The sequence below is a fragment of the Providencia sp. Je.9.19 genome, assembly GCF_051129765.1.
Classification (GTDB): domain Bacteria; phylum Pseudomonadota; class Gammaproteobacteria; order Enterobacterales; family Enterobacteriaceae; genus Providencia.
In genome coordinates this window covers 1-57671 of the sequence record NZ_JBCPSS010000007.1, presented here as the reverse complement: position 1 = coordinate 57671, position 57671 = coordinate 1, and the positions used below count along the sequence as shown (strand labels likewise).

49 protein-coding genes, 1 rRNA gene and 1 pseudogene (1 of these 51 running past the window's edge) are annotated in these 57671 nt (G+C 39.3%); 18 read left to right on the top strand and 33 right to left on the bottom strand.

The features are described from left to right. Positions 1–519, bottom strand: the 5' portion of a protein-coding gene (gene gpmB, locus AAZR93_RS18705; protein ID WP_294108182.1) for a 2,3-diphosphoglycerate-dependent phosphoglycerate mutase GpmB. It extends 129 nt beyond the left edge of the window; 519 of the gene's 648 nt are visible here — the first part of the coding sequence; its start codon is at positions 517–519; the stop codon falls past the left edge of the window. 52 nt (positions 520–571) lie between these two features. On the opposite strand from gpmB, the gene yjjX reads away from it, so the two are divergent. Continuing rightward, a complete protein-coding gene (yjjX, locus tag AAZR93_RS18700) occupies positions 572–1108 on the top strand; it encodes an inosine/xanthosine triphosphatase (RefSeq protein ID WP_294108180.1) in 537 nt (178 codons plus the stop codon). Positions 1109–1556: 448 nt separating this feature from the next. Here yjjX and trpR read toward each other — a convergent pair whose 3' ends face one another. Together trpR and sltY are read right to left on the bottom strand one after the other, a co-directional pair. After that, positions 1557–1874, bottom strand: coding sequence for a trp operon repressor (gene trpR, locus AAZR93_RS18695; protein ID WP_294108179.1), 318 nt, complete (start codon positions 1872–1874; stop codon positions 1557–1559). A 284-nt stretch (positions 1875–2158) separates the two neighbouring features. Next, on the bottom strand, positions 2159–4072 hold the full coding sequence (sltY, locus tag AAZR93_RS18690) for a murein transglycosylase (RefSeq protein WP_434720775.1): 1914 nt from the start codon (positions 4070–4072) through the stop codon (positions 2159–2161). Positions 4073–4495: 423 nt separating this feature from the next. Between sltY and ettA the strand changes: the two genes are divergently transcribed. From ettA to AAZR93_RS18675, 3 genes are all read left to right on the top strand, one after another. Then, a complete protein-coding gene (gene ettA, locus AAZR93_RS18685) occupies positions 4496–6163 on the top strand; it encodes an energy-dependent translational throttle protein EttA (protein WP_294108177.1) in 1668 nt (555 codons plus the stop codon). 247 nt (positions 6164–6410) lie between these two features. Next, positions 6411–7013, top strand: coding sequence for a TetR/AcrR family transcriptional regulator (locus AAZR93_RS18680; protein ID WP_294108175.1), 603 nt, complete (start codon positions 6411–6413; stop codon positions 7011–7013). Between the two features lie 112 nt (positions 7014–7125). Beyond that, positions 7126–8286 (top strand): MFS transporter, encoded by a 1161-nt coding sequence (locus AAZR93_RS18675; protein WP_434720714.1) that lies wholly within the window; start codon positions 7126–7128, stop codon positions 8284–8286. 31 nt (positions 8287–8317) lie between these two features. Here the strand turns inward: AAZR93_RS18675 and AAZR93_RS18670 are convergent. The 4 genes and pseudogenes from AAZR93_RS18670 to serB form a co-directional block, all read right to left on the bottom strand. Continuing rightward, positions 8318–8451: pseudogene (locus AAZR93_RS18670) on the bottom strand (IS1 family transposase); the annotation flags it as partial. Then, positions 8447–9679 carry a multifunctional transcriptional regulator/nicotinamide-nucleotide adenylyltransferase/ribosylnicotinamide kinase NadR gene (nadR, locus tag AAZR93_RS18665; RefSeq protein ID WP_434720713.1) on the bottom strand — a complete coding sequence of 411 codons (1233 nt, stop codon included), beginning with the start codon at positions 9677–9679 and terminating at the stop codon, positions 8447–8449. The pseudogene AAZR93_RS18670 and the gene nadR, both read right to left, overlap by 5 nt. A 201-nt stretch (positions 9680–9880) precedes the next feature. Then, entirely contained in the window at positions 9881–11269 is a 1389-nt protein-coding gene (gene radA / locus AAZR93_RS18660; protein ID WP_294108169.1) for a DNA repair protein RadA, read from the bottom strand. 253 nt (positions 11270–11522) lie between these two features. Further along, positions 11523–12500 carry a phosphoserine phosphatase gene (gene serB, locus AAZR93_RS18655; RefSeq protein ID WP_294108167.1) on the bottom strand — a complete coding sequence of 326 codons (978 nt, stop codon included), beginning with the start codon at positions 12498–12500 and terminating at the stop codon, positions 11523–11525. A 119-nt stretch (positions 12501–12619) separates the two neighbouring features. Here serB and AAZR93_RS18650 point away from each other — a divergent pair, with 119 nt between their 5' ends. Further along, positions 12620–13396 carry an AhpA/YtjB family protein gene (locus tag AAZR93_RS18650; protein WP_434720712.1) on the top strand — a complete coding sequence of 259 codons (777 nt, stop codon included), beginning with the start codon at positions 12620–12622 and terminating at the stop codon, positions 13394–13396. Between the two features lie 19 nt (positions 13397–13415). Here AAZR93_RS18650 and AAZR93_RS18645 read toward each other — a convergent pair whose 3' ends face one another. Further along, positions 13416–14198 (bottom strand): energy transducer TonB, encoded by a 783-nt coding sequence (locus AAZR93_RS18645; RefSeq protein ID WP_294108163.1) that lies wholly within the window; start codon positions 14196–14198, stop codon positions 13416–13418. 181 nt (positions 14199–14379) lie between these two features. Here AAZR93_RS18645 and AAZR93_RS18640 point away from each other — a divergent pair, with 181 nt between their 5' ends. The 5 genes from AAZR93_RS18640 (at position 14380) to AAZR93_RS18620 (ending at position 23325) form a co-directional block, all read left to right on the top strand. Continuing rightward, positions 14380–14916: an RNA polymerase sigma factor gene (locus AAZR93_RS18640; protein ID WP_434720711.1), complete on the top strand. Its 537-nt coding sequence runs from the start codon at positions 14380–14382 to the stop codon at positions 14914–14916. Continuing rightward, positions 14916–15902, top strand: coding sequence for a FecR family protein (locus AAZR93_RS18635; RefSeq protein ID WP_434720710.1), 987 nt, complete (start codon positions 14916–14918; stop codon positions 15900–15902). The genes AAZR93_RS18640 and AAZR93_RS18635 overlap by 1 nt, the downstream gene beginning before the upstream one ends. Positions 15903–16020: 118 nt before the next feature. Next, positions 16021–18798 carry a secretin and TonB N-terminal domain-containing protein gene (locus AAZR93_RS18630; RefSeq protein ID WP_434720709.1) on the top strand — a complete coding sequence of 926 codons (2778 nt, stop codon included), beginning with the start codon at positions 16021–16023 and terminating at the stop codon, positions 18796–18798. A 50-nt stretch (positions 18799–18848) separates the two neighbouring features. Then, positions 18849–20549: an ABC transporter ATP-binding protein/permease gene (locus tag AAZR93_RS18625; RefSeq protein WP_434720708.1), complete on the top strand. Its 1701-nt coding sequence runs from the start codon at positions 18849–18851 to the stop codon at positions 20547–20549. Beyond that, positions 20539–23325: a M16 family metallopeptidase gene (locus AAZR93_RS18620; protein WP_434720707.1), complete on the top strand. Its 2787-nt coding sequence runs from the start codon at positions 20539–20541 to the stop codon at positions 23323–23325. The genes AAZR93_RS18625 and AAZR93_RS18620 overlap by 11 nt, the downstream gene beginning before the upstream one ends. A gap of 52 nt (positions 23326–23377) precedes the next feature. On the opposite strand, the gene AAZR93_RS18615 is transcribed toward AAZR93_RS18620, so the two are convergent. Continuing rightward, on the bottom strand, positions 23378–24436 hold the full coding sequence (locus tag AAZR93_RS18615; protein WP_434720706.1) for a hypothetical protein: 1059 nt from the start codon (positions 24434–24436) through the stop codon (positions 23378–23380). A 207-nt stretch (positions 24437–24643) separates the two neighbouring features. Between AAZR93_RS18615 and AAZR93_RS18610 the strand changes: the two genes are divergently transcribed. Then, complete coding sequence (locus AAZR93_RS18610) at positions 24644–25144, top strand: GNAT family N-acetyltransferase (RefSeq protein WP_434720705.1); 501 nt, start codon at positions 24644–24646, stop codon at positions 25142–25144. A 58-nt stretch (positions 25145–25202) separates the two neighbouring features. On the opposite strand, the gene AAZR93_RS18605 is transcribed toward AAZR93_RS18610, so the two are convergent. From AAZR93_RS18605 to AAZR93_RS18545, 13 genes are all read right to left on the bottom strand, one after another. Next, positions 25203–25562, bottom strand: a complete 360-nt coding sequence (locus AAZR93_RS18605) for a helix-turn-helix domain-containing protein (protein ID WP_294108149.1) — start codon at positions 25560–25562, stop codon at positions 25203–25205. A gap of 2 nt (positions 25563–25564) precedes the next feature. Beyond that, on the bottom strand, positions 25565–25870 hold the full coding sequence (locus tag AAZR93_RS18600; protein ID WP_434720704.1) for a type II toxin-antitoxin system HigB family toxin: 306 nt from the start codon (positions 25868–25870) through the stop codon (positions 25565–25567). Between the two features lie 143 nt (positions 25871–26013). Next, positions 26014–26730 carry a purine-nucleoside phosphorylase gene (gene deoD / locus AAZR93_RS18595; protein ID WP_294108145.1) on the bottom strand — a complete coding sequence of 239 codons (717 nt, stop codon included), beginning with the start codon at positions 26728–26730 and terminating at the stop codon, positions 26014–26016. Between the two features lie 75 nt (positions 26731–26805). Continuing rightward, the gene (gene deoB, locus AAZR93_RS18590; RefSeq protein WP_294108143.1) at positions 26806–28029 is read right to left on the bottom strand and encodes a phosphopentomutase; all 1224 of its coding nucleotides are present in this window, start codon (positions 28027–28029) and stop codon (positions 26806–26808) included. 53 nt (positions 28030–28082) lie between these two features. Further along, the gene (gene deoA, locus AAZR93_RS18585; protein WP_294108141.1) at positions 28083–29405 is read right to left on the bottom strand and encodes a thymidine phosphorylase; all 1323 of its coding nucleotides are present in this window, start codon (positions 29403–29405) and stop codon (positions 28083–28085) included. A 96-nt stretch (positions 29406–29501) separates the two neighbouring features. After that, positions 29502–30281 (bottom strand): deoxyribose-phosphate aldolase, encoded by a 780-nt coding sequence (gene deoC, locus AAZR93_RS18580; protein WP_294108139.1) that lies wholly within the window; start codon positions 30279–30281, stop codon positions 29502–29504. Between the two features lie 678 nt (positions 30282–30959). Continuing rightward, positions 30960–31763 carry a TatD family hydrolase gene (locus AAZR93_RS18575; RefSeq protein WP_434720703.1) on the bottom strand — a complete coding sequence of 268 codons (804 nt, stop codon included), beginning with the start codon at positions 31761–31763 and terminating at the stop codon, positions 30960–30962. Beyond that, on the bottom strand, positions 31756–32853 hold the full coding sequence (locus AAZR93_RS18570) for a patatin-like phospholipase family protein (protein WP_294108135.1): 1098 nt from the start codon (positions 32851–32853) through the stop codon (positions 31756–31758). Before AAZR93_RS18570 ends, AAZR93_RS18575 begins: the two co-directional genes overlap by 8 nt. A gap of 207 nt (positions 32854–33060) precedes the next feature. After that, a complete protein-coding gene (locus tag AAZR93_RS18565; protein WP_434720702.1) occupies positions 33061–33471 on the bottom strand; it encodes a BON domain-containing protein in 411 nt (136 codons plus the stop codon). Between the two features lie 232 nt (positions 33472–33703). Next, entirely contained in the window at positions 33704–35293 is a 1590-nt protein-coding gene (gene prfC, locus AAZR93_RS18560) for a peptide chain release factor 3 (RefSeq protein WP_294108132.1), read from the bottom strand. Positions 35294–35507: 214 nt separating this feature from the next. Beyond that, entirely contained in the window at positions 35508–36572 is a 1065-nt protein-coding gene (locus AAZR93_RS18555) for a tartrate dehydrogenase (RefSeq protein WP_434720701.1), read from the bottom strand. Positions 36573–36904: 332 nt separating this feature from the next. Beyond that, positions 36905–37387, bottom strand: coding sequence for a ribosomal protein S18-alanine N-acetyltransferase (gene rimI / locus AAZR93_RS18550; protein WP_336430883.1), 483 nt, complete (start codon positions 37385–37387; stop codon positions 36905–36907). Beyond that, positions 37356–37766 carry a DNA polymerase III subunit psi gene (locus AAZR93_RS18545; protein ID WP_336430882.1) on the bottom strand — a complete coding sequence of 137 codons (411 nt, stop codon included), beginning with the start codon at positions 37764–37766 and terminating at the stop codon, positions 37356–37358. Before AAZR93_RS18545 ends, rimI begins: the two co-directional genes overlap by 32 nt. A 134-nt stretch (positions 37767–37900) precedes the next feature. On the opposite strand from AAZR93_RS18545, the gene rsmC reads away from it, so the two are divergent. After that, positions 37901–38914: a 16S rRNA (guanine(1207)-N(2))-methyltransferase RsmC gene (gene rsmC, locus AAZR93_RS18540; RefSeq protein ID WP_434720700.1), complete on the top strand. Its 1014-nt coding sequence runs from the start codon at positions 37901–37903 to the stop codon at positions 38912–38914. A gap of 366 nt (positions 38915–39280) precedes the next feature. On the opposite strand, the gene AAZR93_RS18535 is transcribed toward rsmC, so the two are convergent. From AAZR93_RS18535 to AAZR93_RS18520, 4 genes are all read right to left on the bottom strand, one after another. Beyond that, positions 39281–39544, bottom strand: coding sequence for a DUF1435 family protein (locus AAZR93_RS18535; protein WP_434720699.1), 264 nt, complete (start codon positions 39542–39544; stop codon positions 39281–39283). Between the two features lie 242 nt (positions 39545–39786). Then, positions 39787–41226 (bottom strand): alkaline phosphatase, encoded by a 1440-nt coding sequence (gene phoA, locus AAZR93_RS18530; protein ID WP_294108126.1) that lies wholly within the window; start codon positions 41224–41226, stop codon positions 39787–39789. 194 nt (positions 41227–41420) lie between these two features. Beyond that, positions 41421–42047 (bottom strand): DUF3156 family protein, encoded by a 627-nt coding sequence (locus AAZR93_RS18525; protein WP_434720698.1) that lies wholly within the window; start codon positions 42045–42047, stop codon positions 41421–41423. Continuing rightward, positions 42022–43515: an APC family permease gene (locus AAZR93_RS18520; protein ID WP_434720697.1), complete on the bottom strand. Its 1494-nt coding sequence runs from the start codon at positions 43513–43515 to the stop codon at positions 42022–42024. Before AAZR93_RS18520 ends, AAZR93_RS18525 begins: the two co-directional genes overlap by 26 nt. Before the next feature lie 400 nt (positions 43516–43915). On the opposite strand from AAZR93_RS18520, the gene AAZR93_RS18515 reads away from it, so the two are divergent. After that, positions 43916–44584: a LuxR C-terminal-related transcriptional regulator gene (locus AAZR93_RS18515; RefSeq protein WP_434720696.1), complete on the top strand. Its 669-nt coding sequence runs from the start codon at positions 43916–43918 to the stop codon at positions 44582–44584. A 5-nt stretch (positions 44585–44589) separates the two neighbouring features. Here the strand turns inward: AAZR93_RS18515 and AAZR93_RS18510 are convergent, their stop codons facing one another. From AAZR93_RS18510 to AAZR93_RS18490, 5 genes are all read right to left on the bottom strand, one after another. Then, on the bottom strand, positions 44590–45333 hold the full coding sequence (locus AAZR93_RS18510; RefSeq protein WP_434720695.1) for an SDR family oxidoreductase: 744 nt from the start codon (positions 45331–45333) through the stop codon (positions 44590–44592). A 163-nt stretch (positions 45334–45496) separates the two neighbouring features. Beyond that, positions 45497–46990, bottom strand: a complete 1494-nt coding sequence (locus tag AAZR93_RS18505) for an aldehyde dehydrogenase family protein (protein WP_434720694.1) — start codon at positions 46988–46990, stop codon at positions 45497–45499. Between the two features lie 28 nt (positions 46991–47018). Continuing rightward, entirely contained in the window at positions 47019–47387 is a 369-nt protein-coding gene (locus AAZR93_RS18500; protein WP_294108118.1) for a cupin domain-containing protein, read from the bottom strand. 61 nt (positions 47388–47448) lie between these two features. Continuing rightward, a complete protein-coding gene (locus AAZR93_RS18495) occupies positions 47449–48750 on the bottom strand; it encodes an NAD(P)/FAD-dependent oxidoreductase (protein WP_434720693.1) in 1302 nt (433 codons plus the stop codon). A 309-nt stretch (positions 48751–49059) separates the two neighbouring features. Beyond that, entirely contained in the window at positions 49060–49809 is a 750-nt protein-coding gene (locus AAZR93_RS18490; RefSeq protein ID WP_434720692.1) for a helix-turn-helix transcriptional regulator, read from the bottom strand. Between the two features lie 277 nt (positions 49810–50086). Between AAZR93_RS18490 and AAZR93_RS18485 the strand changes: the two genes are divergently transcribed. Then, positions 50087–51031 carry a nucleoside hydrolase gene (locus tag AAZR93_RS18485; RefSeq protein ID WP_434720691.1) on the top strand — a complete coding sequence of 315 codons (945 nt, stop codon included), beginning with the start codon at positions 50087–50089 and terminating at the stop codon, positions 51029–51031. 49 nt (positions 51032–51080) lie between these two features. Here AAZR93_RS18485 and AAZR93_RS18480 read toward each other — a convergent pair whose 3' ends face one another. Next, positions 51081–52067, bottom strand: coding sequence for a glycosyltransferase (locus AAZR93_RS18480; RefSeq protein ID WP_434720690.1), 987 nt, complete (start codon positions 52065–52067; stop codon positions 51081–51083). A gap of 303 nt (positions 52068–52370) precedes the next feature. Between AAZR93_RS18480 and AAZR93_RS18475 the strand changes: the two genes are divergently transcribed. The 4 genes from AAZR93_RS18475 (at position 52371) to idi (ending at position 56959) form a co-directional block, all read left to right on the top strand. Continuing rightward, complete coding sequence (locus AAZR93_RS18475; protein ID WP_336430877.1) at positions 52371–53285, top strand: DUF808 domain-containing protein; 915 nt, start codon at positions 52371–52373, stop codon at positions 53283–53285. A 525-nt stretch (positions 53286–53810) separates the two neighbouring features. Beyond that, entirely contained in the window at positions 53811–55589 is a 1779-nt protein-coding gene (gene narX / locus AAZR93_RS18470; protein ID WP_434720689.1) for a nitrate/nitrite two-component system sensor histidine kinase NarX, read from the top strand. 21 nt (positions 55590–55610) lie between these two features. Beyond that, the gene (narL, locus tag AAZR93_RS18465) at positions 55611–56267 is read left to right on the top strand and encodes a two-component system response regulator NarL (RefSeq protein WP_336430876.1); all 657 of its coding nucleotides are present in this window, start codon (positions 55611–55613) and stop codon (positions 56265–56267) included. Between the two features lie 176 nt (positions 56268–56443). After that, complete coding sequence (gene idi, locus AAZR93_RS18460; protein ID WP_434720688.1) at positions 56444–56959, top strand: isopentenyl-diphosphate Delta-isomerase; 516 nt, start codon at positions 56444–56446, stop codon at positions 56957–56959. Positions 56960–57558: 599 nt separating this feature from the next. On the opposite strand, the gene rrf is transcribed toward idi, so the two are convergent. After that, a 5S ribosomal RNA gene (gene rrf, locus AAZR93_RS18455) occupies positions 57559–57671 on the bottom strand; the annotation flags it as partial.

Here is a 57671-nt window from a genome sequence, read left to right as displayed (position 1 = left end):
ACGTAAGCGTCGTTCTGAATATGCAGGAACACCTAGAATTCGGCTCACTAACGTACTAAGGGCAATACCATGGCTCACAAGAAGTGGACGACTTCCTTTGGGTAAATCGCGACAACAATCTAGCGCGGCGAACATGCGAGTATAAAGTTCTTCCATTGACTCGCCTTCAGGAATACGACCACCCTGAGTGCCATCAATAAGGCTTTTACGCCACAATTCTTCCTCTGATGTCAGCGATTCTATTGAACGTTGTTCAAGAACACCCATATTTAGTTCACGCAGACGCGGTTCTGTGATAATTTCACATCCACACTCATCAGCAATTATTTGTGCAGTTTCCAGTGTGCGTCCCATATCACTAGTGATAATATGGGTAATACCTTCCGACTTAACTCTTTTAGCTACTTGTGTAGCTTGTTGACGTCCAGTAGCCGTCAGAGGGCTATCGGATTGACCCTGTATGCGACGTGCGACGTTCCATTCAGTTTCGCCATGGCGAACAAGATAAACCTGTAACATAGATGTGTTCCATTATTACTTTGCGAAGTATGTGTTCAAAGGAAAATAATTAATGTACCAAGTTATAGCTGCAACGACTAATCCTGCCAAAATTAAAGCGATTCATCTTGCTTTCGATGCTGTTTTTGGGCCTGGCAGTTATCAAATTGAAGATATTAATGTCGATAGCAGCGTTCCACAACAACCTATCGGTAATAATGAAACCCGTACAGGTGCAAGACAGCGCGTCATGGCATCAAGACAAGTTCGCCCAGAAGCCGATTTTTGGGTTGGGATTGAAGCGGGTATTGAAGATGATATGACATTTGCTTGGATTGTTATCGAACACAAGCAAATACGAGGGGAATCCCGTTCTGCAAGTATTATGATCCCAGAAAAAATTCTCGCTGGAATTCGTGAAGGTCGCGAACTTGGCGATGAAATGGCATTCTTAACAGGGATTGATAATATCAAACAACAAGGTGGGGCTATTGGCTTTTTCACCAATGGCGTACTAACACGCACAAGCGTTTATCAGCAAGCCTTGATACTGGCATTGGTTCCCATTAAACACGAAATTTATAAAGAGCTAAACCAGATAGAAGATTAATTATACCCTAATTAATTCAAAATGCATGTAGGCAAAAAATTTCCCAGATTCGATGATTGATCAAAGTATGGTTCGCCATACTTTTTTTATTCTCTCGTTTTCCCCATCCTTCAATGTAATTTATCTTTTTAAACAGTATCGTTATAAATAAAACTCAAAATAATTTACTTATAGATAATTTACTTATAGATAATACTCAAAATAATTCGGGCTGTGGCTAGGCGGCAAGTAAAACTAAGCCCTAGGAGCATACATAAGTATGTGACTAGGGTTAGTAAGCGTAGCCAACAACGCCACCACGAGAAGTATGAAGATAAAGATAATACTCAAAATAATTCGGGCTGTGGCTAGGCGGCAAGTGAAACTAAGCCCTAGAAGCATACATAAGTATGTGACTAGGGTTAGTAAACGTAGCCAACAACGCCACAGCGCGAAGTATGAAGAGTATTTAGAGAAGTTGTGATTCGAGCCATACCTTGACGCCTAACGGGGCTGACTTCAAACTATTCGAGCCACGGGTAATGGTCGCAATCCCTACTCCAAGCTCATTTTTCAGCTCGCGTTGACTCATTTCGCCACGCATCAACTCTTGCACAATCCTGACTCGAGTTGCTAATGCAGTGCGCTCATCAGGAGTCAATAAGAGTTGTAGAACCGATTGTTGAATATTTTGTTCAAATGCCAGTTGCAATAAATTGACAAAGCGTTGCCAATCAGCATTTTCATCGGCAGTCAGTGCCGGATCGTTCTGGTGTTCTGTCGTCATTATCTCACTCACCCATACTATTTAACTAGTACAAATAATAACACAGTATTTTGATAAATCACCCACCAAACGAAAAATACCCAAAAGTCATTCGCTCTATAATCAGTCATTCTCCCGTTTTTAGACTTTTGAACTTTTGAACTTTTGAACTTTATCCTCTAAATAATTAGTGTTGTGGCTAGGCGGCAAGTGAAACTAAGCCCTAGGAGCATACATAAGTATGTGACTAGGGTTAGTGAACGCAGCCAACAACGCTACAACGCGAATTATGACGAGGACGAGAGCTAGTACTTCATTCCCCACTCATTAGCACCTAAAACATCCCCCTTTTGACCCATAAAATGTCGATAAAACAAATCATAAGAAAGGACATTTTTTACATAGCCACGTGTTTCAGAAAAAGGAATACTTTCAACAAAAGCAACAGCATCAATACGGCCTGCGCTATTACCTAACCAACGAGTTACCCTTGATGGACCTGCATTATAGGCCGCACTGGCTAAAATTCGATTATTACCAAACTGTTGATACACATCATCAAGATATGCTGTACCTAACTCAATATTTTTAGCCGGATTGGTTAATTGGCTGACATTAACATAATCACTAATACCTTGCTTTTGCGCTGTATGCTTAGCGGTTGCAGGCATCAATTGCATTAAACCTGTCGCGCCTACTGGTGAGCGAGCTTGTGGGTTCCATGCACTTTCTTGACGAGCAATCGCCATTGCATAACTTTTCTGAATACTTTTATCTTTTGTATACAGATTAAATTCTTTTTCCCACGCTAATGGAAAACGCTCTTCAAGATGATCCCATAATTTTGCCGTGATCGTCGCTTGAACGCTGAGATCTGCCCATTTGTTATTGAAAGCATAACGGGCTAATTGTTCTTGCTGATTTGCAGGTAATGAAGATACTAAGCTCACCCATTCAGAACGTGCAAGATTGTCCATTTCCCAATACATCAGTTCGCGTACACGCTGCACTTGTGCCAGCTTACCAACGCTTTCATCAGGCTTTACCGCACCTTTAACATATATCGGGTATTCGATATTCAATTTTTGAGCGGCAACCATGGGGTAAAAACCCCGGTTCGTTGTTAATTGACGTAAAATCGTTTCGCCTTCCGCTTTCTTACCTTCATCTATTAATGTAATTGCCTGCCAATACTGCCACTCTTCTTTATTTTTAACTTCCGCAGGTAGCTGTTTAAGCCATGTTGCTACACCCGCTTTATCGCCCTGACCTAACGCCAAGCGGACTCGACGTTCTTTAAGTGCGGCTGAATTTGTTTCACGGATAGTTTCATCGCGCCATGTGGCTTGCTCGGGAGTGACATCACCCATGTATTGCCACGCAATGCTGTCTTTCATCTGTTGGCTTTCTGCCATATTCATTTTTTGTGCTGAACTAATACCTCGTAACGCAGTACGAGCTGCATCAGGCGATTGGCGCGCATAACGGCTAAAACCGGCAAGCGTCGCTTGTCGAGTAAAGTCAGTCGGCGTGATTGTATTGGCAAAAGTGACAACTGAAGATGGGTCATTTTGTAATTTGACTAACGCGTCGCCAATACTTTTATAGCTTGCAGGTAAACGTTTAGCCAAATAAGTTGCTATCGAAGTATTTCCTTCTTTAATAGCAAGATGAATGCGCTCTAAGATCATTTCTGATGTGAGATAACCGGCCTTTTCCCATTCATTAAACAGTTTGTCACATGCCGTTGGCATTGAGTTTCCATTTAACCAAGCTTTTTCTGCACCCTGCCATGCGACTTGTTTGTTGCCTTCAGCCCAATTGGCAAAATAAAAATTACACTGTGCTTCGATAGGTTTTGGTGCTTCAGGACTAAACGCAAGTAATGACTTCCACTCTTGACGACGAGCAAGCTCATTCACAAAACGAGTCTTTAAATTTTTTGCGACTGGTAACGTTGGATAAGTATCAATAAACTCCTGCACTTGGCGAGGAGAGACAATATCAAGGTCTTCAGTAAGTTCACGGTAAGCCAAATAAGGATATAGTGGATATTCCTGTAATGTGGGCAGTAAACGCTCCACCTCATCCATTTTATTGGCATCCCAAGCTAATTTAATGGCTTGATAGCGCTCACGTTGCGCTTGTAAAGAATCGGCCCATACCGTAGTAGATACTAACATCATAGTAACTGGGACTGCCGCCAACCAACGTTTCATATCGACTCGCTCCATCGTATAATGGTTGCTCAAGGCAATACCTCAAACAAAACCAATATTTATATTAAATAAATTGCATAATAGGATCATGCTACCGAAAGTTTTTATGTAGCAACAGCGGAGATTTCTTGAATTTATCGATTTTACAGTCCTTTACTTAGTATCAATGATTTTCTCAGCACTTTTATTAAAAACCCCGCATTTCACCATAATTTTTGGTCATTTATTACCTAAATGCATTCCAAAGTTGTTTCTATCCATGCTAAAAGCCTAATCTCTATTTTTAATCCCTACCCGATCAGGTATAGTTCATAACAAACTATTTATTGCTATTTATCGAAGCCTTTTTGAAATTTTAAGGTTTAGACATAATAAGCAGATAAGAATTTAAAATTCCCTTTATAAAACAAAAGGTAAAATACATTGGCTCAATACGTCTACTCTATGTATCGGGTTGGAAAAATTGTTCCACCGAAACGTCATATATTAAAAAATATCTCTCTTAGCTTCTTTCCGGGTGCAAAGATTGGTGTTTTAGGTCTCAACGGCGCGGGTAAATCAACATTACTACGCATCATGGCTGGTATTGATACCGATATTGAGGGGGAAGCACGTCCTCAGCCGGGTATTAAAATTGGTTATTTGCCACAAGAGCCTAAACTGAATCTTGAACATACTGTGCGTGAAGCAGTAGAAGAAGCCGTTAGTGAAGTCAAAAATGCACTAACACGCTTGGATGAAGTGTATGCAGCTTATGCAGAGCCAGATGCTGATTTTGATAAATTAGCTAAAGAACAAGGTATCCTTGAAGCGATCATTTCAGCTCAAGATGGCCATAACCTTGATAATCAATTAGAGCGTGCAGCTGATGCACTGCGCCTGCCAGCTTGGGATGCAAAAATTGAGAACCTATCTGGTGGTGAGCGCCGTCGTGTAGCCATTTGCCGCCTACTGCTCGAAAAACCAGATATGTTACTTCTTGATGAACCAACCAACCACTTGGATGCGGAATCCGTTGCTTGGTTAGAGCGTTTCTTACACGACTATGAAGGCACTGTCGTAGCGATCACCCATGACCGTTACTTCCTTGATAACGTTGCAGGTTGGATCCTTGAGCTTGACCGTGGTGAAGGTATTCCTTGGGAAGGTAACTACTCTTCTTGGCTAGAACAAAAAGATGAACGTCTGGCTCAAGAAGCGTCAAGTGAAGCTGCCCGCCGTAAATCAATCGAGAAAGAACTTGAGTGGATACGCCAAAACCCTAAAGGTCGCCAATCGAAAGGTAAGGCGCGTTTGGCTCGTTTTGAAGAGCTTAATAGCGTTGATTACCAAAAACGTAACGAAACCAGCGAATTGTTTATTCCACCAGGACCTCGCTTAGGTGATAAAGTCCTTGAAATCGAGAACCTAAGCAAATCTTACGGTGACCGCGTCCTTATCGATAACCTGAGCTTCTCAATCCCTAAAGGGGCGATTGTCGGTATTATCGGTCCTAATGGTGCGGGTAAATCAACACTGTTCCGTATGATTTCAGGTCAAGAACAACCCGATTCAGGTTCAATCTCTTTAGGTGATACTGTTAAAATTGCTTCGGTTGATCAGTTCCGTGATTCAATGGACGATAGCAAAACCGTATGGGAAGAAATTTCTAACGGCCAAGATATTATGCGTATCGGTAACTTTGAAATCCCAAGCCGTTCATATGTTGGCCGCTTTAACTTTAAAGGTATTGACCAAGGTAAACGTGTTGGTGAGTTATCTGGTGGTGAACGTGGTCGTTTGCATTTAGCAAAACTACTGCAAGTCGGTGGCAACATGCTGCTGCTTGATGAACCAACCAATGACCTCGACATTGAAACTTTACGCGCACTCGAAAATGCCATATTAGAGTTCCCGGGCTGTGCAATGGTTATTTCCCATGACCGTTGGTTCCTTGACCGTATTGCAACTCATATCATTGATTATCAAGATGAGGGTAATATTACATTCTTCGAAGGTAACTTCTCTGAATATGAAGATTACAAGAAGCGAACTTTAGGCGCTGAAGCACTTCAACCTCACAGAATCAAATATAAAAGAATGATTAAATAGCTCGTCTTTTGAGCAGAAAAAACGGCATCTGAATAAATTTCGATGCCGTTTTTTTATTGAAAATTTAATCTCAACTTTAAATCGATGAAAAACTCATATTCCCCTAACTTAATTTCGACTTTAATACATTGAAATAAAACGATTTTTAATCACTTCTTAACTATGTTAAAAACTTGATATAATATTTGACAAACCATTCCATAATTTCTATTATGTGCCTCCAAGTTACTCCCTCCCGGGCTTATCTATGAGTGATGAAAAATCTAATTCTCCTGGCCGTCCTAGGCAATTTGAAGATAAAGAGATCATCGATGCAGCCGTTGCGGTCTTTAGTACCAACGGTTATGCAGGCACTTCTGCGCAAAATTTATGTGATAGTACCGGTTTAGGGCGAGGAAGTTTATATAATGCTTTTGGTAGTAAACAAGCCTTATATGAGCAAGCTTTATTGCGTAGTCATGAACAAACCATGGCAGCACAATTATCTATCCTCACGCAGTCAGGTCCGCTCAAAGATCGATTACGCTCCCTTTTACTTTGGGGGATTGCTGAAGATCTTTCACAATCAGAACAGCACGAAGCCATGGTCTTATTTTCTGCTTTAGAAATGGGAGATAAAGATCAAGTCGTCGCAAGCTTGAACCATGAATACCGACAACGCCTAGAAAATTCGCTCCTTGCAATATTTGTTGAAGGACAAGCAAATGGGGAATTTCGAACCAAAGCTTCAGCCCCAGAAATAACCAGAAGTTTTTTAGCGGGTTACTACGGTTTACGTGTACTAAACAAAAACATTTCAGATAAAAGCTTTCTGGAAGATGTAGTTAATGGCCTCTTAGCCAACTTGTAATTCCATCACCAGTATAAAATAAATCGAACCATTAAATTTTGTAACGATCATTAAACAATGAGAATCGTTTATTTTTGTAATGTTCATTAAATAAATAGGAGAGTAGTAAAAAATGCCATTAGCAGTATATATTTTAGGGTTAGCAGTTTTCTCAATTGGCACAGCAGAATTAATGGTCGCGGGTATGACTGCAACTTTATCCGATGCCTTTGGAATCAGTGTAGGTGACGTTGGACATTTAATTTCATATTATGCTTTTGGGGTCATGCTAGGGGGGCCTGTACTCACCTATTTTTTCCTAAAGTATAAAGTACAATATCGAAAAATTTTGCTGATCCTCTTAGCGCTCTATGTCGTAATCCAAGGCTTAAGCGCCTTTGTCTCCAGCTATACTCTTTTGGTCATTATTCGCCTTATCACGGGCGTATTATGTGCCGGTTGCTTGAGCCTCTCACTCGCTACGAGCATGGCCATGGTGCCAAATTATAACCGCCCTCGCGCTGCCGCTATCGTGATTGGTGGCTTTATGATTTCCAATGTGTTTGGTGTCCCTCTTGCAACGATGATTGACCAACAGTGGGGTTGGCGTATTACTTTCGGCTTAGTCGCTGTGTTGGTTTTGATTTGCCTCATCGCTCTGGAACGTCTTTTACCTGAAGTATCCGGTGGTGGGAAAGTCAAAATGGAGGAAGAACTCAAAGCCTTTAAAAATAAAGCTTACTGGAAAGCCTGTGTAACAAGTTGCTTGATTTTAGGTGCAAGCTTTGCTGCATTTAGTTATTTCGTCCCCGTTTTGGTCGATATCTCTGGATTTAGTATGCAAGCCGCTCCCTTTATTTTGATGGCGTTTGGTTTTTCAAACATCGTGGGTAATATGATCACAGGTCGATTAGCACATAATTACAGCCTTCAGATCATGCTCGTCGGGCTCACCATATTAAGCATTTCTTTGTTCGCTTTTGCGATCTTTGCCGAATATAAAACCGTGGCAATTATTTCAATAATCTTAATTGGATTATCTGGTGTCCCAATGAACCCTGCAATGATGGCAAGAATTGTCAGCGTTGCGCACCCAGGTCCGATGGTCAATGCGGTGCATACCTCAGTCATTAATATTGGCTTAGGGGGAGGATCTTACTTTGGTGGTTTAGCGATTACAAATGGCTATGGTTTGCGTTCAGGCTTATGGATTGGTGCAGTATTAGCAGTATTAGCATTGGTTTCAATTTTACCTTATGTGCGTCACCGCCAACGTCAGCAAGCTTGGTCTTAATTTGATCATACATTCAATATAAAGATTTAGGTTAAAGCGGATAATATTCGCGATTAATAAAGATTCGATTACTTTATCATTCATTTCAGGACATTTTGGATAATCAAAAGCCTTAGAATTAAGCCGCTTTAATCTATTTCTCAAATTTAAATGTGTTCGTTCAATCATCCAGCATTAATAATTGCTGAACTAATGATACACAGGTTAAGAAACGTGAATCGTAATCAGGCGATTCAACACGAACATATTCAATATTATTTTTCTCTAAAATTTCAATAAGTAATGACTGAAACTCTTGCCTGTCGTTATCACTACCTAAACTGCGTAAACCATCGGCCACCCATGGGGTATTATTTTCTAGCACAATAACCAAGTCAAAACGATATTCATCAATCAATGCTTGAACAAATGGGTGTTCTTTGCCTTCATAACGTAGGCAAAAAGCTTGAGTGGTAACAAAATCAGTATCAATAAAAGCAACTTTATTGGCATATTTAACAGAAAAATCAATATATTGTGCATGACCTAATGCAATTTTATCATAATCAGAATATTGCAATGCCATTTCATTACCACCTAAGTGGCTGAATACATAATCACGGCCATATTCCCACGCACTGGTGGTATTAAAAATATTGGCTAATTTATTTACCAACGTAGATTTACCACTAGATTCGCCCCCTAAAATCGCCACTTTACGGACAAAGAATGGTTTAACTTCTGTTGGAATATAATCCCAATAGCGAAATGGCGCCTGACGAATTTGATTACCGCTGATATTCATAAAACTGCGTTCAGGATCAATTAAAATTGTTTCTATACCCAGATATTTTTTATAACGTGGCACATCATTCTGTTCACCAGAATAAATAAAACTTGGATTAATATTATGTTTTTTCAAAAAACCTTTCATACCATCACTCCACACTTCCCAACCATGTGGATAGGGTTCAATCCCTTTCTCATCAAATGAATGAATATGAATATTTTTTTGATACTTAAAAGTTTGTAATAGCCAACGCAGGCGGTCGCTCACAGTTGGTTGCTGTGACATCGAACTATTAACAAACAAATCTTTATCACGCGGTTCATCATGGCACAGGATCACATGTAGCTCATCCACTTGGCTACAAGCGCGCTGGATCAAATATATATGCCCTGTATGTAGAGGATAGAATTTCCCGACAACGATACCAATTGTTTTTTGTTTATTCGGATATTCCAATCCTAAAAAGCGATGAAGTGCATCAATTTTGTGCGCGCTAGGACTTTTTATCTTGTCATTGATTAATTGGCTGAGATAGCCTTTGGTCATCTCTGTCGCATCAGCAACTTGCTGTAATGTATAACCAGCTCGCTTAATTGCATTTTTCAGATAGTCAAAATCAGCCATTTAATTTCCTTTTACTCAAAAAAAATCCAAATTTCAGTTATATTCAAAGCACACCAGCCTAAGATATTTAATATAATTCAATACGCTAAAAATAAACATTCAAAAAATACTATTTGGATACACTCTAAATCATTCGTGTTGTGGCTAGGCGAATGATGCCAACACTACCACAGCGCGAAGTATGACGAGTAGAGTATAGGATTAATCGAGTTCATCCATTACAGTCAAAGCATCTGCTAACTTCTTCACCCCATATACCTTCATATCTGGCGGTAATTTTTTAGGCATATTGGCATGAGGTACTATCGCACGTTTAAAGCCGTGTTTTGCCGCTTCTGAAATACGCTCTTGTCCGCTTGGTACTGGTCGAATTTCACCTGCCAGCCCTACCTCACCAAAGACCACTAAATCTCTCGGCAATGGCCGGTCGCGAAAACTCGATACTAAAGAAAGTAATAAGGCGAGATCAGCACTGGTTTCTGTCACTTTAACCCCACCAACCACATTCACAAAGACGTCTTGGTCTGACATTTGCAAACCACCATGACGGTGTAATACCGCCAGTAAAATGGCTAAACGGTTTTGTTCAAGCCCAACAGCCACCCGACGTGGGTTCGACATCATGGAATGATCGACTAGTGCTTGAATTTCCACCAGCAATGGTCTTGTGCCTTCCCAAACTACCATCACAGAGCTACCTGATGTGACTTCATCTCCACGACTCAAAAAAATCGCTGATGGGTTACTCACCTCTTTCAACCCTTGCTCAGTCATGGCAAAAACACCGAGCTCATTCACCGCACCAAAACGATTTTTATGGCTACGCAGTGTCCGAAAACGGTTATCTGCATCGCCATCAAGCATAATGGAGCAGTCGATACAGTGCTCAAGCACTTTCGGCCCAGCCAGTGAACCATCTTTAGTCACATGGCCGACCATGATGATTGCCACACCGCGTGTTTTAGCGAAGCGCGTTAAATAAGCCGCGGTTTCTCTCACCTGTGCAACACTTCCTGGCGATGATTGAATATCAGCCATGTGCATCACCTGAATTGAGTCGATAACCATCAATTTAGGCAGCTCTTGCTCCGCTGTTAAGCAAATTTGTTCAATACTGGTTTCAGACAGCATATTGACCGAGTCAGTTGGTAGCCCTAAACGATGCGCTCGCATAGCAACTTGTTGAAGTGACTCTTCCCCCGTGACATACAGGGTTTTCATTTCACGCGAAAGCAGGCACATGGTTTGCAATAATAGCGTACTTTTACCTGCACCCGGGCTACCACCAATTAGGATGGCACTTCCCGGCACCACACCACCACCGAGCACTCGGTCAAATTCTTTAAATCCCGTCGTAAAACGCGGCAATTCATCCAAGCTAATTTCAGATAATTTCTGAACTTTGCTTATACCAGCTGAATTTCCTGCATATCCCGTTAAACGTTCAGTTCGGGATGAGGCGTTACTTGAGGCTAGGCGCACTTCCGTAATGGTATTCCATGCCTGACAAGCACTACACTGCCCTTGCCAGCGGGGATAATCCGCCCCACAGTCATTACAAACAAACGCTCTTTTTACACCTTTAGCCACGACTAACTCCTCTTGAAAACCATTTACATTCTTAAATTTAATTCTTTGATTTTTAAATAAATTTACAATAATACTCTAAATAATTTAAGATTATGATTTTTTGAATGAATTTATATCTAATCAATAAATACTCTAAATAATTCATGCTGTGGCAAGGCGGCAAACGAGGATAGCTCGGGGAGCATACACAAGTATGTGACCCGAGTAGCCGAGTGCAGCCAACACAGCCACAGCATGAATTATGACGAGTATTTTAGCGTTCCTCGTGCTTGAGCCCACCACTTAACACACACAACACCCCCATAAGATCTGCATGACGGATAGCAACCTTCGCCCTTGCGTATACTTTTGGCTTTGCGTGATAAGCGATCCCTAGCCCTGCTTTACGTAACATTTTCAGGTCATTAGCACCATCGCCTATGGCAACGGTTTGCTCCATTGGAATATTTAAACGTTCTGCCAACTTTACCAATACCTGCGCTTTAAATTTAGCGTCAACAATTGGCCCTTTAACTTTACCCGTTAATTTACCATTTTTAATTTCGAGTTGATTGGCAACGGCATCGACGAGTTTAAGTTGTTGACGTAAATTATCAGCAAAGAAAGTAAAACCCCCTGAGGCGATAGCGATATGCCAATCCATTGCTTGTAATTTACGCACTAAACTGGTCAGCCCGGGCATTAAAGGCAGTGTTTCTAGCACTTGATTAAGGATTGATGCGTCTGCACCTTGCAGTAAACCTACTCGTGCTCTTAAACTTTCAGTGAAATCAAGCTCACCAAGCATTGCCCGCTCAGTCACTTCTGCAACTTGTTCACCCACGCCCGCAATTCGTGCAATTTCATCGATACATTCAATTTGGATTGCCGTTGAATCCATGTCCATCAACAAGATACCTGGTGAACGTAAACGTGGAATTAAACCTAATGGCACCACATCCAATAAACATTCATCGGCGAGCTTTTTGATCCTAGGCGTAATGCTGCCGGCAATTCTAACGACTTGATAATCATCAATACGCCAAGAAGAAACGATAACAATCGCAATACCTAAACGCTGCTGAAAATTACTAATACGTGCCTTATCTAAACCACGACCATATAATAACCAGCCACTGTCACCTGCGCGATAATCTAAAGGCATTACCTCTTCGCCACTGAGGGATAGCGGCAAACCAGGCCATTTTTGAATTTCATCGGGTAAATAACAATAGGTCAAACTCGTTGACATGAAAATTAGCTCCTGTAATCGACATAACTTTTTATAATAAAAATGTGTTACAAAACTATTCTATCTGCATAACCTCTGGCAACATAGAGCCAGAAAATAAACAAAGAGTGCGATGCCTAATGAAACTTACCTTTAAGCGACACAAAACAGTGATTATTGTTATTTGCATTGCGTTAGTGACCTTGCTTATGCATGGTGTTTCATACTTAGGTTATAGCCAAAACCAAAGCAGAGTTGAACAATTCAAGCAGTTAACTCATGTTTTAGCAGAGCAGGTGGCTTTCAGCTTATCCGATTATATTGTTCCCGGCAGCAAAGATTTTAATTTAGAGCGAATTAATGCCAATTTAAATAACGTGGCAAAAGATAAATACATTTTAGATGCCAGTATCTATAGCGCCAGCGGCACCTTAATTACGCAAGTCGGAGAACCTACCACTGTTCGGGAAAGACTCGCGATTGACGGTAATCAATCACTGCAAAATTTTCAGTATCAATTAGTTGTACCTATTCTTGGAGATAAAGAACCCAAAGGGCACTTACGTCTAACGATTGATACCGAGCTACTCAACGCCGAAATTCAGCAAGCTGATAACAGTACAAATGTCCTACGTATTTTTATTTTATTGGCGCTTTGCATTGGTTTTGTCTTGGCAAACACACTATTTCGCTTAAAGAAAAAGAAAGGCCAAAGCCTGCCGTTACCTTTAGTGGTCAGTAATGAAGCCAATGATGAAGAAAGTGATGAAGAGGCTGACAATATGGAACAAGGCGATAAAAAAGCACCACCGAAAAGAACGCCTCATTTAAGACGTAAAAAAGACCCAAGACCTTACAACCCAAGAAAATCGCCACCAAAAACAAAACCCACTAAACCGTCATCTTCTAGCGACTAAACAGGGGGTTGCCCCCTGATTAGATAGTGCTGGTATCAAACACAATAGGCGCGATAAATTCAACTTTCCCATCGATCAGCAATGTTTCTGGTGGGATAGGAAAAGGCGCTGCGCGTGAGATAGTTGCCAAGGCCTCTTTATCAAGCACTTTAGTACCTGATGAATTCATCAAACTGGCGTTAATCACTAAGCCTTTACTATCAACCGTAACTTTGACTTGAGAAACCCCCGTTGAACGAAAACGTAGAGCCGCTCTTGGATAACGCTTGGCTTTAGCTAATCGTTGATGAACTTCACTATGCCAACTTTGTTGACCACTCACTGCCGCAGAAGAATTGCTGGAAAAATTAGCACTATTACTTGATGCGCTCCCCGAGGTAGGCATTGATGTAACCGCCGACTCTTGAGTGGTCACAGGGGCATCTTCAAAAACCTTTTTTTCCTGTGGAATTTTCTTTTTGGGTGGGCGTTTTTTCTCGCTGACTTTGGTCAAAGTACCATTATCCACAAGGGGCGTCTGTGGCAATTTATCTATCTTCTCAACTACTTCAGGCAGTGTTTCTTCACGAGTCACCATCTGCTGCTTAGGCGCATGATTAACTTCGGGTTCTGCATGTTGCTCCAGTTGGTACACGCCAAGCTGCAACGAAATGGCAGGCGGCAATACCCCTGTTTTTGGAATTGTTGACGTGAACCAGCCAACTAAAATCACTGCTAGCGTTCCATGAAAAAGAATACTTAAAAACAAACCGCCCAAAGGACGGAAAATCGGGCTTTCTAACTTGCCCGCAATACTGCTCATATTTTGCCTCACGACTTTATTTTTTGTAGATTATAGGCATAATACAAACAAAAATGATATTCATTATTATTACTGCATTTACAATAATTAAAATAACTTATTGATTTAATAGATAAAGTAATCTGAGCAGATTATTAACGACACATTAATTGTGTTCTTTCACTATTTTGACACCAGCAAAATGACGAATGATAAATCCCTTGCCCGAAAAATTAGCGGTGCATATCAGTCAACTTATAGCCAACTTGTCCGCTTTTTCCGCAATCGGCTAGATAACAGCAATGATGCAGATGATTTATCACAGGATGTGTTTACACTATGGCTTAATCGTAAAGAGCAATCTCCGATAAAAGAGAGCCGTGCGTATTTGTTCAAAATTGCCAATCATGTTTTGATTGACCACTGGCGCCGTAATCAACGCCAAAGTAAATCAGAAACCTCTATCGATGATATTGGTCTTGAGCATAATTTTGAACAAACGCAAGAAGATCCCAGTGAAATATTAGAACATCAACAACGTATACAACGACTTGGCGAAGCCATTGATTTACTGCCACCTCGTCGTAGAGAAGCCTTTTTGCTTTACCGTTTTGATGGATTGTCTCAAAGTGAGATTGCAGAACGCATGGAAATTTCGATCAGTATGGTTGAAAAGCACATCGCGGCTGCGTTAGTACATTGTAAAAAACACCTTGATAATCAGGGCAATAATAATTAATGACACAGACCCCTTCGCAAAAGTCAGATGACGCGGAACGCATTGATGAAGAGGCGGCGCTTTGGTTTACTCGTATGCACAGCCAGCGCATAACCACCTTAGAATCAACGCAGTTCAAATTGTGGCTGAGTGCATCTCTTGAACACGCCAAAGCCTATGATGCTATCGCAGGTATTTGGCGTGACTTTGATGCAATGCCGCGTCCTACTTCTGTGGAGCTGATATCCCCAAAACGTCATTTTTTTCGTTTATGGCGTCCCCTTGGAAATACACTCGCGGCTTTTTTTATTGCAGCGATTTTATTTTTACCCTATAGCCATTTGCCCGCCATGTTGCTCAACAATATGACTCTCGTCGCCACTGACTCCCCAAAAGAAGTGACGTTATCTGATGGCTCGCAGCTTTTTCTTAATCGCCAGACACGTATTCGAGTTGCCTATGAAACACAGATCCGAAATCTCTATTTAGATGAAGGAAATGTATACTTCAAAGTAAAATCCAACCCCTATCGCCCTTTTGTTATTCAAACAAGCGAAAGACGAATTCAAGTCGTAGGAACTGAATTTGAAGTCGATAAAAAAGGCCAGCAAGTCTCCGTCAATGTCAGTCAAGGCATTGTGAGCTTTCAAAGTGCGAATGATCAAAAAGCAATTTATCTATTAGCTGGCGAAAGCGCCACTAGCGCAGGTATCAACAGCAAAATTACTCGCAATAATATCGAGCCGTTAAATATTGCTAGATGGCGATTCGGTGAATTGGTCTTTATTGATAAGCCGCTTGCAGATGTTTTACGTGAACTTCATGCCTATTCTTCAGCCAATATTGAGTTATCTCCCCCAACCCTCGCCAACAGTAAAATCTCTGGCCGTATCAATTTACGTCAGCCAGAAAAGTTTTTCCAAGCCCTTCCATCGCTATTACCCGTTGAAGTCGTTTATAAAGATAAAGATAATATATTGATTATCCAGAACAAAAAAAATAAATGAAAAATATTTTCATTTGCAGGTGAGGATAGTTCTCATTTCACCCTCTTCTTAAGCAGTTGTTATTTTATTTGGCAATTTTCAGCACACTTTTTGTGCAGCTTAAGAATAAGGGATACGCATGTCTATTCAGTTTACACAAGGTCGGTTAAAACCACTTGCGCTGTCGATGGCTGTCAGTAGCGCAATAGTTTGCCAATCCGCTATTGCGCAAGAACAGTCTTTCTCATTACCGGAACAATCGCTAGCCACTGCGGTTTCACAAATCAGTACTCAAGGACAGTTACAGTTACTTTATGATAAAAGCCAACTCAATGGCTTACGAGCACCTGCATTATCAGGCAACTATACCGCGCAAACCGCATTACAAAAAATACTCATCGGTAGCGGGCTAGAACTGGTTAATGAAAATGGTGTGTTCGTTATTCGTCCTCAGAATTTAAACCAAGGCACATTGGTACTTCCTGAAACACAAGTCTCTGGTGTGGTACAAAACCACCCGACAACGGATGTGATGTCAGCCCCACAATACGTAACTTCAGAAGAAATTAGTCAGAAAAATACCGGTGACGGCAATATTACTGATTTGATGAAGACAAACCCGGCGGTACAATTTGCCAATAATGATAGTAACTCAATGAACCAAGGGGAAATAAAACCTTCCCGTATTTCCATTCATGGTTCTAGTAGCTACCAAAATGCCTATCGCCTTGATGGCGTCAGTTTCAACAATGACTTTGACCCCGCAGACAGTGGTCTGGGGGAAACGTCAACTCGCCTAAGCAGTGGCGATCAAGGGATTTACATTGATAGCCGCCTGATTGATAGCATGGCGGTATATGACAATAATATTCCTGTCGAATTCGGTGGGTTTACGGGCGGAACGGTCGAAGTTAATAGCCGCCGCTGGCAGGGTGAAAATAGTGCTCATGCTTATTATCGTTTAACGCGCTCTGGTTGGAACAATTTATTCCACGATTCATCTCAAGGCATTGATACAACTAAAAATGATACAGCTAATCCCGCCCGTTTCCAAAACCGCTTCGACAAAAGTGATTTTGGGGGTTGGTTCGAGCTTGGTGTGAGTGAAAATTCAGGGTTAGTTTTCTCTGCATCACGCCGTAGTTCAACAATACCGATGACGGTAACTGGCGGAGAGGCATTTGTCCTTGAAAATAATTCAATCGAACCCATTTTTTCAGATTCAGGTAAGAAAAATCAACGTCGCACCTCTGATAACTACTTCTTAAAATATTCAGTTGATTTATCCGAGAAGAGCTCATTAGATTTATCCGCAAACTATGCCTCTTACGACAGCCGTCTATTTTCATCTTCCGTGAGTAACTCTGGATATGATTCAACTCATGATGGGCTTGGTTTTACTGCGGTATTCAAACAACAATTGGATCTTGGTCAATTAGAAGTTACCGCCAATACCCAAGATTTAAAAGATGATCGTAAAAATGACCAAAAATACTCACTAACAGTCAGAGCTATCGAATTTGATGATGACTGGAATTATCTCGGCATGACAGAACGTAATAGCGGTGGGCTTGGTGATTTAGAATCTAAGCAGAAAACCCATGGGCTAAAAACTGTTATGCGATTTAATTCGTTAGAAGATGGTTTAGGGCTCACTCATCAGCCAACGATGGGTGCTGAAGTAAATTACACCAAAGGGACTTATGTCCGTGATCAAGATTATCTTCGCTACACCTATTCAGGTAATCTCATTAAAGATGATTATAGTGGTAGCCTAACTAATATTAATCGCTTTCAAAAAGGCTCATACTCCGCAGATTACACTAACTACGCAATATTTCTCGACGATAGCATTCAATATGGCAAATTAACTCTTCGCCCAGGTATTCGCCTTGACCGTGATGACTTTGTTAACCGCACCAATATTGCCCCGCGTTTAAGTGGCGTCTATGATGTTTTTGGTGATAGTAAAACACAAATAATTGCGGGCGCTAACCGTTATTATGGTCGTTCTATGCTTACTTATGCATTGTATGGTGCACAAAATGGTGGCATGCAAAATTGTAATGGCAGTGAATGGGATCCCTGCTCTTTGAACCTAGACAATAATAATTGGGATAACAAAAAAGATTATGAAGGTCTAGAATCACTCAAAACCCCTTATAACGATGAATTAACACTTGCACTGCAACAAGAAATATTGTCAACCACATGGCGTTTGCAGTATGTCCATCGTGAAGGTTATGACGAAGTTAGAAACCGAACAAAATATGATACTCGTGATGCAGATAAACGCAGTATTCGTACCTTTGATAACGGTGGCCGCAGTTCACACGACACAGTGACATTATCAGCAAGTAACACCCAGCCGTGGGAATGGGCAGATGCGTCCCATGTCATGACCGCCTCCTTTACATGGCAGCAAAGTGAAAGTAACACACCGAAAGATGCGGGTTATACCGCTTATGATCCAGCCAATAAAGTTAACCTGAATAAAGTCTGGTACGACGGCAAAGTTATTGATGCCTCAAAACTACCATCAACCAGTTTCAACTCACCTATTAAGCTTAATTTAGAGTTAACCAGTGTCTGGGATGAATATGATGTGACTTGGTATAACCGCTTGCAATGGTGGGGAGCACGTAGCCAAGCCGTTCGCTATGACAACTCTTACTATTTCGATCCTGAAGTGGGTCAAGTACGTAAATACACTAAGCAAAACTTTGCTAGCAAATACACATGGGATACTCGCCTCGGCTGGAAACCTGACTTCGCCTATGGCTTCGGTTTCTCTGTTGAAGTCAATAATGTGTTGAATAATAAAAATATTGCCGACCGCTTTGTATTCGAAGACAGAACCTTGAAATCTTACGATGCAGGCCGTCAGTTCTGGTTACAGGTTAATTACGACCTTTAATTCAGTACAAAAATAACAATGTGAGCAACAACAAAAAAGAAATAGGCGTCATGAAGACACTAAAACAATTTTTCTATTTAGTTAAACCTTTTTGGGGGCAGCGTGCTGCCCTTTTCTGCTGGATACTGCTTTTCGCCTCTCTTGGCCTGACCCTGACATCGGTTTGGTTCAACGTCAAAATGAATGCGTGGAATGGTGACTTTTATAACTCACTGCAAAAGCTTGATGGACAAGCGCTATATGGGCTATTGCAATACTTTGTGATATTGGTCAGTGGGCTTATATTCGTAGTAGTAATGGGAAATTACCTCAAGCAAATGCTTGTTATTCGCTGGCGTAAAGGCATGACTGAACTCATCCTTGGTCGCTGGCTTTCCCCTAACAGCAAGCACTACATGCTCAGGCTCACTTCCCAAGAGCCTGATAACCCTGACCAACGTATTGCAGAAGATATCCGCTTATTAGTGGAATCTACCTTAAATTTATTAGTCACTTTCTTACATTCCATGTTAACCCTTGTGTCCTTTGCCGCAATTTTATGGACACTATCAGGTAGTCTGACATTTAGTTTTTCTGGCAGTGATTGGACCATTCCGGGTTATATGTTTTGGGCTTGTATTATTTACACCATTATTGGTATTGCACTGACTCAATGGATTGGATTTCCACTACGCCGTTTGCATATGGATAAACAACGCCGTGAAGCAGACTATCGTAGTTCATTGATTAACTGCCGCCAGCACGGAGATGCTATCGCAGGTCAACGCGGTGAAAATCAAGATAGAAAAGAGCTGATGGGTCGATTTAGTGAAATCATTGGTAACTGGAATCGCTTAATCAGCTGTGAACGAAATCTGTCATTTTACACGGTGGGATATCAACAAGTTACAGCATTAGCACCTGTTTTATTAGCACTTCCTAAATTTCTTGCGGGTGAAATTATGTTAGGTGGCTTGATGCAATTACGCCAAGCCTTCAGCAGCGTGGCAACGTCGTTAGGTTGGTTTATTTTTGCCTATAAAGAAATTGCAGCATGGCAAGCGACGGTTTCGCGTCTGTATAATTTTGTGATTTTACTTGAAAATGATAAAAATTCTGAAGTCAAAATTCAAGAAAACTCAATACCTTTAAGCGCCAATTTAACCGTTTCAACGGCCGACAATAGACAACTAATTAATCATGTTAGCTTAATCGCTAAACAAGGTGAATTGACGTTAATTTCAGGTCGTTCAGGCATCGGTAAATCGACATTGTTACGTACGCTAAGTGGTCATTGGCCATTTTTCTCTGGTGATATTTCACGAACCAATAGCGTAATGTGGATACCGCAACGCCTTTATTTACCTATTAGCCGCTTAGATAGTTTATTAGCCTATCCGCAAGCTATTTCTAAATTTAGCCTTGCTGATTTTCAATATGCACTGACCTTAGTTGGGCTGGAAAAACTTCATCATCAACTTACATTAGAAACCGATTGGAATAACCGACTTTCCGGCGGTGAGCAACAACGTATTATGTTTGCTCGTTTATTACTCAATCGCCCTAAATTGTTACTTTTAGATGAAACCACATCCGCCCTTGATGAAAATAGCGCATTAGAATTAATCGCTTTATTAAAGGCACAACTTCATGAAAGTGCGATTGTTTTAGTCAGCCATCAACGCTTTATTTCCTCACTGGCTGAACAGCAAATTGATCTATCTGAATTTAATGCCCACTTATCAACAGGAACACCAGAATATGCTTCGTAAAATCACGTTAGCGACATTTATTGGTCTGCTGCTAGGAGGCTGCGCGAGCAGTTCTATCAGTAAAAACTCACAGACTCTTTTGCCCGTTCGTAGCGATATTCAACATTATCAATTAGATAATGGATTACAAGTTTACCTGCTGCAACGTAGTCAACCCGGTGTTGAATTACGTTTATTGGTTAATAGCGGTTCGATACAAGAAAATGAGCAACAGCTCGGTTTAGCGCACTTTACTGAGCACATGGCCTTTAAAGGTACTAAACATTTCCCAGGTACTACCGGCTTTAAACAACTAGAGCAACAAGGGTTAAAGTTAGGTAGCCATGTCAATGCGATTACCAGTTTAAACACTACGCTATATAAGCTTTCTTTACCTGAAGCCACGCCAGCACAGGTAACAACAAGTTTACAGGTAATGGCTGATTGGGCATCTAACATGACCTTCGATCAAGATGCTTTTGAGAAAGAGCGACCTGTCATTGTTGAAGAATGGCGCCTACGCCAAGGTATGGGATTTCGCATCAATGATAGTCTTGAAAAACTACGCTACCACGGCAGTCGCTATGTTAATCGCAACCCTATCGGCTCATTAGATGTTGTTCGCCAAGCTCCGATTGAACAAGCCAAAAATTACTATCAAACATGGTATCAACCTCAGCGCATGACTTTAATTGTTATTGGTGATTTTAATTCATCATCAGTACGCAATGAAGTTAATACCCTATTTGCATTACCAAAACCTGAAAAAATCTCACAAGACGATCCGCAATGGAAAACCTTTGCAGGCTCAACCAATATGTTAGTTCAGGGAGTATTCGATAAAGAGCAAGGCGCTCGCTACGTACAGTTTTCCCTGCAAAAAGACGTCAGCGCACCATTAAATACCCGCCTTGGTCAAACTGATGACTTGCTCGATAACCTATGGCTCGCGATTTTAAATCAACGTTTCTCAGTAATGGTTGATAACGGCTTGATCCCCTCAATCAGTATTAATGAACAAGGGGCAATGTTAGATAATCAACGCCTACAACAATTAATGATTATTCACCCTAAAGGGAATGATTACACCGGAGCAACCGAGATCCTGTTTACTGAATTACAGCGACTTGCTACAGAGCCTGTCACACAAGAAGAGCTCGATAGTGTCAAACAAGCCATGTTAAAAAAATTGAGTCAGCAAGCCGCTTCTGAACAGCGCTACAGTAATGAATATCTTGCAGGCCAAGTGACTACCGCTCTTGAATACGATATGCCAATGTGGAACAAGCGCCAACAGCTCGATAATAGCTATCAGTTGATGAAAGACATTAAGCCACAAGACTTACAGCAGCATATCGCTAAATTTCTGCAAATCGCCTCTCCTCGTCTGGCGTTAATTGGACCTGATACTGATGCCGCAGCAATAGACAATGCCGCGTTTAATGCCCAGTGGCAGCGCATTCGTCAAAGCACTCCAGGACCATTTACCCTGCGTTCCCAAGCGATTCAATTGCAATTACCGAGCGTTGTAAAAGGGTCTATCGTTGAGCAGTCTTCACTGCCCGTTGCGAAAACAGAGCACTGGACATTAAGTAATGGTATTCAGGTAATTGTTAAAGCAGATAAAAATCTCAAAGAAGACATTCAATTCAATTTACAACTTCCGGGTGGCCGTTCTTTAGAAACTGCACAAACCGCAGGGCTGACAGACTGGGCGTTGAAATTACCTGAAAGTAGTGGTTACGGCAATTACAGTGCCCGTGATCTCGCATTACTGGCAAAACAAAATCAGATTTCGCTGCGTCCTTATAGTGAACTACTTACCCACGGTTATCGTGGTAAAACGCCAGTCGATAACTTAGAAACCACATTACAACTGTTGCACTTGAAGCTAACTGCGCCACAATTTAGCGGTGAAAAACTGGAGCAGCAAAAACAATCCTTTGCATTGAACCTGTCAAAAACACCGGTTGAACGTACTTTCCTCGATAATATTAATTTGGAAAGCTACAACCATGGCGAATTACTGGTGATTAATCCAAAAGGTGGTTGGAATCAATTCACTGCGCAGCAATTACAGCAAGCAAATCGCCAGCTGTTGACTTCAACCGCAGATATGACTTTAGTGATCACGGGTGCCGTCAATACTCGTGAATTAAAACCACTGTTAGAACAATGGATTGCCTCTATCCCTGCCAGTAACCAAAAATTAACTTGGCGCGACCAAGGGATCATGCCAAAAATGGCAAGCTTTGATAAACGCTATCCTATCAGTAGCAGTGATAAAAGTATGGTGAGTATGCAATTTGCCGCACCTGCACAATGGACACAGCAAGATCAGCTTGCGATGCAACTTCTTGATACTGTTGTCAGTCAACGTTTACGAGGTGAATTACGTGAAAAAGCCAGTGGTATCTATGCCCTCGGTTTTTCACAGATGTTGGCAAAAAAACCACAACCTTACTATTTTGCTCGCCTGAACTTTACTACATCCCCAGAACGCGCTGATGAGATGATCCAAATTTCACAGAGAACTATTGCGCAAATACGCCAATCAGGTATTACAGAAAAAGAACTGACAGAAGCCAAAAATATCTGGCTGACTGAAAATGCACAAGTCACAGATAGTTCGGGTTACTGGACTGAGGCTCTGGCACAAATAGCTTCTGATGATAAGCAATATCAACGGTTAAACCAAGAACAAGGGATTATCCGTCAATTGTCAGTAGACGATATTAACCGTTTAGCACGTCAATATTTAGGGCAAAACAGTAAAGTCTTTATGATGACGCCATAACCATTAAATAAAAGAATAGCCAACAAAATAGTGTTGGCTATTCTTTAACAAATTAGCTATGAAATGATTTTTTCATATCTGAATATATTTCTCTTATTTTTTTTACTGCATAAAATATCTGCCACTCGATTGTATTAAATAAACGCTTCATTATACCTTTAAGCTTAGTTTTAATATTATTGGGTACAGTACCCGTTATCGTATCGTCTATAACATTTGATATGGTATTAAATTTAATTAATTCACTTTCCACATCGATATATTGGCTAAAACTAATCTTAATTTTCTCAAACACAAAGTCTGACTGAGTTGAATAGGCCTTTTTACATAACTCTTTTAGTTTTAAAGTAAATGTTTCAGCGGTTTCATTTTGCTTTAAACTATCAATTTTCGCTTGGAAATCCGCTAATAATTCACCTAAAATATCATGCTGCCGACTCATACTGAAAATCATTTCAGTTAATTTACTATATAACTTATCAGCAACATCAATCGGTTGAGGCTCTATAGTTAGTGTTTTTGCTGGGAGTGGAGACAAATAACTTAAATTTGTACTTTGCTTGCTTTCCTCTATCCTCGCTGGTTCTTCTAAATAACTAATAATAAACTTATTTGTAACGTATTTTTTATTTTTATCTGATAAAATTTCACACAAATCATAAAGCTTAATAACGACATCATCCGACGATTTCACACCTTTCATTTGAGCAACTATTTTTTTAATTGAATAAATATCTTTACTATCCACTTCATTCTGTTTTAAAAATCGATAAAAGCTATTTTCAATTTCATTTGGACTGGAAAAAGCCTCTATTAACAATGGTAATACCGGCCGATTAATTAATTCTATTTTATACGTATTTCCTTCAGGTCTGAGCTGGATGTTACTATTATCTTTCAATATACATTGACGAGGAATATCAACCTGTTTAATGTCATTAGCCTTAGTTTTATTATTCCCCCTTAATATTGGAAGCAATATTTTTGGGGTTTGCTTAATTTTTTTTATTTTTTTAGTGAAATTTTTTTTAATTTTTCTGGTGATGTCCAGCATATTATTTTTGACCTCTGTACTATTAGCCAAAAATTGTTTACTCACTGATCCAAGCATAATAATTCCCCTTAATAAATTACTGAATGCGATATCATAAAAATCATATATTCCTTTATTATGTTGTGATATCAGATAGCGATTGTTGTATTATTTTTAGTTACTCAATTTACAAAGCCTTTCATGACGCCAATGACTATCGGTTGACAGCTAATCGCTTTAATGTGACTAATATTGATATCAAAAATAACTAACAAGAGGCATGTTGTGAATAACATTACCATCCGCAGAGCAACCTTGGACGATGTACCTGCAATTACCCAAATACATGCCGACTATTCGGCCTATGCCAATACCTTACAGCTACCTTACCCAACAGAAAAAACCTGGGAAGTGCGATTAGGGGCAAATGATCCGCTAGTTACTCAATTTGTTGCCATGCTTGATAATAAGGTTGTTGGGCTATTAGTAATTAACCAAGCCAGTCAAGCTCGACGTAAACATGTCGCGACTTTTGGCATTACAGTCAGTGAAGCGCATCAAGGTAAAGGTATCGGCTCTCAGCTAATGCAAGTGATGGTCGATTACTGTGATAATTGGCTGAACATCCACCGTATCGAACTAGAAGTCTTTGCCACCAATGAGAGCGGTGTTGGACTCTATGAAAAATTCGGCTTTGAGCTTGAAGGGAAAATGCGTGACTACGCTTTTCGTGATGGGCAATATGTTGATGCAGTCATGATGAGCCGCATCAAGAAACGAGCTTAAAATTTAAGCCATAAAAAATGCCACGCTAAGTGTGGCATAAAACTATTATTAAGAAATATTAGAGACCCACTAAACTACGTAATGGAATACCAAATTGGCAATGCAACCGGCGGATCATTGGAAGCGTTAAATTACGTTTTCCATTCAAAATTTCATATACTCGGTTGGCTTTACCTATCGCAGATTCAAGGTCCTTAACCGTCAACCCTTGTTGCTCCATACGAAATTTTATTGCTTCGATAGGATCTGGCGCCTCAATAGGATGATGCTCCTTTTCATATTCTTCTATGAGTAAACACATCACCTCAAAATAATCCCCCTCTGGGGTATCTAGCTCTGGCTCATTATCAAACATCGGAGAAACCGCTCGCAGAGCCGCTTCATAATCTTGTTCTGTTCTGATGGGTTTAATTTTCATTATCATGACTCCAAATCCACCGTTTCTGCATCAACTTTATCATATTGTTTATGAGTTCCGATGAACTTAACAAATATCCATCCACGCTGATATGCAATAGCCACAATTAACCGGTAACAATTTCCTTTTATATTAAATACCGCTCGCTTATTTTTCAAAATACTTGCGCTACAATACATTCCTTTGATTTCTGAAGGGTTTTTCCAATTTGCCTTAATTGCTTCATCTATCCATGCCTTCAGAGGTTGTTCTGACTCAGGATACCTTACCCAAAAGTCTTTTAGCGCTTTTATAGAGATGATTTTCATCTTGCTAGCTTAGTCCCGAAATGGGACTTACTCAATATTAAATCCCATTTTGGGACTAACTTCAATCATATCTTATTTGCGCCATAAAAAATGCCACGCTTAACGTGGCATTCTTACAAAATAATTTAGGTTTGAATAAAAAATTATTTATCGCCTAACAGCACTGATTCTAATGCAATTTCAATCATTTCATTAAATGTAGTTTGACGCTCTTCTGATGAAGTTTGCTCGCCAGTTTTAATATGATCTGAAACAGTACAAATTGTCAGTGCACGTGCGCCAAACTCAGCAGCAACACCATAAATACCCGCAGCTTCCATTTCCACACCTAAGATACCGTATTTTTCCATCACTTTGAAAAAGTCAGGATCTGGCGAATAGAAAAGATCCGCTGAGAAAATGTTACCCACACGGACATTAGAACCTTTCGCTTTTGCAGCTTCTACTGCATTGTGCACTAAATCATAGTCAGCAATAGCGGCAAAGTCGTGATCTTTAAAACGCAGACGGTTAACTTTAGAGTCAGTACATGCCCCCATACCGATAACAACATCACGAAGTTTAACGTCATCCATCACTGCGCCACATGAACCAACGCGAATAATCACTTTTACACCAAAATCAGTAATCAATTCTTTCGCGTAAATAGAGCAAGAAGGAATACCCATACCGTGACCCATGACAGAAATTTTACGGCCTTTATAGGTACCAGTAAAACCTAGCATGCCACGTACGTTATTCACTTGACGCACGTCTTGAAGGAAGGTTTCTGCAATATACTTCGCACGTAATGGGTCGCCTGGCATTAGAACAACATCAGCGAAATCACCCATTTCAGCATTAATATGTGGAGTAGCCATTTTTATTCCCTTTAAATAATAAATTTAATTAAAATAATTAAGGTGGTCTCCCACCTTAATTTAAAATCTAAATGCTTAGAGCATTGATTTACCATAATCCATTGGTGATAAATCAAAATAATTAGCCACAGTCTGACCAATATCCGCGAAAGTTTCACGATGACCTAAAGAACCAGGTTTTACTTTTGGACCATAAATGAGAACAGGAATGTGCTCACGTGTATGATCAGTACCCGGCCAAGTTGGGTCGCAACCATGGTCAGCAGTTAAAATAAGAATGTCATCTTCTTTAACTAGTTTCATTAGTTCTGGTAGACGACGGTCAAATAATTCGAGCGCCGCAGCATAGCCTGCAACATCACGACGGTGACCATAAGATGAGTCGAAATCTACAAAGTTCGTGAAAACAATAGTGTTATCGCCAGCCAGTTTCATTTCTTCAATTGTTGCATCAAACAGCGCATCAAGTCCGGTTGCTTTGATTTTTTTGGTAATACCAACATGGGCATAAATATCAGCAATTTTACCAACAGAAACCACTTCACCTTGTTTCTCTTCAACTAATTTTTTCAACATTGTTGGTGCTGGTGGCTCAACGGCTAAGTCATGACGGTTACCTGTACGTGCAAAGTTACCCGCTTTGTCGCCAACAAATGGACGCGCAATGACACGACCAATGTTGTAGCCGCCTTTGGTAAGCTCTTCACGTGCAATTTCACACAGCTCATACAGTTTGTCTAAGCCATACGTTTCTTCATGACAAGCAATCTGGAATACGGAGTCAGCAGAGGTATAGAAAATCGGTTTGCCGGTTTTCATATGCTCTTCACCCAGTTGATCAAGAATAACGGTACCTGATGAGTGACAGTTACCCAAGTAACCCGGAAGATTTGCTCTTTTAACTAATGTATCAAGCAATTCTTGTGGGAAGCTATTTTCTTCATTACTGAAATAGCCCCAATCGAATAACACAGGTACACCCGCGATTTCCCAGTGGCCTGACGGTGTGTCTTTACCTGAGGAAATTTCGCTCGCATAGCCGTATGCACCAATAATTTCTGCGTTAGGATCAAGACCTGCTGGGAATGTTCCGCAAGATTCTTCCCCTGCCTTACCTAAACCGAGTTTAGTTAAATTAGGTAAATGCAATGGACCTTTACGGCCAATATCAGCTTCACCACGAGCACATGCATCTGCAATATGACCAAGTGTGTTTGCACCTACATCGCCGAATTTATCTGCATCATGTGCAGCACCGATCCCAAAGGAATCTAAAACCATAATAAATGTGCGTTTCATATTTATTCTCCTGCGGTATAGCAAGCCTTTACACCTGCTTGAACCTAAATTGTCTATTCGCTGATTTGACGATATACCATTGGTGTTGTTTCACTCGCTTTATCACCAATAATCATCGCATCACGGACTTCTTTAGCTGCCTCTTCCCATGCTTTTTCGCTGTTAGCATGAATAATTGCAAGAGGTGTTTGCGTATCAACTTTAGTGCCTAAAGCCGCGATATCACTTAAACCAACGCTATAATCGATAGGATCTGTCGCTTTACGACGTCCTCCACCTAAAGTTACAACAGACATACCGAGCGCACGGGTATCCATCTGTGTGATGATACCGTCTTTTGGCGCATAAACAGCTTTGTTTAGCACTGCTGTTGGTAGATATTTGCTGTAATTTTCAACAAAATCACTTGGACCTTTTTGTGCTGCAACCATACGACCAAAGATCTCAGCTGCTTTACCGTTATCCAGTACTGCTTGTAATTTTTGGCGCGCTTCTTCTCGGTTGGCAGCCAGTGAACCTGATACTAGCATTTCAACACAAAGAGCCATGGTCACTTCATACAAACGTGGGTTGCGATATTCACCTGTTAGAAACTGTACCGCTTCACGAACTTCAACTGCATTACCTGCGCTTGAGGCCAGTACTTCATTCATGTCTGTTAACAAGGCTGTTGTTTTACAACCTGCGCCATTAGCCACTTGAACAATAGATTCAGCCAGTTGCTCTGATTTTTCGTAGGTTGGCATAAATGCGCCAGAACCGACTTTGACGTCCATAACTAATGCATCCAGACCTTCGGCAAGTTTTTTACCTAAGATTGAAGCCGTAATTAAAGGAATAGAGTCAACGGTTGCGGTAATATCGCGCGTTGCATAAAAGCGTTTATCCGCCGGAGCCAGAGAATTTGTCTGACCAATAATCGCCACGCCGACATTGGTAATGATGTCACGAAAGCGCGCATCATCAGGGAAAATATCAAAACCTGGAATAGCTTCAAGTTTATCCAGCGTACCACCTGTATGACCTAGTCCACGCCCCGAAATCATCGGCACATAACCGCCACAAGCAGCCACCATTGGTCCCAACATAAGCGAAGTTACGTCACCGACACCGCCAGTTGAATGTTTGTCAACCAATGGGCCATTGAGATTTAATGATTTCCAATTCAGTACCGTACCTGAATCACGCATAGCCAGTGTCAATGCGACACGCTCTGGCATAGTCATATCATTAAAATAAATCGTCATCGCTAATGCAGCGATTTGACCTTCTGATACCGAATTATCACGCACGCCATTAATAAAGAAGCGAATTTCTTCTTCACTTAATGACTTACCATCACGTTTTTTACGAATAATTTCTTGCGCTAAAAACACGATATACTCCTCAATTCAAATAGAATTTATCGGCAATAACTACGCGGCTATCAACTTTAATAGCGAATAATAGCGCGCGTAAAATTGCAATGGTGATTAATAACTGCTGCTTGATTTTTTAGTATCAAAGCCGAGAGTATTTAATAAACTCGCCAGTAAGCTTGATGCCCCAAAACGGAAATGGCGGCTATCGGCCCAGTCATCACCTAAAATTCTACCTGCTAATGCTAAGTATTGTGCAGCTTCTTCAGCAGTACGCACGCCACCAGCTGGTTTAAAACCAACTGTTTTAGCCACACCCATATCATGAATAACTTGCATCATGATTTCGGCGCTTTCTAGCGTTGCATTTACAGGTACTTTTCCTGTTGAAGTTTTAATAAAATCAGCGCCTGCTTTGATTGAAATTTCTGACGCTTTACGGATCAATGCCGCATCTTTTAGCTCGCCTGTTTCAATAATAACTTTCAGTAATACGTTGTTAGCGGCGCAAACTTCTTTACAAGCTTTCACTAAATCAAAACCAATTTTTTCATTACCTGCAATCAGAGCGCGATATGGGAATACCACATCAACATCATCTGCACCATAAGCAATCGCTGCTTTAGTTTCCGCTACTGCAATTTCAATATCATCATTACCGTGCGGAAAATTGGTTACTGTTGCAATGCGAATATCTGGTGTACCTTGCTCACGTAAAGTTTTACGAGCAATAGGAATAAAGCGAGGGTAAATACAAATAGCAGCGGTATTACCTGCTGGGCTTTTAGCTTGATGACACAATGCAATGACTTTAGCATCAGTATCGTCATCATTTAAAGTGGTTAAATCCATCAGGTTCAGTGCGCGTTGCGCAGCCGCATTTAAATCAGTCATATAACTCTCCAACGTTGTTTATCTTCAGAACGACACGTTCTTTGTTGGCGAGCGGGCTTGTTCCATAAAGATGCTAGCCGGACTCTTTCCGAGCTAAGCAGCTGAGATCCTTCTCACCGCACGATACCCTAGAGTAACGTTACTCTAAGAACTAGCAGTTCCATTAGCAGCTTACTTGCCTCTATTTGACCATGGAACAGCGCTAATTTATGTGCTACAAATCACATTAATCGACTGAACGTTACATTATTAAAATAAAAAGTGTGAATCAGATCGCCATTATACGCTATTTAGCTTCAACTTGATTCTCTCAAATGGCTTTTTGATACCTTACTACATCATTAATTAGCTTAGCTAAGAATAGTTGAAAAATTGAAATTGGATATAAAACCCCAAAAAGAATATAACTGAATTAAATAAAAGCGGAAGGCCAAATGCCTTTCTACAAGGAATTAAGGATTAAATGATGTCCATTGCAGCGAGTATAAAACAGAAAACTGCAATTATTACATGGATTAAATAAGGTAATGTTCAAACGATGAGTACTCTTTAGCTCAGAACTCGCTGTATCAATGATAATAACTTGGTATCATTAAAGCATTCAAAAAATTCACTTATTCCATAAAAAACCAATCAAAACAATAATTCACCATGGTAATTATTTGTCGGTATTGCCACTTATTGTTTCAGATGAAATAACGCTAAACTGTTAATATAAAGTTGGTGCGCAATTTCGTCTGGAGATTCGTGCCGTAGTTCGCACAAAGAACGAAAAATTAAAGCAATACGCTCAGGTCGATTGGGTTCCCCCTGAAAGCCCGAGACAGGCATATCAGGCGCATCGGTTTCCAATAAAAGAGACGTTAGGGGCAATTCAGCCATAACTTGGCGAGTTTTATTTGCACGCTCATAAGTAATCGTGCCGCCCACACCGATATAATACCCCAATTTAACAAAGGCCTGCGCTTGAGAAAGGCTTCCAGCAAAACCATGTACAACCCCTTTAGCGGGCACATCTAAACGGCGAAGCATGGCAGCCAATTGGTCATGACTTTTACGCGAATGCAGAATAACGGGTAAATCAAATTGTTTGGCGAATCTTAATTGTGCCGATAAAACCAACTTCTGACGCTCAAATAGCGGTTCTTGCATATAAAGATCAAGACCTACTTCACCAATAGCGACACATTTATTACTTTTTTGATTAAGAAAATCGGTGAGCACATCTAAATGCTCATCTTTAAACACATTTAAATATAACGGATGAAATCCCATTGCAGCATGCAATACTGAGTATTGATGAGCTAATTCCCAAACTCGTTCAAAGTTATCTAAACTAACGGTTGGAATGATGATATCGCTCACCCCTGCCTGATTGGCGAGCTGCAAACTATCAGACCATAACGGGTTAAATGGCGGAAAATCAAAATGACAATGTGTATCAATAAATTTTTGAGATGCAATATTTAAAAGCTTATCCATCACGATGTTCACTTGTCTGCAGTACTTGTGACTCAATAGAATCTATTGCTTCTCTGGCTAATGCAGGCACTAAATCATCTTGTTCTGGAATATCATCTAGTGGCTCATAAGAAATATTTTTTTCAATGAACCGACTGAAACGATTATTAGTAGAATCATGTTTATCAAAACTTGCACCAAGAGCAGCAATAAAGTAACGCCCACAGCGCCTTCCTGTATGATAATCCTGATTCAAAGAGCCAATTCGACTCCCCAATGCACTACTTTTAAGCGGCGTTGGTGGATAAATTTCAAATATCTGAACATCGTTTGGTGGATTTTCAATAAATTCTTGCGTTTTACGGTAACTTTTCAGATGAACTTTTAGCATTGCCGCCATACGTTGCAAGTTGCTATTATCGCCTTCTAGCCAACGAGTCATTCTTTTTACCCATTCTGGCGTAAAATACATTTGGGAAGGAACCGTCCTAACAACAACAATCGTATCTGCACCGCGACGATAAGCTTCCTCTACTGGGATAGCCGCGCTAATTCCGCCGTCATGATATAGCGTGCCGGCAAGCTCGACACCATCGCGGTAAAAACCGGGAATAGCACTTGATGCTCGAATAATATCAAGCCATGAATCAGCGTCTGGTTGTAAAAATTCAGCTGAAAAATCATCGCTCCGGCTAGTCCCCATATAGAACTCACGCCCTGATTTTATCTTTTCAAGTCCAATATCCATCTGCAAAGGGAACTCTTTGGCAATGGTATCAAGTAACCAATCAAGGTCGATAAGATGTCCACCACGAATAAATCTCAGTGGATTAAAAAATAGAGGGTTCGTTGTATAACGGGTGATCACACGACGCGCATACCCAGCTTGCCCGCATATATAAGCAGAAAGATTTTGTGCTCCCGCAGAAGTGCCAATCATCAAATCAAAAGGATTAAAGCCTGCGATAAGAAACTCGTCCAGTACACCAGCGGTAAAAATACCACGCTGCCCACCACCTTCACAGATAAGCGCAGTTTTCCCTGAATTGATTTCATCAAAAAACGCCAGAGGCTCAATTGTGCCCAGTGTAACTGATACGTGCTTTCCCATAAATACCCTTTGGCAATACGCTACATAGCATTTGTATTAAAAATACAATGCGAAACTTTCTACGATTTATTCAATAAAGTGATTCAAATGAAAGTGATGACTTCTGTCATAATTTACACAAAAATGAGCTTTCAATGAAAGCTCATTTTAACTAAATTGAACAATAAGTATGCAGCATTTTGAGGCATTATCACATTCTAAAGGTAATTAATTAGCAATAACTAAACCATTTTGAACAGATTTGACGCCTTTGATTGTCGATACAGCCTGAACAATTTTATTGATTTGGTCATCTGATTTAACAAAACCTGACAGATACACAACCTTATCAATCGTTTTAACAGAGACACTGTTGCTTGGTATACCGCTTGTGGATAATAGTTTACTTTTCACATTAGCGGTAATAGCAGAGTCATCCATATATTGGTCGGTGTTTTTAGCCCCAGTTGAAATAGCATCGCCCGTATCTTTGCCCGCCATATCAACCGTTTTAGCGGCGCTATCCCATGTTTCGGATGCTTGCTTTTTCAAGGCGCTATCTGACGATGAGCTACAAGCAAACAATGCCCAGCTCAACCCAATTACCCCAAGTGAGCGTAATAGCGTTGTCTTTTTCATAGGTACCTTCCTTTCTCTGTTATTAATTAGCCAATAATATAGCCTAAGTAAAAAAACGCGAAAAATAAAGTTAAATAATATAAAGACAGAATATTCTTGATAAATTTAAAGCTTAAATAGGAAGAAGTTCTTTTTTAGATGATTGATATAAGGAGAGATCACTATTAGATCCCCACTATCAATGAATTGTTTGATAGTGGGTCATATAAAAATGAAATATTACAGCGAATAATTAGTGCTCACGAGTCTTACGGAATTTAACTTCGGGGTAACGTTCGCTCGTCAAATTAAGATTAACCATCGTTGGTGCAATATACGATAGATTATCGCCGCCATCTAAGGCTAAATTCAGCTCATTTTTACGCTTAAATTCTTCAAATTTCTTCACGTCATCACATTCAACCCAACGCGCAGTTGAAACGTTAACGGTTTCATAAATGGCTTCGACGTTGTATTCACTTTTCAGTCGAGATACAACAACATCAAACTGAAGCACACCCACTGCACCAACAATCAGATCATTATTGGTCAATGGACGGAAGACCTGAACAGCACCTTCTTCAGATAGTTGGACCAAACCTTTAAGTAATTGTTTTTGTTTCAGCGGATCGCGTAGACGAATACGGCGGAACAATTCAGGGGCAAAGTTAGGAATACCAGTAAATTTCAAATCTTCACCTTGTGTGAAGGTATCACCAATTTGAATAGTTCCGTGATTATGCAGACCAATAATATCCCCTGCATAGGCATGTTCTACTTGAGAACGGTCACCAGCCATAAAGGTCAACGCATCGGAAATAACCACATCTTTCTTGATGCGAACTTGGCGTAATTTCATGCCTTTTTCATAGGTGCCAGAAACGATGCGCATAAACGCAACACGGTCACGGTGTTTCGGATCCATATTGGCCTGAATTTTGAATACAAACCCAGTGAATTTTTCTTCTGTTGCTTTCACTTCACGCACATCAGTTTGACGAGGTTGCGGTGAAGGAGCCCACTTAACCAAGCCATCAAGCATATGATCAACACCAAAGTTACCGAGTGCAGTCCCGAAGAAAACAGGAGTTAATTCCCCTTCCAAGAAAGCGTCGTGATCGTATTCATGAGAAGCGCCTTGAACTAATTCAAGTTCATCACGCAGCTGTTTAGCCAGATCATCACCCACGGCAACATCAAGATCGGGATTATTTAGCCCTTTGATAATACGAACTTCTTGAATCGTATGACCCTGTCCAGTTTGATATAAAATGGTTTCATCACGTAATAAATGATAAACCCCTTTAAATAATTTACCGCAGCCAATAGGCCAAGTAATGGGACAACACGCAATTTTTAGCTCGTTTTCAACTTCATCGAGCAATTCCATTGGATCACGAATATCACGGTCGAGCTTATTCATGAAAGTTAAAATTGGTGTATCACGTAAGCGAGTGACTTCCATCAACTTACGTGTCCTATCTTCAACCCCTTTACCCGAGTCAATCACCATTAAACAGCAGTCAACCGCCGTTAATGTACGATAAGTATCTTCAGAGAAGTCTTCGTGACCTGGGGTATCGAGAAGATTAACCAGACAATCATGATATGGAAATTGCATTACAGACGTGGTGATTGAAATACCACGTTGCTTTTCCATTTCCATCCAGTCAGATTTTGCATGCTGATTAGAACCACGCCCTTTTACTGTCCCCGCACGTTGAATTGCGTTTCCAAACAATAGCACCTTTTCAGTGATAGTTGTTTTACCCGCATCGGGGTGAGATATAATAGCAAACGTCCTACGCGTGCTCACTTCATGTAGAAAATTCTGATCTGTCATTTAACCGTCTTTTCATCTGTATACAGATTTGTACATGCATTAGGCGAGGCAAAACTTGGCTCTTAGCTTAGCAAATCCGTCTTGTTAATCGTAATTGGCGGATATTTTCGCAGATCTTGGGGTTATAAACAATCAAAGCATCTAGATACTGTAAAAAAACAATATCTAGATTCAGCGTAACTTGATTCTAATTTTTAATTCGCGATCAAAAGAATCAAGCCAATATCAACTGAGCAATTTCTTCACCCAGAGCCTGAGTACTTGCATTTCCGCCCATATCACGAGTTAAATTACGGCGTTCTTTAATGGCAGTTTCAACCGCTGCCATAATAGTGTCATGTACTTGTGGACAGCCCAAATCCTGCATCATCATGGCTGCGGCCCAAATAGTACCGATTGGATTAGCAATATTTTGACCTGCGATATCAGGCGCTGAGCCATGAACGGGTTCAAACATCGATGGAAATTGCTTTTCAGGGTTAATATTAGCAGAAGGTGCAATAGCAATAGTGCCAGTACAAGCAGGTCCTAAATCAGACAAAATATCACCAAATAAATTAGACCCAACAATTACATCATAATACTCAGGCATTCTGACTAGATTTGCCGCGAAAATATCAATATGGAATTGATCAACTTTCACATCACTGTATTGTTTCGCTATCTCGGCCACTCGGCTATCCCAATATGGCATTGAGTGGAATAAACCATTCGATTTTGTCGCCGAGCTTACATGTTTTTTGTCGCGAGAACGCGCTAACTCAAAGGCATATTTTAAAATGCGGTCTGTGCCTTTGCGAGTAAAAATACTTTGCTGACAAACCATTTCATCTTCAGTACCTTCATATTGAATGCCACCAATTGCTGAATATTCCCCTTCCACATTTTCGCGCACGACATAAAAATCAATATCACCCGGTTTTTTATCAGCTAAAGGTGATTTTATTCCTTCAAATAAACGCACAGGACGCAAGTTAACATACTGGTTGAAAGCGCGACGAATCGGCAGTAACAAACCCCATAAAGAAATATGATCAGGCACACCAGGAAATCCGACAGCACCAAGAAAAATAGCATCAAATTTTTTCAATTGTTCTAAGCCATCTTCAGGCATCATGCGTCCTGTACGATGGTAAGTTTCACATGACCAATCAAAGTGCGTAAAATTAAGTTTTATATTATGTTTACGCGCTGCGGCCTCTAAAACTCTTAATCCTTCAGGAATAACTTCAGTACCAATTCCATCGCCAGGAATCACGGCTATATTGAACTGTGTCATAGAAAAAACCTCGGATAGATGAATATATTTAGCTACATTCAGACCAGCTTATCCGCGTTTTACCTAATTGGCATCAAATCTCTGACGTTTATGCTGTTTATTTTAGAAGTATTAGAAACAGCGCTAATTTACGCAGTTTTTATTGAAAATAATCTCTAGATACATTGACATCATGTAAATTTGAATGAGTTATTAAATAGCATTTTTGAAATAAATACATATTAAATACAAAGATAAATCAATAAGTAATAAAAACCACGACACTGCATCGTTCACAGTTCACCATGGTTTCATGTTTAAAAAAAGGAATTAATCAATAGCGGATATTTAAACTATTTATCTGTAAATTCGTTGTCTTTAAATAAGTTATCCTCAAACAAGGTCAATGCTAAAACTAACGCATCTTCACGACCTTTTTTCGCAGGATAATAGTCTTTACGCACAGTAGCTTGATGAAAACCAAGTTTATCATACAGATGCAAAGCAGAGGCATTAGACTCTCTAACTTCTAACCATAGCGTAAGAATACCCTTTGCAATTAGGTCGCTAATGAGCTTCTCAAGTAACAAACGACCATAACCCTTGCCTTGATAATCAGGATGAATAGCAATATTAAATAGTGTTGCCTCATCTAGAACATATTGAGTTATCGCATAACCAACAATTTGATTATTAATGGAAATTTTAAGATTATGATACTTTTCTCCTTGGTTCCCATAAAAAACACGCTCAGTCCAGGGGAAATCATGGCTTAGTTTCTCAATTAAGAAGGCTGTCGCAAGATCAGATTGTTTTAGTGTTGAAATTTTCATCATTTTGATAAATTTGCTTCCATAGTGCCTGTTTAGCGTCACGACTTACCATCAACTCAGACAAAACAGGTGAAATAAACGTGATTTTTGAACCTTCAGGCTGAGCTTCACTACCGAGTGTCCAACAAGGAATTGTTATTGGTGTTGGAATTAAGTTTAGCTGCTCTGAATTAATACAAACCACATCTGCCGAAGAGACATTCATTGTCAAAAAAATATCTTTTAGCAAACGGCTATTTAAATCAAGGTTCTCATCAGTAATAATAATAAGCTTAGTCGATTCTGGTATCCTTACACCACGTTCACCGCGAAGCACAGTCGGATTTCTCACCACCCATTGAGTGATCCCCATTTGCTCTAAAAGCTTGTCGCGTCGTGTCATTTTTCTTCCAGTCGCTATTTATTAACAACCACATCTTATCAAAGGGGATTAATAGCGCCAACAGAGCAATGCTATTTCTCTATTTTCTGGTAAGGTAGCGTGAATTATTTATCATTTTAGGAGATTGACAGAATATGTCATTACTGACACCTGCCAGCGAAGTTTTACAACGCCATCTCGAACATTTTACCGATCGTCATGTCATTTTGGCTGGTGACATTCAGGATGAATTTGCCGCTATTCTTGAAGCCGCAAGTGTACGTGTTCTCACTAACCAGTACCATCGCTGGAAAAATTTACAGCCGTTAATCGGTGATAATGCACTTTTTTCTGCAACAACTCCCGCAGAATTTATCCAGCCTTGTGATACCTTAATCTATTACTGGCCAAAAAATAAGCAAGAAGCATGTTTTCAATTAGATGACCTTTGTACGCATCTTGCTGCTGGTAGCCAAATTTTTGTCGTCGGTGAAAACCGGAGTGGCGTTAAAAGTGCTGAATCCATCATGGAAGGCATCTCAACACTGCAAAAAATTGACTCTGCCCGGCGCTGTGGTCTATATCATGGTGAATTAGAACAGCCGACTACTTTTGATATTAAGCGCTGGTGGCGCGGTTATCAAATTGATAACGTCAAAATTCATGCTCTTCCAGGTGTATTTAGTCATGAGGAACTCGATATTGGTAGTGATTTACTGCTCTCGACTCTAACTAACCCAATGAGCGGTAATATACTCGATATTGCCTGTGGTAATGGCGTATTAGCCGCCGTAATTGGGACACAAAACCCAGATGTTACGCTAACCCTAAGTGATGTGAGTGCATCCGCTATCGCCTCTTCAATTGCAACTCTTGAAGCAAATAAACTCACCGGTAAAGTGCTCGCCAGTGATGTGTATTCTGATATCGATGATAAATTTGATTGGATATTGTCAAACCCACCTTTCCATGATGGTTTGAATACGAGCTATAGCGCGGTAGAAGCGATGATCTTACAAGCACCTAAGTACCTAAAAAAAGGTGGTCGTTTCCGTATTGTAGCTAATGCTTTCTTACCCTACCCTGAACTATTAGATAAAGCCTTTGGCGGTCATGAACTACTAGCTAAAACAGGTAAATTCAAGGTTTACCAATCAACCAAGCGCTAATCAATACACATTTTTAATTATCATTAAATACTTAAGTGGTCAGCTTTATACGCTGGCCATTATTTTTACGATAAATACATCGAGATAAGTAAACAGCAATACTTATATACCATTTTATTTGTTTATAAATAAGTTGTAGACATTTGATTACTAATAAACAGTATGTTTTTAACTACATATCATTGAAGGGTTATAAAACAACGGATTCAATAAGCTACAAACTCTAGTGAGCAAGAACCCTATAATTCAAGTTTCTATTTTGCACCAATATATTCTTACCGATATACAGCTCTTAACATTAAAATTGGATAATTCATTCTTGATTTCTAATATTCTTTCTAATACCTAATTCTCTTTGTTTATGTACTAGGGTGCTGAGCTCTGTAAGACAAAAGCAATTAAAAAGCACAGTAATGAAATAACAGCAGGAATAATCAGTAATCGTCGAGAACCACGATTAAATAGCATTCCCGCAGTTGCAACCATCATCACTATCATTACGATTTTTAGGTTTTCTAACCCGATGCTGCTGAGCAAATATGCAATGCTCAACAATATTACGGCGAAAACACCCCATATACCTGCGCCTATACGCCTTAAACCAGTTGCTTTTGAGAGAGTAGTTGGCATAGCGATTCAACCTATTAAATGATAATGATTATCAATCATATCTCGTTTTTAGCAAAATTCAATCTTAATTTTTTGAAATAATTTCACTCAATTTGCAGCTAAAGTGTCCAATAAAAAAACACCAACAACTAGAAGGAAGAAGTACTGGTGACTTATATAAATTATAAATAAACCATAAATAAAAAATTCTCCGTAACATCCTGTCACGGAGAATTTGTACTATATGTACTACAGGGTTGGTATTACTGTTTCAATCCCATCGCATCGCGCATGGTAAAGAATAAATCTGTTTGGTCAGTTAGACCCATCACGTTAGCAGCATGTGGACCATATGCAGCAACACGCAATTGAGCACCAGTGTGTTCCTGTGAATCATCTTCTTCAGAGTTACCGTAGTTCACCACCATCACCGAACCATCTTTAGTGATTAGCGCTTGAGTCAAACCTGTTGATTTCGTTCCTTCAGGAATAATTTGGCTTGAATGTGAATGGTCAGCTGTAACGATAACCAATGTATCACCGTGTTTCTTAGCGAAATCTAAGCCTACTTGTACAGCTTGATCAAGGGCAACCGTTTCACCGATTTGACCACATGGATTCGCTTTATGATCTTGCTTATCGATAGAGGCACTTTCTACTTGTAAGAAGAAACCATTTGGATTGACTTCTAACAAATTGATCGCTTTTTCAGTCATTTGTGCCAATGTAGGTGCATCAGGGTTTAATTTTGGATTTGGTTTACATTCCAACGGTTCATTTTTCAAGTTGCCTTGATAAATCGCCTTTGGACCTTCCCAAGCTACAGTCATATTGCCGTCATGAAATAAACCTAAAACAGGTTTGTTTTGGTTAGCTTCTTTGATAGCGTCCAACGATTTCGCATCACGAACAATGTTATATCCACGCTCGACAGCTTGCTGTTCTAGCGTTTTACCTTTGTAATCACCAGCTTTAGCTTGCTGTGTAAAACTTTTAGCACCGCCGCCTAAAGTTACATCAGCACGTGTCACTAATAACTGTTCAGAGATAGAACCACGACCACCATTTTCTAACGCATTCGTGGCGCATTTCTCAGTTGTTTCTTCTGGTCCATAACATTTGCGGCCTGACACATGAGAAAACTGCGCCGCTGGTGTAGCATCTTGAATTTCAGATGTTGTCACGTTACCTGTTGCTTTACCGTGGCGCTTAGCAATCTCAATTAAAGTTTCGTGATCTTTACCAAAAACATCAATGCCTAATGCACCGTTATAGGTTTTAACACCAGAAGACCATGATGTAGCAGAGGCAGCAGAATCGGTAACATAATCAGGTTTTTGCGTTTTTTTATCTAACGCATAATGCGTATATTGGCCTGTAATAGGTAACGCATCGATTCCTTTAAAGAAACCACTCGCGCCCTCTGCATAATTGCGTGCGACAGTAATTTCTGAGTCGCCCATTCCATCACCAATAAACAAAATAACATTTTTTGCTTGTCCGTTATGAAGTGCCGCTTTCATGATGTCAGTTTGTTCTGTTGCAAGGCGTCGAGCGCCACCAAACTTTGTGATATCACCTTGTGCTGCGCGGTTTTCAGAAACTGCATCATTTTTTTCGGCAGCAACCGCAGGAATAACACTACCTAAAATCAATGCACTTACAGTGACGGCCAAAATAGATTTCATAAAATTACCTGTCATAACTGTTTCCTTGCCAATAAAAGAAGATAAAGAAGTAACTGCTTCGAATAATGACAAGCATCCTAAAGGAACCAAATGACAGTTGGATGACGCTTTTATGTCGATAAAAATATAATTATTATAAAAATGATAATCATGAAGGTGATTGTCATAAAAGTGAAAATTCAGCTTCACGATATTATTTGACATTAAATTCAATATGTTGGGAATCTTTTTCTCATCAATTGACTAACAAGCTGTAATGCACTGAGTAAGCGATGACGTTGCTGTTGAGTTAATCGTAAATACCGACGCGTTGCCGGTATTCGACTCACCATTTCAGAGGCGGTGAAAGGCTCTATCACACAACGCCAAAAACCATCTTTAAGTTCAATATGGCAATAATTAAAATCCAATTCTTCAAGCGTCTGTTGAATAATGGGATATTCATTTAGTAAATCAATAATCGCTAATCCATCAACCTGGTTGGAAACATAGCGTATCGATTTCTTACGCATACTTCCGGTCGTCTTAACATTAATACGCGCTTCAATCGTATTATCACAAGCCCCAGAGACCGTAAAATGACTATAAACAATAAAAGCCATAAATAATGTTTTGACACGCTCAGTCACTTCGATAATCAGTTCGTCTTGTGGTTTAATGAGAAGCACCGCTAGCGCTCCCCCTCCCAATGCAAATTCACATTGGTAAGATGAAACATCTCGTTCTACCTTATTTAAGGTTAAACCTGCTTGATAACCTATTGGTAGACGTTTCTTACCCAATAAACCTATTTTTTGCCAAAATGAATATTTAGGCGAGATTGCGTAATGGTTCAAGTTGTACCCCCTCTAATTCTTCATCAGAAAACGAATTTGAAAGCACTAATTCAACATCAACGGGTTTAAATGGATTCACTTTTTGTACAAAAACCGTCCAAATCAATGCATAACTCGCTGTCAGCCCTAACATAATCGCAAAAGGCACATAAACATCCGACTTATTCATACCCGGTGGCGTGATATAAATAATGGCAATGATAATCCCTACACTGGAAATAATTTGTGGTAATGGAAAGAAGGGTGAACGGTATGCACGGTGTAAGTCAGGGCGTCGAATACGTAATAGCACAATAGAGATAGTTACCAATAAGTAGGCCGTTCCCCAAGAACAAACCGCCGCTAAAACAAGAGGAATGATACGATCCAAATCCCCTTGAATTGCAAATGCATGTAAACAAGGAATCAGCACTGCCACTAAAATACCAAATACAGGTGTTTTAAAACGTGGATGTAAATAAGCAAAGATACGCGGCAATGCCCCATCAAGTGCCATACCATATAAAATACGAGGCACAGCAGCCATTAACGTATTGATCGTCGCACCGCCAGCTAATAATAATGCAATACCTATCCAATATTTACCAAAGTCGCCCATCACTTGCCCTGCAAATGCAGGTATCGCCATCGGTGTCTCCAACAAACTCGTGTGACTTTGAGGATCTACAATGACATTTTCGACTTGATTGGTTAACGCAGCACCAAATAAAAACATACAGGTCGCTACACCAAATAATCCTATCGTCATCGCTCGTGGGATCACTTTCGCTGAATTTTTAATTTCGGGTGCCATCGGAGTGACTAGCTCACACCCCACAAACATGAACATCGCCATACCGATAAAACTTAATACGAGAGATGGGTCGGAAATATTCAATTCTTGCCCAAACCAGCCATCCACAGAAACATGAAATGGCATCAGTAATCCACAAAGACTGAAAATAACCAAGGTACTCCACATCGCAAAGGTCAGTACCACTTCCACTTTACCAAACGCTTCAATACCAAAAGCATTTAACAGCCCAAATGCAATCACTAACCCAACACCAACCATCCAAGACGAATTATTGGTTTCCAATACTGTATTAAGGCTCTCAAAATTCACCAGTGCCATAATACCTGAAAGAATAGTTTCTGCCGTTCCAGCAAAAACATGCACGATGAGATAAGCAGACAACGCCCCAGTGATTGCCCAAAATCGCCCCATACCACATGAGATATAGTCATACACTGAGCCTGAAGTTGGTAAAATTGCAGCAGCTTCGGAAAATGTCGTTAACTGAGCTTGCATCATAATAAAACTCAATAATACGGCTAAAGCAAAGGTGTCGCCCCCAATCCCAAAACCACTGGTAACGGTTAAAATAACAGGGCTGGCCATGATGACTCCCACAGAACTCGCCAATGTAGTGGGAAAGCCAACTTTACCTTTTTCAATATGTGATGATAGTTTTGAGGATAAATTCATTTTGTATCCCTCTCTTTTTCAGAACACCGCAACAGTTGTAAATTAATTGTAAAAATACAGTAATTAATTACTCACTATAGAAATAAGCACAAACATGTCGCTATCGTCCTAAAGAACGATACCCAGAGAGAGGGGACTAGCTATTAATTCAATGCAAAAAGTACCTACCACATATTCCAAAAAACAAATAATTAATTAGATATCAATAAATAACAAACAATCATATCATTAATATATTAATAAATAATCCGCAAAATATACCTAATCGCAGAGAAACAGGTTTTTCTGTAAAATAACCAGTTTCAAATTGTGTAATCGAGCTCACGTTATTAACATGTTTATTTTATGTTAACAATTATTCACGGCATGATAGTGATATGACGATACCCAAGGGCATATAATGATTTCAATCCCATTTAGCCATCATCAAAAAACATTGATCGACTGTTGCTTAAATACCATTGCGCATATTATTCCAATTTCAGCGTCAGTTTATTATCTTGTTAATGAACACTGGCAACCAAATAATCATGTGCTTTATGGTATCCCGCCTCGTATGCATCAGGATTATTTAAAATACTTTCATCAGCTGGATCCATTGCATCCGGATAATTTTCGAGGTGACGATCTACGCTTGGTAAGAATGGACCCTGAAATGAAACAACAAAATCAGGCCTTTTTTCATGATTTCATGCAACCAAACAACTTAACGGATATGGCAGAAATTTTCATTCGACGAAAAAATAAAATCATCGCAGGAATTTCAGTATTAAGAGATTGCCCGTTTACACAGCAAGAAGTGATGAGATTGAATGCTATCCTCCCCGTTGCCGAATTGATGACTTTTGATGTATTACCTGACTCTTTAGTTTCTTATACCCCAAAAGAGCAAGAAATTATTCACTTAGTTCGAGAAGGTGCTAGCAACAAGCGCATCGCATTATTGCTCGGTGTATCGCTTTCTACCGTGAAAACTCACTTAAGGAATATCTTCGCCAAGGCTAACGTCTCTAATCGCACAGAATTAGTCTCATCAGGCTTTATCATTCATCAAGATAATTCATTTTAGGTAAGTTAACGACCGCCTGCTGCATCGATAATAGAACCTGTCACGTAAGATGACGCATCACTTAATAACCACGTAATTATTTCAGCTATTTCATTAGGCTGCCCACCTCTTTTAAGCGGTAATTGTTCCGCTACACGTTCAACTCTTGTAGCTTCCCCGCCATCAGCATGCATTTGTGTATAAATATAGCCCGGCCGAACCCCGTTAACTCGAATCCCTAACTGGGCTAACTCAAGTGATAACCCTTTAGTTATCGTATCAACCGCACCTTTTGAGGCTGCATAATCAATATATTCTCCTGCTGCACCAAGACGAGCAGCCGCGGAAGAGACATTCACGATTGCTTTCCCTTTATAACGATCAAAATATTGAGCATTTTTAATGAATTCACGACAACAAATTAAAAGCCCTGTCACATTAGTTGTGAGGACTAAATTAATTCGCTCAGCTGTTAAATTCTCGGTACGACACTGATTAAACAAAATTCCTGCATTATTAACGAGATAATCTAATTCTCCATACTGCTCTTTAATGACATTAAATAATTCAACAACCTCACTTTCATTCGCTATATTACCCTTCAATGCACTAGCCACCCCTCCCAAACGCTGTATTTCATTGACAACAGACTGCGCTGCCTGATCATTGTTTTTATAATTAATCAAAACATGCATACCTAAGTTAGCAAGCTGTAAAGCCGTAGCACGACCAATACCTCGACTTCCACCAGTAATTAATACTTTTTTCATTTTGCCACTTACCTATATTTTAATTTAATAAACTAAAAAATTAATAACACGCTAATATTTATCATAGTGCGACACAAACATATAGCAGGCAAAAAATTCTCAAAAACAAAAATCCCGACAGTAATGTCGGGAAATAGTTAATCAATAAATAAAGAAATTAAGACTAGTAGCGCACCATGACAGATTTCAATTCAGTGTAATGTTCAATAAAGGCACTACCAAATTCACGCCCTATCCCAGATGATTTAACACCGCCAAACGGAACCGCAGGATCAAGAAACGTGTGCATATTTACCCATACCGTACCAGCTTCAATACGTGAAATCATACGCATTGCTTTGCTTAAATCGTTAGTCCAAACACTTGCCGCTAAACCAAATGGAGTACTATTCATCAGTTCAATTAATTCGTCTTCGTCGTCATAACTTAAAAATGTCCCCACCGGGCCAAAGGTTTCTTCTTTCATTAATACATCATTAGGGCTATTTGCACGAATAATAGTAGGCGGAACAAAATAACCTGCACCAGCAATAGCCTCACCACCATAAATAATTTCACTGCCATCTTGGCGAGCCTTTTCAAATAACCCCAAGATTTTTTCATAATGAGCTTTATTGGCTAACGGTCCCATTTCTGTTGTTTCATCAAGCGGAGAGCCAATTTTCATCATCGATAAACGCGCTTTTAATAGCCCAAGTACTTCATCAATTAATTTAGCGGGAATATAAAACCGTTCTGCCGCGGCACAAATTTGACCTTGATTTAAATAGCCCGCTTCTATGATGCCATTAACTATTTTTTCAACGGGTAAATCAGCTAAGAAGGCCGCACCATTTTTTCCACCCAACTCAAGTGTAACACGGGTTAGTTTGCCTTCCATTGCCGTTCGGCCAACGGCAAGTCCTGTTGGTACAGAGCCCGTAAATGTCACTTTCGAACATAATGGATGATTGATTAATGCAGGTCCCACTTCTCGGCCACCACCATTAATAATATTAATCACACCATCAGGAATACCGGCCTCTTTCGCTAATTCAACGACTCTCAGCATAGTTAATGGCGTATACTCACTCGGCTTTAAAACAATCGTACAACCACAAGTTAAGGCCGCAGCAAGTTTCCAGATGGAAATCATAATGGAGAAGTTCCAAGGAATGATCCCTGCAACGACACCAACTGGCTCACGCTGCGTAAACGCAGAATATTTTTCACCATTAAATGATGGCAAGGACACATTGAGTGTCTCACCGCTGATTTTTGTCGCCCACCCTGCAAAATAACGCAAAAATTGAGCAGCTGAACCAACTTCTAAAAAACGAGAAAGCTGAATGGTTTTCCCTGAACAAAGGGTTTCTAACTGAGCCAACTCTTCTAAATTAGCATCCAACAAATCGGCTAGGCGATTTAGGCAATTACCTCGCTCCATTGGCGTTGTCGTTGCCCAAATCCCTTTAAGCGCAACGTGCGCAGCTTTCATTGCCGCATCCACTTCCGTTAACGTTGCTTCTTTTACGGTTGCAATAACCTGTTCAGTGGCGGGATTAACGACATCAAAAAAAGCAGTCCCCTTGCCCTCAATAGGTAAACCGTCGATAAAATGTCCATGTTGACGCTTTAGAAATTCACTTACTTTCGGTAATAGGGTTAACTCGCTCATCGTTTTCACTCCACTTGATATAAATTAATTAGGCATTTACGCAGGCTAGGTAGTGTTTAACAAAACGTTCAGCGTTAATTTCCCACAAGACTTCCGTGCCTTTAGCAGCAAACCAAGAATCGCCTTTATGGTATTCCACAGTAACGCCTGTTTTAACATCCGTTAATTTCACCGAACCTTCATGTACCGTTGCCATTTCATCAAATGGATAAACCATTTTAAATTTACCTTTGGTACAAGCAAAAATACCACAACTCAAGTTATCAGTAGGTTCACCATGGATCATCGCAACACTTGCTTGAGGATCGCCTTCGACAACCACAGATCCTAAATTAGTCACGCTGCCAATATTTAACAGCTCAGGAAGTGGTTGGTTTAACAATAATGGATTGATCATGATTTTCACCTTTTTAATCGATTAAATGATGTGTTTATAAAATACATTAAAAAGCAATAGGTTAACGGCGACCTTGCCAATAACCTGATGTTTGATGCAATATTTTAGCCATCGATACAATGACATTACGCAGGCTATCCTTACCCATAATATTGGCATGAGGAATCGAGCTCATTAAGTCATAACGATGCGATCCTTCGACCATTCCTTCAGCAAGTACTTTGCAAACAATTTGACTAGGCGTCACCCCAAACCCTGAATAACCTTGCACATAAAACACATTGTTATGTGTAGGTATTGAACCAATCTGAGGAAATAAATTTGCACTGCAAGCCATTGGTCCACCCCATGCTAATTCAATTTTCACATCCTTTAAGTAAGGGAAAATTTTTAACATCAAGTGACGATTCCAAGCCTTTAAATCTGAAGGAATATATTCAAGGAAATGCGTTGAACTACCAAATAGTAGCCTGTTTTCTTTAGTAACACGGTAGTAATCAATAACAGGACGAATATCACTATAAGCACCACGAATTGGGCTAATCCGCTCAATTAGTTCATCAGATAATTGCTCTGTCATTAATTGATAAGCATAGGTATTAATTGTTTTTGGATAAAGAGTCGGTTCAAGACCATTAAGAAATGAATCACAAGCCCAAAGCATTTTTTTCGCACGAACGGAGCCCATTGCTGTACGAACCGTGACCGTATTACCATACTCAACGTTCAATACTTGGCTATTTTCAAAAATTTTAGCCCCATATTCCGTCACCGCCTTTGCTTCACCTAATAGCAAATTCAATGAGTGAACGTGGCCACCGCCCATATGCTTAATCCCACAAGTATAAGCATCAGAACCGATAATTTGTTTGAGATCGCTTCCTGTATAAAATTCAATTTCTTCATCTGGTGCAACAGCTTTGAAATCAGCAAGCCAACTGCGTAAAGTTTTTTCTTGGCGCTGATTACTACCTAAATAGGCGTAGCCATGGCAAAAATCGGCATCAATATTGTACTTTGCAATACGCTCTCGCATGATCCCTGCGCCCATATTGCTGAGTTTAAAAATAGTTTCTAAACCCTCTGAACCCACATGCTTTTTTATTGCATCTAGGTCATGACCGATACCAGCCATCACTTGCCCACCATTACGTCCAGTACCGCCGTAGCCAAGATGTCGACCTTCTAAAATTGCAATATTGGTAATACCTTTTTCACACAATTCAAGTGCCGTATTAATACCCGAAAAACCACCACCAATAATAACAACATCAACATCAAGATCTTCTTTCAGCGTTGGAAAGCGAAGATCATATTTTTTTGTAGCCGCATAATAAGTTAATGATTCTATTTGGTTATTCATAACGAACACCTTATTTAGTCTCTTGCTTTAATCTTAATTATCTTAACCTTTAGTTAACATTTACATAGCCCTTTAGGGATATTCTAAACATATCATTAACATTTGTGACATAGCACAATATTTCATTGTAAATAAAATAGCAGAAATCAAATAAAATTCAGATTTAAATCAATTAGTTATAAATTGTTTTTATATTAATAATTAACAAAAGTAATAATAAATTGACTACAGATATATGAGGAGGATAAAGAAAGGATTTACTGTAATAAATTGATTTATAATCAATAGCAGTATCAGTGATTTTTTACGTTATTGCTCAGCCCGATTCATAAATAAACTAAATAATTCAACTTGAGAATTAATATCTAACTTTTGATAAATATTTTTACGATGATTTTTTACTGTCCCTAAGCTAATAAAAAGTAATTCAGCTATCAAAGGAGAGCCCTTACCTTCAAGAATGAGCTCAACAATTTCACATTCTCTAGGTGTTAACCCAAATCGCGTTTGCATATCGTTATAACGGTAATAGCTAGAAACCGCATTGGGTGAAACATCTTTATGCAAGCGAGCCATACTGCGAATAATATCAAAAGTCTCTTTTAATGAAGCAGAGCCATCATGCTTATCAGAGAAAAAAGGCTGCTCCTCATTACCAAAAAAAATACCTAATTGTTTGTCGGTAGAAATCTCAAGTAATAAACCGGCTTCATCACGCCACCCCGTTTTACGATAAAAATTAAGATAGTAATCGGTATGATAAAAACCTTTAGGTGCTAGTTCATTCAATGTTAATACCTTTGAATCGCCACCTTTTTGAATTTCTTGATAAAAAGGGTCCATCAAATAAGCGCCTCGCTGATAAATACGATTCACACTATCACTATTGTGCCGTTCAATTTTAGAAAGAAAACGAGGAGGAGTTCCCTTTTCAAAAGAATAAATAATCGCATTATCAAATTTGATAAAGCAAGATAACCATGATAATAAATTAGGATAAAATTGGTTTGTTGCAACAGAATCAATCACATTGGGTAATTTATTCAGATAATTTTCCATTCTGCCTCCATTTCATTAATTTATTAAAAATAAGCTACAGGCGAATTATTCATTTCAGTCTAAAGAATATAAAAAACATATTTTCCAAATAAGCTCAAACCTATTGTTATTAATATGTTAATCAAATCACAGTATCATCCTAAAGTATTAACATTTTGTTACCAAGTATTTAGATGATAATGATTAAACAAGATGCAAGTCACAGGAAAGACGTTCGCTATTTCTTAATCTATTCTGATAGTTAACAAATATTATTATTTCTATACAAGGAGATGTCATGTCTTTGCATAAAATCATTTTAGACTGCGACCCAGGCCATGATGATGCTATGGCAATTTTATTAGCATTAGGAACCCCAACTGTTGAGCTACTCGCCATTACAACGGTAGTTGGCAATCAAACCTTAGAAAAAGTGACGCACAACGCACAAGCAATTCTTGAACTGGTTGGAGCTAAACAAATACCAATTGCCGCAGGTTGTCCACGACCATTAGTTCGCGCGATTCAAAATGCCGCAGAAGTTCATGGTATTAGTGGTCTTGATGGGACTCACCTCCCAGAGCCTACAATACCTCTTGATAAGCGCCATGCTGTTGATCTCATCATTGATACGCTTAAGGCACACCCACCCAAAACAGTCACTCTGGTACCTATAGGTGGACTAACGAATATTGCCCTTGCCGTTCGTAAAGCCCCAGAAATTGTCGAATTAGTTAAAGAAGTGGTATTGATGGGAGGCGGTTATCATACGGGGAATCAATCTGCAGTTGCCGAATTCAATATCGCAATTGATCCAGAAGCGGCACATATTGTTTTCAATGAAAAATGGCCTATCACGATGATTGGTTTAGATTTAACACATCAAGCCAAACCCAACGATCAAATCATGACTGATATTGCCAACCTGAAAACACCCATTAGCCAATTTGTGATTGAATCGCTGAATTATTACACTGAAGGCTATCGTAAACGTAATGGTTACAGTGACCACGCGCCAGTACACGACCCCTGCGCTGTTGCTTATGTGATTAACCCGTCACTCATAGAAACTCGTATAGCGCCGGTAAATATTGAGTTACAAGGCACATTAACTACAGGCATGACAGTCACTGATTTTCGTGCCACACCAGCAGCAAATTGCCATACACAAGTGGCAACAAAACTCGATAATCAACAACTCTGGGCGATGTTCATCGACGCACTTAAATACTTAGACAAGTAAATTAGACGGCCTATCAATATGTTATAACGCCATAATGATAGGCTAATTTTTAGTTTTTTAATATTGCTTTCAATTTAGAGTAACGTCTAATCAAACGCCATTTGAGCTTTATCGTCGTAGCATGTTGCCAAACAATATCCCAATAACCTTTATCAAAAAATATTTGCACCATCTCTTTTTGAATTTGAGGTGATTGAATAGCTAACAGTGCCTGAGTGATACCTAAACCTTCTTTACCCACCTGCCATAAACAAGCTGGTGCTTGTTTCACTTGCTCTGGATATCGCTTATAAATAGCTAGCAACATATCAATGATTTTCAGATAAGTATTTATCTTACGCACAGATCTTTCATCGCCATTGAGCGAATGAGAGACTGACTGGTTATGGATTAAATAACTGTAGTATTGCTCATTAATAAACTGAACGCGTTTAGAAACTAATAAAAGCTCGGTGGTCCAAGGGATATCTTGATGATGTAATTTAGGTTCAAAGTAAAAATTGTGCTCACGCAACAAATCAAGGCGATAGATATTCAACCAAGTCACATGCAAAAACTTACGAGAGTTTAACCCACGCTCTAACCATTCAGGTCCACTGATTACACCAGTTGAGGGCAGTTTATTTGGCGGAAAAATCGCTTTTGGTGCATCACCATTCGTATAAATATATGTCCCATTACAAGTCGCAACATCTAAATCGCTCGCGAGTGCAATCTCTAACAGGCGCCCATACATTTTAGGATTAATTTCATCATCAATATCAGGGAATGTTATATATTTCCCCGCAGCCTCAACCATACCTGTATTGCGAGCGACGGAAACGCCTTGATTTTCCTGAGATAATATTTTCATATTACTGAATTTATCTTCATACTGTCGTATGACATCTTCACTGTTATCATTAGAACCATCATTAACAACAATGAGTTCCCAATTTTCTAATTTTTGAGCGATTAAGCTATCAAAAAAATGGGGTAGAAATTTTTCGCCATTGTAAACTGCAACAACGATGCTCAAGACTGGTTGAGAAGACATTTATTAACCCTATAAATAAATCAACTGATGAAAATTACTTAAATACAAGACTACTTAGCATTAATTATTGATTAAAAACACGCTACTTTAACAGTATAACTGATTAAAACTAATTAATTAGAAAAGAAGAATTCATATTGGTTCCATCTTCATAAAAAAATCATAATCTAGCGGATATGACTATCATTACAGGTTATGGCTTTTTTAATGCAATATTTAGTTCAAATGGCAGTGAACTAATTATCGATTATTTAACCTAATTAATATTAAATACTTATTAAATAAATAATAAAGGATACCTCTGTGGCTGGAAGTAGTTTACTCGCCTTACTCGATGATATTGCAGCAGTTTTAGATGATGTTTCTGTCATGACAAAAATGGCGGCAAAAAAAACCTCTGGTGTTCTCGGTGATGACTTGGCACTCAATGCTCAGCAAGTCACTGGTGTGCGTGCAGATAGAGAACTTCCTGTCGTGTGGGCAGTAGCTAAAGGTTCTTTCATCAATAAACTCATTTTGGTGCCACTCGCATTATTAATTAGCGCATTTATGCCTTGGGCAATAACCCCTCTTCTTATGATTGGGGGGGCATATCTTTGTTTTGAAGGCGCTGAAAAACTCGCTCATAAGTACCTTCACCCTAATGAAAAAAATCATTCACAGATATCCCAAAACAGCACCTTATCTCCGGAAGAATTAGCTGAATTTGAAAGTCGCAAAATCAAAGGAGCAGTTCGAACCGATTTCGTTTTATCCGCAGAGATTATTGCAATTACATTAGGCATAGTTTCTTCAACCACCTTTATCAACCAAGTTGCCGTGTTATCTATAATCGCCATTGTAATGACCATCGGGGTTTATGGTTTAGTCGCAGGTATCGTAAAATTAGATGACTTAGGGTTTTATTTACAGAAAAAAACAACAAAATTACTAATTAAATTTGGTAATGGACTCATTTATATTACCCCTTACCTGATGAAAACGCTTTCTATCGTAGGAACTGCGGCTATGTTTATGGTCGGTGGTGGTATACTTACCCATGGCATTCATTATATTTATGAATGGATTGAGGAACTTGCACTACTATCAACTCTTACACCAATCATTGGTAATACGATGCAATTTATCTTACCGTCATTAATAAATTTAGTTTTTGGCCTAATTGTAGGGCTATTTATTGTTTCGCTCATGACAATTATCAAGCGAATCAAACGCTGATTGAAAGTAAAAAATAAAATACATAACACACCCCATTTAATTTAATGTAGGGTGTGTTTATCGTTTAGCTTTTAATTTTCGAAGAAGAATAAAATATCAGTGAATAACTTTCGCTATAATAAACAATATATAACGATAGCTATTTCACCGATAAACATAAGTGCCATTCGTTAATCTCGCCCTATAATTCATCCTTCTTATTTCATTTTCATTAATTGTTGACTGCTTTTGCTAATTTACTGGTGATCAAAGTGATCTAAATCAAAAGTTGTTCACATTAATTTCACATTAAAACACTCGTAACCATAGTAATATTAGCTAGTTACGTCACAATATAACAGTATAAATATCAACATATAAGAGAGTATTTGAATGTGATTTAATTCTAAAATCATGTCACTTTGATAACAATTAAATACTCTTAATTAATACTAAAGTAGTATATTTAATTTAGTCTAGTTTATTAACAATGTAGGTAAGATAGACAAAAAGAATAATCACCTGATTTGTTTTGAAGGAAAAAAAATGCCGACACTGTATCGTCGATTTTCAATTATCAACCAAGTTATCGGATTAATGCTATTAATTGCGATCCTTGGGATCATTGGAATGACCATCTCAAACCGCATGATAATTAGTGTACAAGGCAATGCGCACGCAATAAATAAGTCGGGGTCCTTACGTATGCAAAGCTATAGACTACTATCCCTTGTCCCTCTTAATAGTCAAAATCAAAAATATCTTAATGACCTAGAAAGTGATTTACTTAGCCCTGAGCTCACTCAAGTCGTAAAAATTGAAAATTTAACACCTCAATTTAATGAATTACATGAATTTTGGCTAAAAAAACTGCGGCCCGCCCTAATGCAAGCATCCGCTGCAAACGATGCGAGGTATGAGGTTATTTCATTCGTAAATAAGCTTGATGAGCTAGTCCATAATATTGATGAAAAAACTGAGAAAAAAATTGCTTATGTTGCGATGACACAGTTAATTTTTATTAGCTTAGTTTTCTTATTGCTAATGGGTACAATGTGGCACCTCAGACGAAAAATTTATTATCCATGGATGACGTTGCTAACGATGGTCAACGCCATTAGACAAAAAGATTTTAGCCAACGTTATCCAAAAAATAATCGACAAGATGAATTAAATGCATTAGGAGAAACTCTTAATCAAATGTCTGATGAGCTAGCTCAAAGCTACCATCAGCTTGAAGCGCGTGTTGCCGAAAAAACCGCTGATTTGATAACAAAAAATCGAGTTTTATCATACCTATATCAATCAAACCAAATGCTTCACTCATCTGAACCGCTATATTTAAGATTACAAAAAGTACTTATCGAACTCGAAAATATTACTATTTTAAAAAATCTGAGTTTACGGTTATATGAAGATAGCAATGAAGAATATTTCCATGAAATATGCTGTACTTCCACTGGGTTAGATGATGAATCCACTAAGTTTATTGACGCTGAGAAAAATCCTTTTCGTGTACGTGAAATTATTACTTATCCTAAAACATTACAATGGGAGCTATCAGATAACATCCACCGCTATGGTGTAATTACGGGAGAAATAGAAAAAACCCAAATACTTTCTGATGAACAAAATAATTTGGTCTTAATGTTAGTTAAGCAAATCTCGGGCATGTTAGCTATGGAGCATCAAATAGAACAACAACAACAATTACTTATCATGGATGAGCGTTCCGCTATCGCAAGAGAGCTACATGATTCTATAGCCCAATCGTTATCATGCTTAAAAATGCAAATTAGCTATCTACAATTACAACCAGAACCTTTACCAGAAAAGCCTCAACAATTACTCAGTGAGATGCGCCAAGAAATTAATACTGCGTATAGCCAGCTTCGTGAATTATTAACTACATTTAGGCTAAAACTTACTGAGCCAGGGTTATTACCGTCTCTTGAAAGCACTATCAATGAATTCAGCGAAAGAATGAAGTTTAATATAAAATTAAACTATGATATCCCTGCAAAAAGTATATCACCGCACCAATCAATACATATAATACAAATAATCCGAGAGGCTCTCAGCAATATCTTGAAGCATGCAAATGCAAACTGGGCTGATGTTTCTTTAAGTCAAAATGCAGGTATTGTGACGATAACAATAAATGATGATGGCGCAGGAATTGACTCATCTCCCGACAAACTTAATCATTATGGCTTAATTATTATGAGAGAAAGAGCCCTAACCCTTAATGGACAGTGTTATGTAACCCCGAGAGAACTTGGAGGCACTGAAGTTAAGGTGACTTTCCCTTTATCTGAGGCTTAAATTTACTGGAGCAATTCTTTGATGGAAAATACGAATATAATGAACGAAAAATCAACAATTTTACTCATTGATGATCATCCTATGCTTAGAAGTGGTGTAAAACAACTGATAAGCTTAGAGCCTTCTTTGCTGGTGATTGGGGAAGCAGGCGATGGAAAAACAGGTATACAAATAGCTGAAGAACAAGATCCTGACTTAATCCTACTTGATCTTAATATGCCAGGAATGAATGGCTTTGAAACACTTGATGAACTAAGAAAACGAGAACTGTCAGGTCGGATCATTCTATTTACTGTCTCAAATTATGGTGATGATCTCGTCAACGCCTTAAAAAGAGGTGCTGATGGTTATTTACTTAAAGATATGGAACCTGAAGAATTAATTATTGCGCTTAAAGAAGCCGCAAGTGGTAAAATGGTTGTTAGCCCAACATTGACATCCGTACTAGCAGAATCTTTAAGAGATAATCAGGCTACAGATGATAGTAATATCAGTGCATTAACACCAAGAGAATCTGATATTTTAGAACTTATTTCTCATGGACTATCTAATAAAATGATTGCTCGTAAATTAGATATCGCAGAAAGTACAGTGAAAGTACATGTAAAGCATCTGCTCAAGAAACTAAACTTAAAATCAAGAGTTGAAGCTGCCGTGTGGGTATTACAACAAAAATGAGTTTAGCGAATATCATAGCTATACCATCAAATTATATAGCTATGATCTCTATCTCATTAATTAACAAAAATCATAAATTAGAATTAAAGCACGTTAATAGCTCAATTCTACAAATTTATTTTTTTTAATTATAATAGAATCTTCATTCGAGAATAATACAATGAGAATAATTGACTATGGAAGATGATTTAATACTTGTTACTAAAAATGATGTTCCTATTGGTACCATGGAAAAATTACTCGCACATCAATTAGGAAAATTACATCGAGCTTTTTCAGTCTTTATATTTAATAAAAATGGTGAGTTATTAATTCAGCAACGTGCTTTTCATAAATATCACTCCGCAGGACAATGGGCCAATTCTTGTTGTAGCCATCCAAAACCAAACGAAGATACATTAAAAGCTGCGCAAAGAAGACTTCAAGAAGAGCTAGGCTTCACAACTGAGCTAAACCATGTTGGCTCATTGATCTATCATGCTAAAGTCAGTGGTGGTCTTATTGAACATGAATATGACCATCTTTTTATCGGTTATTATGATGCGGATTTTGAACCTAACGCAGATGAAGTTGTAGCAACTCGCTGGATAAATATTCATCAATTAAATCATGAGGTTAATACTAGTTCGGAACAATTTACGCCTTGGCTAAAGAAAATATTAGAGAAGTACCCTTTATTAAAATTTAGTTAGGTAATTGTTTTAGCACGATCTTAATTAAAATAATAATACATAAATTATTAAATAAGATTAAGTATCCCAATTAATAATTAAGCTATTGCTTACGACTTTATATCTACAAGTAGATTCATATAATTAATGCAACTATAATATAAATCTAACTAATATTTCTACTCCCCATCATTAAGATAAGCCTACTATTTTTTCACACTAATAAGTGCGCTATTACTCGCCATCTTATATCGAACAAGTTTATTCATCGGGACAATCCATCCACATGAACTTCCCCCGTATCGAAAGTTAAAGGTTATCGGTTCAAATTACTGCCTGCAAATCATTTTTTGCCAGCTACTTACCATTATTTGGGTAGCTCTGAGCCTTAACCGTTTCACACTGAAGGTTTAACCGATTTATTCTGAGGGTCAAACGGCTCAGTTTTACCTGTGCATTTTGATGGAGTCATTGTCAATGTTTAAACAGCAATCGACTCTCCCTCAGCGAAGGCTTGACTGTCATTGCGGTTTGTCCGCGATTCAACATTTTCGCATCGGGTTACCAAACCCCCAAACGCAAAAAAGCCACCCAATGGGTGGCTTCTCGGCTTAATTAATGTCTGGCAGTTCCCTACTCTCACATGGGGAGACCCCACACTACCATCGGCGCTACGGCGTTTCACTACTGAGTTCGGCATGGGGTCAGGTGGGACCACCGCGCTATTGCCGCC

Coding starts and splice junctions, on each gene's coding strand:
- yjjX (WP_294108180.1), top strand. CDS start 572: ATGTACCAAGTTATAGCTGCAACGACTAATCCTGCCAAAATTAAAGCG.
- trpR (WP_294108179.1), bottom strand. CDS start 1,874: ATGACGACAGAACACCAGAACGATCCGGCACTGACTGCCGATGAAAAT.
- sltY (WP_434720775.1), bottom strand. CDS start 4,072: ATGAAACGTTGGTTGGCGGCAGTCCCAGTTACTATGATGTTAGTATCT.
- AAZR93_RS18680 (WP_294108175.1), top strand. CDS start 6,411: ATGAGTGATGAAAAATCTAATTCTCCTGGCCGTCCTAGGCAATTTGAA.
- AAZR93_RS18675 (WP_434720714.1), top strand. CDS start 7,126: ATGCCATTAGCAGTATATATTTTAGGGTTAGCAGTTTTCTCAATTGGC.
- nadR (WP_434720713.1), bottom strand. CDS start 9,679: ATGGCTGATTTTGACTATCTGAAAAATGCAATTAAGCGAGCTGGTTAT.
- serB (WP_294108167.1), bottom strand. CDS start 12,500: ATGTCAACGAGTTTGACCTATTGTTATTTACCCGATGAAATTCAAAAA.
- AAZR93_RS18650 (WP_434720712.1), top strand. CDS start 12,620: ATGAAACTTACCTTTAAGCGACACAAAACAGTGATTATTGTTATTTGC.
- AAZR93_RS18645 (WP_294108163.1), bottom strand. CDS start 14,198: ATGAGCAGTATTGCGGGCAAGTTAGAAAGCCCGATTTTCCGTCCTTTG.
- AAZR93_RS18640 (WP_434720711.1), top strand. CDS start 14,380: ATGACGAATGATAAATCCCTTGCCCGAAAAATTAGCGGTGCATATCAG.
- AAZR93_RS18635 (WP_434720710.1), top strand. CDS start 14,916: ATGACACAGACCCCTTCGCAAAAGTCAGATGACGCGGAACGCATTGAT.
- AAZR93_RS18630 (WP_434720709.1), top strand. CDS start 16,021: ATGTCTATTCAGTTTACACAAGGTCGGTTAAAACCACTTGCGCTGTCG.
- AAZR93_RS18625 (WP_434720708.1), top strand. CDS start 18,849: ATGAAGACACTAAAACAATTTTTCTATTTAGTTAAACCTTTTTGGGGG.
- AAZR93_RS18620 (WP_434720707.1), top strand. CDS start 20,539: ATGCTTCGTAAAATCACGTTAGCGACATTTATTGGTCTGCTGCTAGGA.
- AAZR93_RS18615 (WP_434720706.1), bottom strand. CDS start 24,436: ATGCTTGGATCAGTGAGTAAACAATTTTTGGCTAATAGTACAGAGGTC.
- AAZR93_RS18605 (WP_294108149.1), bottom strand. CDS start 25,562: ATGAAAATTAAACCCATCAGAACAGAACAAGATTATGAAGCGGCTCTG.
- AAZR93_RS18600 (WP_434720704.1), bottom strand. CDS start 25,870: ATGAAAATCATCTCTATAAAAGCGCTAAAAGACTTTTGGGTAAGGTAT.
- deoD (WP_294108145.1), bottom strand. CDS start 26,730: ATGGCTACTCCACATATTAATGCTGAAATGGGTGATTTCGCTGATGTT.
- deoB (WP_294108143.1), bottom strand. CDS start 28,029: ATGAAACGCACATTTATTATGGTTTTAGATTCCTTTGGGATCGGTGCT.
- deoC (WP_294108139.1), bottom strand. CDS start 30,281: ATGACTGATTTAAATGCGGCTGCGCAACGCGCACTGAACCTGATGGAT.
- AAZR93_RS18575 (WP_434720703.1), bottom strand. CDS start 31,763: ATGGATAAGCTTTTAAATATTGCATCTCAAAAATTTATTGATACACAT.
- AAZR93_RS18570 (WP_294108135.1), bottom strand. CDS start 32,853: ATGGGAAAGCACGTATCAGTTACACTGGGCACAATTGAGCCTCTGGCG.
- AAZR93_RS18565 (WP_434720702.1), bottom strand. CDS start 33,471: ATGAAAAAGACAACGCTATTACGCTCACTTGGGGTAATTGGGTTGAGC.
- prfC (WP_294108132.1), bottom strand. CDS start 35,293: ATGACAGATCAGAATTTTCTACATGAAGTGAGCACGCGTAGGACGTTT.
- AAZR93_RS18555 (WP_434720701.1), bottom strand. CDS start 36,572: ATGACACAGTTCAATATAGCCGTGATTCCTGGCGATGGAATTGGTACT.
- rimI (WP_336430883.1), bottom strand. CDS start 37,387: ATGATGAAAATTTCAACACTAAAACAATCTGATCTTGCGACAGCCTTC.
- AAZR93_RS18545 (WP_336430882.1), bottom strand. CDS start 37,766: ATGACACGACGCGACAAGCTTTTAGAGCAAATGGGGATCACTCAATGG.
- rsmC (WP_434720700.1), top strand. CDS start 37,901: ATGTCATTACTGACACCTGCCAGCGAAGTTTTACAACGCCATCTCGAA.
- AAZR93_RS18535 (WP_434720699.1), bottom strand. CDS start 39,544: ATGCCAACTACTCTCTCAAAAGCAACTGGTTTAAGGCGTATAGGCGCA.
- phoA (WP_294108126.1), bottom strand. CDS start 41,226: ATGACAGGTAATTTTATGAAATCTATTTTGGCCGTCACTGTAAGTGCA.
- AAZR93_RS18520 (WP_434720697.1), bottom strand. CDS start 43,515: ATGAATTTATCCTCAAAACTATCATCACATATTGAAAAAGGTAAAGTT.
- AAZR93_RS18515 (WP_434720696.1), top strand. CDS start 43,916: ATGATTTCAATCCCATTTAGCCATCATCAAAAAACATTGATCGACTGT.
- AAZR93_RS18510 (WP_434720695.1), bottom strand. CDS start 45,333: ATGAAAAAAGTATTAATTACTGGTGGAAGTCGAGGTATTGGTCGTGCT.
- AAZR93_RS18505 (WP_434720694.1), bottom strand. CDS start 46,990: ATGAGCGAGTTAACCCTATTACCGAAAGTAAGTGAATTTCTAAAGCGT.
- AAZR93_RS18500 (WP_294108118.1), bottom strand. CDS start 47,387: ATGATCAATCCATTATTGTTAAACCAACCACTTCCTGAGCTGTTAAAT.
- AAZR93_RS18495 (WP_434720693.1), bottom strand. CDS start 48,750: ATGAATAACCAAATAGAATCATTAACTTATTATGCGGCTACAAAAAAA.
- AAZR93_RS18490 (WP_434720692.1), bottom strand. CDS start 49,809: ATGGAAAATTATCTGAATAAATTACCCAATGTGATTGATTCTGTTGCA.
- AAZR93_RS18485 (WP_434720691.1), top strand. CDS start 50,087: ATGTCTTTGCATAAAATCATTTTAGACTGCGACCCAGGCCATGATGAT.
- AAZR93_RS18480 (WP_434720690.1), bottom strand. CDS start 52,067: ATGTCTTCTCAACCAGTCTTGAGCATCGTTGTTGCAGTTTACAATGGC.
- narX (WP_434720689.1), top strand. CDS start 53,811: ATGCCGACACTGTATCGTCGATTTTCAATTATCAACCAAGTTATCGGA.
- narL (WP_336430876.1), top strand. CDS start 55,611: ATGGAAAATACGAATATAATGAACGAAAAATCAACAATTTTACTCATT.
- idi (WP_434720688.1), top strand. CDS start 56,444: ATGGAAGATGATTTAATACTTGTTACTAAAAATGATGTTCCTATTGGT.